The 56170-nt window shown below is 65.0% G+C and carries 59 protein-coding genes and 4 tRNA genes (1 of these 63 cut by a window edge); 41 read left to right on the forward strand and 22 right to left on the reverse strand.

Going from position 1 to position 56170, the window contains the following annotated elements; genetic code table 11:
* The first annotated feature begins 217 nt into the window (after positions 1-217).
* Positions 218-994 carry a class I SAM-dependent methyltransferase gene (locus tag CH292_RS07920; protein ID WP_094654451.1) on the forward strand — a complete coding sequence of 259 codons (777 nt, stop codon included), beginning with the start codon at positions 218-220 and terminating at the stop codon, positions 992-994.
* Here the strand turns inward: CH292_RS07920 and pepN are convergent.
* On the reverse strand, positions 984-3434 hold the full coding sequence (gene pepN / locus CH292_RS07925) for an aminopeptidase N (RefSeq protein WP_094654452.1): 2451 nt from the start codon (positions 3432-3434) through the stop codon (positions 984-986). The two genes, CH292_RS07920 and pepN, sit on opposite strands and share 11 nt — an antisense overlap.
* Positions 3435-3509: 75 nt before the next feature.
* Here pepN and CH292_RS07930 point away from each other — a divergent pair, with 75 nt between their 5' ends.
* Genes CH292_RS07930 through CH292_RS07940 form a run of 3 tightly spaced genes read left to right on the forward strand, consistent with a single transcriptional unit; the run spans position 3510 to position 4705 of the window.
* The gene (locus CH292_RS07930; protein WP_094654453.1) at positions 3510-3719 is read left to right on the forward strand and encodes a helix-turn-helix domain-containing protein; all 210 of its coding nucleotides are present in this window, start codon (positions 3510-3512) and stop codon (positions 3717-3719) included.
* A gap of 25 nt (positions 3720-3744) precedes the next feature.
* The gene (locus CH292_RS07935; RefSeq protein WP_094654454.1) at positions 3745-4275 is read left to right on the forward strand and encodes a Clp protease N-terminal domain-containing protein; all 531 of its coding nucleotides are present in this window, start codon (positions 3745-3747) and stop codon (positions 4273-4275) included.
* 49 nt (positions 4276-4324) lie between these two features.
* Positions 4325-4705, forward strand: coding sequence for a phage holin family protein (locus CH292_RS07940; RefSeq protein ID WP_026348034.1), 381 nt, complete (start codon positions 4325-4327; stop codon positions 4703-4705).
* A gap of 43 nt (positions 4706-4748) precedes the next feature.
* On the opposite strand, the gene CH292_RS07945 is transcribed toward CH292_RS07940, so the two are convergent.
* Positions 4749-5618 carry a 1,4-dihydroxy-2-naphthoate polyprenyltransferase gene (locus CH292_RS07945; protein WP_020112502.1) on the reverse strand — a complete coding sequence of 290 codons (870 nt, stop codon included), beginning with the start codon at positions 5616-5618 and terminating at the stop codon, positions 4749-4751.
* 58 nt (positions 5619-5676) lie between these two features.
* The gene (locus CH292_RS07950) at positions 5677-6999 is read right to left on the reverse strand and encodes a hypothetical protein (RefSeq protein ID WP_020112501.1); all 1323 of its coding nucleotides are present in this window, start codon (positions 6997-6999) and stop codon (positions 5677-5679) included.
* A gap of 142 nt (positions 7000-7141) precedes the next feature.
* On the opposite strand from CH292_RS07950, the gene CH292_RS07955 reads away from it, so the two are divergent.
* Entirely contained in the window at positions 7142-10402 is a 3261-nt protein-coding gene (locus CH292_RS07955) for a BTAD domain-containing putative transcriptional regulator (protein ID WP_094654455.1), read from the forward strand.
* 3 nt (positions 10403-10405) lie between these two features.
* On the opposite strand, the gene CH292_RS07960 is transcribed toward CH292_RS07955, so the two are convergent.
* The 8 genes from CH292_RS07960 to CH292_RS07995 all read right to left on the reverse strand — a co-directional run bounded on the left by CH292_RS07960 (position 10406) and on the right by CH292_RS07995 (position 16323).
* A complete protein-coding gene (locus CH292_RS07960) occupies positions 10406-11230 on the reverse strand; it encodes an ABC transporter permease (protein ID WP_094654456.1) in 825 nt (274 codons plus the stop codon).
* Entirely contained in the window at positions 11227-12174 is a 948-nt protein-coding gene (locus tag CH292_RS07965; RefSeq protein ID WP_019666463.1) for a daunorubicin resistance protein DrrA family ABC transporter ATP-binding protein, read from the reverse strand. Before CH292_RS07965 ends, CH292_RS07960 begins: the two co-directional genes overlap by 4 nt.
* 63 nt (positions 12175-12237) lie before the next feature.
* On the reverse strand, positions 12238-13011 hold the full coding sequence (locus CH292_RS07970; RefSeq protein ID WP_020112499.1) for a PIG-L family deacetylase: 774 nt from the start codon (positions 13009-13011) through the stop codon (positions 12238-12240).
* A 40-nt stretch (positions 13012-13051) separates the two neighbouring features.
* Entirely contained in the window at positions 13052-14203 is a 1152-nt protein-coding gene (menE, locus tag CH292_RS07975; RefSeq protein WP_037163719.1) for an o-succinylbenzoate--CoA ligase, read from the reverse strand.
* 10 nt (positions 14204-14213) lie between these two features.
* Positions 14214-14516, reverse strand: coding sequence for a DUF3349 domain-containing protein (locus CH292_RS07980; RefSeq protein WP_019666460.1), 303 nt, complete (start codon positions 14514-14516; stop codon positions 14214-14216).
* A 16-nt stretch (positions 14517-14532) separates the two neighbouring features.
* On the reverse strand, positions 14533-14865 hold the full coding sequence (locus CH292_RS07985) for a DUF3349 domain-containing protein (protein ID WP_026348033.1): 333 nt from the start codon (positions 14863-14865) through the stop codon (positions 14533-14535).
* Positions 14866-14876: 11 nt separating this feature from the next.
* Entirely contained in the window at positions 14877-15149 is a 273-nt protein-coding gene (locus CH292_RS07990) for a hypothetical protein (protein WP_019666458.1), read from the reverse strand.
* A gap of 7 nt (positions 15150-15156) precedes the next feature.
* Positions 15157-16323: an inorganic phosphate transporter gene (locus CH292_RS07995; RefSeq protein ID WP_019666457.1), complete on the reverse strand. Its 1167-nt coding sequence runs from the start codon at positions 16321-16323 to the stop codon at positions 15157-15159.
* Between the two features lie 191 nt (positions 16324-16514).
* Between CH292_RS07995 and CH292_RS08000 the strand changes: the two genes are divergently transcribed.
* Together CH292_RS08000 and CH292_RS08005 are read left to right on the forward strand one after the other, a co-directional pair.
* Positions 16515-17804 carry a hypothetical protein gene (locus CH292_RS08000; RefSeq protein ID WP_249277124.1) on the forward strand — a complete coding sequence of 430 codons (1290 nt, stop codon included), beginning with the start codon at positions 16515-16517 and terminating at the stop codon, positions 17802-17804.
* A 108-nt stretch (positions 17805-17912) separates the two neighbouring features.
* Positions 17913-19193: an EAL domain-containing protein gene (locus CH292_RS08005; RefSeq protein WP_019666455.1), complete on the forward strand. Its 1281-nt coding sequence runs from the start codon at positions 17913-17915 to the stop codon at positions 19191-19193.
* Positions 19194-19202: 9 nt separating this feature from the next.
* Here CH292_RS08005 and CH292_RS08010 read toward each other — a convergent pair whose 3' ends face one another.
* From CH292_RS08010 to CH292_RS08025, 4 genes are all read right to left on the reverse strand, one after another.
* The gene (locus CH292_RS08010; RefSeq protein ID WP_019666454.1) at positions 19203-19586 is read right to left on the reverse strand and encodes a VOC family protein; all 384 of its coding nucleotides are present in this window, start codon (positions 19584-19586) and stop codon (positions 19203-19205) included.
* A gap of 56 nt (positions 19587-19642) precedes the next feature.
* A complete protein-coding gene (locus CH292_RS08015) occupies positions 19643-20080 on the reverse strand; it encodes a hypothetical protein (protein WP_094654458.1) in 438 nt (145 codons plus the stop codon).
* A gap of 75 nt (positions 20081-20155) precedes the next feature.
* A complete protein-coding gene (locus CH292_RS08020; RefSeq protein ID WP_230594282.1) occupies positions 20156-21292 on the reverse strand; it encodes a diguanylate cyclase in 1137 nt (378 codons plus the stop codon).
* 7 nt (positions 21293-21299) lie between these two features.
* Entirely contained in the window at positions 21300-22193 is an 894-nt protein-coding gene (locus tag CH292_RS08025) for a 1,4-dihydroxy-2-naphthoyl-CoA synthase (protein WP_027498938.1), read from the reverse strand.
* 49 nt (positions 22194-22242) lie between these two features.
* On the opposite strand from CH292_RS08025, the gene CH292_RS08030 reads away from it, so the two are divergent.
* From CH292_RS08030 to CH292_RS08040, 3 genes are read left to right on the forward strand one after another with little or no spacing between them, the layout of a single operon-like run.
* Complete coding sequence (locus CH292_RS08030) at positions 22243-22872, forward strand: PaaI family thioesterase (RefSeq protein WP_026348031.1); 630 nt, start codon at positions 22243-22245, stop codon at positions 22870-22872.
* Entirely contained in the window at positions 22869-23855 is a 987-nt protein-coding gene (locus CH292_RS08035; protein WP_019666449.1) for an o-succinylbenzoate synthase, read from the forward strand. The genes CH292_RS08030 and CH292_RS08035 overlap by 4 nt, the downstream gene beginning before the upstream one ends.
* A gap of 48 nt (positions 23856-23903) precedes the next feature.
* A complete protein-coding gene (locus CH292_RS08040) occupies positions 23904-24350 on the forward strand; it encodes a hypothetical protein (RefSeq protein ID WP_019666448.1) in 447 nt (148 codons plus the stop codon).
* Between the two features lie 92 nt (positions 24351-24442).
* Here CH292_RS08040 and CH292_RS08045 read toward each other — a convergent pair whose 3' ends face one another.
* Positions 24443-25858 carry a DUF2252 domain-containing protein gene (locus CH292_RS08045; protein WP_051104947.1) on the reverse strand — a complete coding sequence of 472 codons (1416 nt, stop codon included), beginning with the start codon at positions 25856-25858 and terminating at the stop codon, positions 24443-24445.
* A gap of 24 nt (positions 25859-25882) precedes the next feature.
* The gene (locus CH292_RS08050) at positions 25883-26488 is read right to left on the reverse strand and encodes a flavin reductase family protein (RefSeq protein ID WP_094626528.1); all 606 of its coding nucleotides are present in this window, start codon (positions 26486-26488) and stop codon (positions 25883-25885) included.
* 73 nt (positions 26489-26561) lie between these two features.
* On the opposite strand from CH292_RS08050, the gene menD reads away from it, so the two are divergent.
* Positions 26562-28337: a 2-succinyl-5-enolpyruvyl-6-hydroxy-3-cyclohexene-1-carboxylic-acid synthase gene (gene menD, locus CH292_RS08055; protein WP_094654469.1), complete on the forward strand. Its 1776-nt coding sequence runs from the start codon at positions 26562-26564 to the stop codon at positions 28335-28337.
* 8 nt (positions 28338-28345) lie between these two features.
* Here menD and CH292_RS08060 read toward each other — a convergent pair whose 3' ends face one another.
* Positions 28346-28852 carry a DUF2505 domain-containing protein gene (locus tag CH292_RS08060; protein ID WP_019666444.1) on the reverse strand — a complete coding sequence of 169 codons (507 nt, stop codon included), beginning with the start codon at positions 28850-28852 and terminating at the stop codon, positions 28346-28348.
* A 57-nt stretch (positions 28853-28909) separates the two neighbouring features.
* On the opposite strand from CH292_RS08060, the gene CH292_RS08065 reads away from it, so the two are divergent.
* The 3 genes from CH292_RS08065 to CH292_RS08075 all read left to right on the forward strand — a co-directional run bounded on the left by CH292_RS08065 (position 28910) and on the right by CH292_RS08075 (position 31435).
* Positions 28910-29332 (forward strand): DUF3592 domain-containing protein, encoded by a 423-nt coding sequence (locus CH292_RS08065; protein ID WP_019666443.1) that lies wholly within the window; start codon positions 28910-28912, stop codon positions 29330-29332.
* Between the two features lie 247 nt (positions 29333-29579).
* Entirely contained in the window at positions 29580-30716 is a 1137-nt protein-coding gene (locus CH292_RS08070) for a glycosyltransferase family 1 protein (protein ID WP_026348029.1), read from the forward strand.
* A 26-nt stretch (positions 30717-30742) separates the two neighbouring features.
* Complete coding sequence (locus tag CH292_RS08075; protein WP_026348028.1) at positions 30743-31435, forward strand: demethylmenaquinone methyltransferase; 693 nt, start codon at positions 30743-30745, stop codon at positions 31433-31435.
* A 3-nt stretch (positions 31436-31438) separates the two neighbouring features.
* Here the strand turns inward: CH292_RS08075 and CH292_RS08080 are convergent, their stop codons facing one another.
* Positions 31439-32737, reverse strand: coding sequence for an NAD(P)/FAD-dependent oxidoreductase (locus CH292_RS08080; RefSeq protein WP_141216230.1), 1299 nt, complete (start codon positions 32735-32737; stop codon positions 31439-31441).
* A gap of 77 nt (positions 32738-32814) precedes the next feature.
* Here CH292_RS08080 and CH292_RS08085 point away from each other — a divergent pair, with 77 nt between their 5' ends.
* Both CH292_RS08085 and htpX read left to right on the forward strand, forming a co-directional pair.
* Positions 32815-33834, forward strand: coding sequence for a polyprenyl synthetase family protein (locus CH292_RS08085; RefSeq protein WP_019666439.1), 1020 nt, complete (start codon positions 32815-32817; stop codon positions 33832-33834).
* 100 nt (positions 33835-33934) lie between these two features.
* Positions 33935-34795 (forward strand): zinc metalloprotease HtpX, encoded by an 861-nt coding sequence (gene htpX, locus CH292_RS08090; RefSeq protein WP_019666438.1) that lies wholly within the window; start codon positions 33935-33937, stop codon positions 34793-34795.
* Between the two features lie 2 nt (positions 34796-34797).
* On the opposite strand, the gene CH292_RS08095 is transcribed toward htpX, so the two are convergent.
* A complete protein-coding gene (locus CH292_RS08095) occupies positions 34798-35298 on the reverse strand; it encodes a YajQ family cyclic di-GMP-binding protein (RefSeq protein WP_019666437.1) in 501 nt (166 codons plus the stop codon).
* Positions 35299-35476: 178 nt separating this feature from the next.
* Between CH292_RS08095 and CH292_RS08100 the strand changes: the two genes are divergently transcribed.
* From CH292_RS08100 to rplA, 11 genes are all read left to right on the forward strand, one after another.
* A tRNA-Tyr gene (locus tag CH292_RS08100) sits at positions 35477-35559 on the forward strand.
* Between the two features lie 153 nt (positions 35560-35712).
* Positions 35713-35785 (forward strand) — tRNA-Thr (locus tag CH292_RS08105).
* A 64-nt stretch (positions 35786-35849) separates the two neighbouring features.
* A tRNA-Met gene (locus CH292_RS08110) sits at positions 35850-35922 on the forward strand.
* 60 nt (positions 35923-35982) lie between these two features.
* The gene (rpmG, locus tag CH292_RS08115; RefSeq protein ID WP_019666436.1) at positions 35983-36150 is read left to right on the forward strand and encodes a 50S ribosomal protein L33; all 168 of its coding nucleotides are present in this window, start codon (positions 35983-35985) and stop codon (positions 36148-36150) included.
* A gap of 170 nt (positions 36151-36320) precedes the next feature.
* Positions 36321-36806 carry a (3R)-hydroxyacyl-ACP dehydratase subunit HadA gene (gene hadA, locus CH292_RS08120; RefSeq protein ID WP_196248810.1) on the forward strand — a complete coding sequence of 162 codons (486 nt, stop codon included), beginning with the start codon at positions 36321-36323 and terminating at the stop codon, positions 36804-36806.
* Positions 36793-37218, forward strand: a complete 426-nt coding sequence (gene hadB, locus CH292_RS08125) for a (3R)-hydroxyacyl-ACP dehydratase subunit HadB (RefSeq protein ID WP_026348024.1) — start codon at positions 36793-36795, stop codon at positions 37216-37218. The genes hadA and hadB overlap by 14 nt, the downstream gene beginning before the upstream one ends.
* A gap of 157 nt (positions 37219-37375) precedes the next feature.
* Positions 37376-37448 (forward strand) — tRNA-Trp (locus CH292_RS08130).
* Between the two features lie 69 nt (positions 37449-37517).
* On the forward strand, positions 37518-37979 hold the full coding sequence (secE, locus tag CH292_RS08135) for a preprotein translocase subunit SecE (protein WP_094626533.1): 462 nt from the start codon (positions 37518-37520) through the stop codon (positions 37977-37979).
* 67 nt (positions 37980-38046) lie between these two features.
* The gene (nusG, locus tag CH292_RS08140) at positions 38047-38865 is read left to right on the forward strand and encodes a transcription termination/antitermination protein NusG (protein WP_019666432.1); all 819 of its coding nucleotides are present in this window, start codon (positions 38047-38049) and stop codon (positions 38863-38865) included.
* 78 nt (positions 38866-38943) lie between these two features.
* Entirely contained in the window at positions 38944-39378 is a 435-nt protein-coding gene (gene rplK, locus CH292_RS08145; RefSeq protein ID WP_019666431.1) for a 50S ribosomal protein L11, read from the forward strand.
* An 86-nt stretch (positions 39379-39464) separates the two neighbouring features.
* Entirely contained in the window at positions 39465-40184 is a 720-nt protein-coding gene (gene rplA / locus CH292_RS08150) for a 50S ribosomal protein L1 (RefSeq protein WP_019666430.1), read from the forward strand.
* A 76-nt stretch (positions 40185-40260) separates the two neighbouring features.
* Here rplA and CH292_RS08155 read toward each other — a convergent pair whose 3' ends face one another.
* Together CH292_RS08155 and CH292_RS08160 are read right to left on the reverse strand one after the other, a co-directional pair.
* Positions 40261-41163: an alpha/beta fold hydrolase gene (locus CH292_RS08155; RefSeq protein ID WP_094654459.1), complete on the reverse strand. Its 903-nt coding sequence runs from the start codon at positions 41161-41163 to the stop codon at positions 40261-40263.
* Between the two features lie 10 nt (positions 41164-41173).
* Positions 41174-43141 carry a CocE/NonD family hydrolase gene (locus CH292_RS08160; protein WP_094654460.1) on the reverse strand — a complete coding sequence of 656 codons (1968 nt, stop codon included), beginning with the start codon at positions 43139-43141 and terminating at the stop codon, positions 41174-41176.
* On the opposite strand from CH292_RS08160, the gene CH292_RS28855 reads away from it, so the two are divergent.
* The 14 genes from CH292_RS28855 to CH292_RS08225 all read left to right on the forward strand — a co-directional run.
* Positions 43123-43377 carry a hypothetical protein gene (locus CH292_RS28855; protein ID WP_143545517.1) on the forward strand — a complete coding sequence of 85 codons (255 nt, stop codon included), beginning with the start codon at positions 43123-43125 and terminating at the stop codon, positions 43375-43377. The genes CH292_RS08160 and CH292_RS28855 overlap by 19 nt on opposite strands.
* Positions 43378-43554: 177 nt before the next feature.
* Positions 43555-44139 carry a 50S ribosomal protein L10 gene (rplJ, locus tag CH292_RS08165; protein ID WP_019666427.1) on the forward strand — a complete coding sequence of 195 codons (585 nt, stop codon included), beginning with the start codon at positions 43555-43557 and terminating at the stop codon, positions 44137-44139.
* 78 nt (positions 44140-44217) lie between these two features.
* Positions 44218-44607, forward strand: a complete 390-nt coding sequence (gene rplL / locus CH292_RS08170; RefSeq protein ID WP_019666426.1) for a 50S ribosomal protein L7/L12 — start codon at positions 44218-44220, stop codon at positions 44605-44607.
* 316 nt (positions 44608-44923) lie between these two features.
* A complete protein-coding gene (locus CH292_RS08175) occupies positions 44924-46117 on the forward strand; it encodes an ABC transporter ATP-binding protein (protein WP_176458781.1) in 1194 nt (397 codons plus the stop codon).
* Between the two features lie 5 nt (positions 46118-46122).
* Positions 46123-46917: an ABC transporter permease gene (locus CH292_RS08180; RefSeq protein WP_019666424.1), complete on the forward strand. Its 795-nt coding sequence runs from the start codon at positions 46123-46125 to the stop codon at positions 46915-46917.
* A gap of 6 nt (positions 46918-46923) precedes the next feature.
* Positions 46924-47784 (forward strand): ABC transporter permease, encoded by an 861-nt coding sequence (locus tag CH292_RS08185; protein WP_019666423.1) that lies wholly within the window; start codon positions 46924-46926, stop codon positions 47782-47784.
* Entirely contained in the window at positions 47781-49130 is a 1350-nt protein-coding gene (locus CH292_RS08190) for an MCE family protein (protein WP_094654461.1), read from the forward strand. Before CH292_RS08185 ends, CH292_RS08190 begins: the two co-directional genes overlap by 4 nt.
* Positions 49127-50194 carry an MCE family protein gene (locus CH292_RS08195; RefSeq protein WP_037105619.1) on the forward strand — a complete coding sequence of 356 codons (1068 nt, stop codon included), beginning with the start codon at positions 49127-49129 and terminating at the stop codon, positions 50192-50194. Before CH292_RS08190 ends, CH292_RS08195 begins: the two co-directional genes overlap by 4 nt.
* Positions 50191-51183, forward strand: a complete 993-nt coding sequence (locus CH292_RS08200; protein WP_037105621.1) for an MCE family protein — start codon at positions 50191-50193, stop codon at positions 51181-51183. Before CH292_RS08195 ends, CH292_RS08200 begins: the two co-directional genes overlap by 4 nt.
* On the forward strand, positions 51183-52478 hold the full coding sequence (locus CH292_RS08205) for an MCE family protein (protein ID WP_094627415.1): 1296 nt from the start codon (positions 51183-51185) through the stop codon (positions 52476-52478). The genes CH292_RS08200 and CH292_RS08205 overlap by 1 nt, the downstream gene beginning before the upstream one ends.
* Positions 52475-53776, forward strand: a complete 1302-nt coding sequence (locus CH292_RS08210; RefSeq protein ID WP_094627416.1) for an MCE family protein — start codon at positions 52475-52477, stop codon at positions 53774-53776. Before CH292_RS08205 ends, CH292_RS08210 begins: the two co-directional genes overlap by 4 nt.
* Positions 53773-55020 (forward strand): MCE family protein, encoded by a 1248-nt coding sequence (locus tag CH292_RS08215; protein WP_094627417.1) that lies wholly within the window; start codon positions 53773-53775, stop codon positions 55018-55020. The genes CH292_RS08210 and CH292_RS08215 overlap by 4 nt, the downstream gene beginning before the upstream one ends.
* A 128-nt stretch (positions 55021-55148) precedes the next feature.
* Positions 55149-55895, forward strand: coding sequence for a hypothetical protein (locus tag CH292_RS08220; protein ID WP_094654462.1), 747 nt, complete (start codon positions 55149-55151; stop codon positions 55893-55895).
* A gap of 52 nt (positions 55896-55947) precedes the next feature.
* Positions 55948-56170, forward strand: partial view of a hypothetical protein gene (locus CH292_RS08225; protein WP_094654463.1) — the start only. It continues 596 nt past the right edge of the window; the window shows 223 of its 819 coding nt (coding positions 1-223); it begins with the start codon at positions 55948-55950; its stop codon lies beyond the right edge, outside the window.

The following is a 56170-nucleotide window of genomic DNA, read 5'->3' on the forward strand; positions in this document are numbered from 1 at the left end:
CGTCCCTCATCTCACCGGCAACTCGCCGAACACTGCGTCCAACAACACAACCCGCCCTGAACAGCAGAAATAGCGCCCACACAAACCTCAGGAGCGCCACATACTTTCGAATATACCGAGAGGGTCCGACACGAACCGCAGAAAGCCGGTTCGACCTGCGGTTTCCCTCGAAAAGCGCTGGAAGTGCACCGCGCCACGGGTGTAGCGTCCGGCCACTATGACAGTGAACAACGATTCCACCGACGATCCGATGGACGGGTGGTTTCCGGAAAGCGTGGCCGCGCGATACGACGATCCAGGAGGCGAGAACGATTCTGCGGCAATCGATCCGGCGATGGAACTGCTGGCGCAGTTGGCGGATGGACCGGTCCTGGAGTTCGCCGTGGGGACCGGACGGATCGCTGCACCGCTGGCGTTGCGCGGGCTACGGGTGAGTGGCATCGAGCTGAGCGGTGCCATGGCGTCGAGAATTGCAGCCAAACCTGGTGGAGAGTCGGTCGAGGTGCACATCGGAGACATGACCTCGACACGGGTCGACGGTGAGTTCGCCCTGGTGTGTCTGGTGTTCAACACGATCGGAAATGTGACCACTCAGGACGGGCAGGTGGCCGTGTTCGAGAACGCCGCATCCCACCTACGTCCGGGTGGACGATTCCTCGTCGAAGTCGGGGTGCCGGACGTGCGCCGGCTACCGCCCGGTCAAGACACGGTCCCGTTCGCGGTGAACGATGCGGGCGACGGCGGTGGATATGTCGGGTTCGATCGGTACGACGTCGCCACGCAACAGTTCACCTCGACTCATGTGACGGTCTCATGTGACGGCTCAGGGTCTTTCCGCCGCATTCCCTTTCGATACGTCTGGCCCGCCGAGCTCGACCTCATGGCCCGGATAGCCGGGATGAGGCTCGAGAGTCGGTGGGCCGGTTGGGATCGGTCGGATTTCACATCGGACAGCGTCAAGCACGTGTCGGTCTGGCAGAAACCTACCGGTTGAACGCCCGACGCACGCGAATACTCCGGGCCAAGTGATCACGCTGCTCGACGACGAGCCTGCGCAACGCGGCCGGTGCCCACTCGTGGGCCGTGAGCCACGCGTCGGCGGCGTCGGTCGAATCCTGCTGCGGAAACAGGCCTACGACGAGTCGGCGGGCGATCTCGATGCTGCGGGTCGACCACAGGTCGGCTATGACGTCGAAGTAGCGATCGTCGAACGCGGACAACAGCTCACGGCCACCGGCACGGAAACCGGCAAGTGTGGCGTCGACGGCGTCGTTGGACAGTTCGTCGGAGTCGATCACGTCGGCCCAGGCCCGTGCCTTCGCCTCGGGCGTCGGTTGCGCGGCGACGGCGGCACGGTAGGAGTTTCGGCCGGAGGACGTCGCGTCCGTGTCCAGCTCGGCATCGAGGCGCGCCACGGTGGTACGGCCGAGGGCGCTGAGCGAACGCAGCAACAGCCATCGCTGCTCGGAATCGAGATCGATTCCCTCGATCGGCAAGGTGCCGTCGACTACGCGCTCGATCTGCCCGGCCCGAACATCCGACCTCTGCGACGCCGACGCCACCGCTCGGAACCAGACGATCTGTGCGTCACTGCCCGGGTCCGCGGTTTCGAGCCTGCTCCAGCACGTTGCGAGCCAATCCGCGGCCGCCGAGCCGGTTTCGGGCAGATAATGATCGACTGCGTACTGGCTGTTCGCCACCACCGCGCCCGCGATGCCTACCTTCGGCTCCGATCCCGCGAATCTCGACGCGATGTCGAGGTAGATCGCGGGGTCCAGCTCGGCGTCGCGCGTCGCATTCCACAGTGCCGACCACACCAACCCGCGCGCCAGGGGATCGATCAGACGCCCGAGCGATGTTCTGATCGTCTCCAGCGAGCGGTCGTCGAAGCGGATCTTCGCATAGGTGAGATCGTCGTCGTTCAGCAAAGTCAGTGCAGCGCTGGGTAGATCGACGGGTGTGGTTGCATCGGTGATGTCGATCTCGTGACGGCCGGTCCGCACGAGGTGCCCGTCGGAGTCCTCGTCGTACAGTCCTATGGCGAGGCGGTGCGGACGTGGATCGGTCTGTTCGACGGCGGATCCGGTGTAGGACAGCGTCGACACGCCCGTCGTTCGGAGCCAGGCCGACGCCCATTCGTCGAGGTTTCGTCCCGACGCCGCCGAAGCGTGGGTCAAAAGATCCGCGAGCGTGGTGTTTCCGTAGGCGAATTCCGCGAAGTAACGCCGCGAGGCCTCGAAGAACGCGTCCTCGCCGACGTATGCGGCAAGTTGTTTGAGGACGCTGGCCCCCTTGGCGTACGTGATGCCGTCGAAATTGAGCTTCGCTGCTTCGAGGTCCGGAATGTCGGCGACGACGGGGTGCGTCGTCGGCAGTTGGTCCTGAAGGTAGGCCCAGGCTTTCCGGCGGTTGGCGAAGCTCACCCAGGCGTCGGAGAATCGCGTTGCGCGAGCCGAGGTGAACGCACCCATGAAGTCGGCGAACGATTCCTTCAACCACAGATCGTCCCACCACTCCATGGTCACCAGGTCGCCGAACCACATGTGCGCCATCTCGTGCAGGATGGTGTTGGCGCGTTGTTCGTACTGCGCTTCCGTTGCCGCGGAACGGAACACGTAGGACTCGGTGAACGTGACGAGGCCAGGATTCTCCATTGCGCCCAGGTTGTACTCCGGGACGAAGATCTGGTCGTACTTCCCGAACGGATACGGGAAGTCGAACGCATCGTGATAGAAGTCGAGGCCCTGCTTGGTGATCTCGAAGATGTCGTCCGGGTCGAAGTGTTCGGCAAGGGACGCGCGGCACAGCGCAGCCAACGGGACCGTGAGTTCTCCTCGCTGCCAGGAAGAGTCGACGCGGTGGTACGGCCCGGCGGCGACGGCCGTGATGTACGTGGAGATCGGCAACGTGGGTTCGAACGTAACGGTGGAGCCGGATCTGGTGCCGGTGCGGTTCGACAGCACTTGCCACTTCTCGGGCGCCTGTACCTCGAATACGAACGGCGCCTTGATGTCCGGCTGCTCGAAGTTCGCGAAAACTCGTCTGGCGTCGGCGGGCTCGTACTGCGTGTAGAGGTAGACCTCGTTGTCGGCGGGATCCACGAACCGGTGCAACCCCTCGCCGGATCGGCTGTACCGACCCACTGCGTCGACGACGACTACATGGTGGCCACCGAGGCCGATGAGTCCGATGCGCGAACCGTCGTGGTCGACGGGTACGGGTGTGCCGTCGACGGTCACGGAACGGACCTCGGGACCGATGAAGTCCAACCATGTCGCTTCGGTGGTGGCGTCGAACTCGAGGGTCGTGCGGGTGCCGAAGGTGGTCGCCCCGGATTCGGATGCTTCCCGCAGGTCCAGCTCGACCCGATACGACACGCCGGTGATGTGGCGGGCGCGGCGTCTGGTCTCGGTTCGGGTCAGGTTCGCGGTCATGGGTTCCACCCTAAGGGAGTGGCATTGTCGTCAACCAGGGTTGACAACAGGGCAATGTCAACTTAAGTTGACGACATGACGGAAGCAACGGCTCTGGCGGCTGCGGCAGGTAGCCCCGATCCGAAGGAAGGGCTCCGGGCGGTACTGGCCCTACGGCGACTCCTCGAGCGGCTCGAAGCGATTCAGGTCACGAACGCACGCAGGCAAGGCTGGTCGTGGCAGGCGATCGCCGACTCGCTCGACGTGAGCAAACAAGCAGTGCACAAGAAGCACAACAACATCTGACGCACGACACGTAGGGAGGACGGCGATGTTCGAGAAATTCACCGAAGAGGCTCGGATGGCAGTCCTCGCCGCGCAGACGGAGGCCCGAGAACTGCACGCGACGCGGATCGAACCCGTGCACGTGTTCCTGGGCGTGCTTTCCTCTGCCGACCGCGACCTGAAGGCCGTACTCGAAGACGAGGGATACACCCGCGATTCGGTGCGTACGTCGTTACCCGACGGCGGCGCCCTCGGCGCGAGCGATGCCGAAGCGCTCGGTTCGATCGGGATCGATCTCGATGCAGTGCGGGCAAGCCTGGAAGCGTCGTTCGGTGCAGGGGCACTCGATCGACCACGGAGCGAGAAACGAGGATGGCTCGGGCGCAGGACGGGGCACCTCGCGTTCGCGTCGGGATCGAAGAAGGCACTGAAACTGTCGTTGGTGGAGGCACTTGCCGCCCAGGACTCCGAAATTCGCTGCAAGCACCTCCTGCTCGGGTTGATCAGAGCCGGAGATCTCGAGCGGAACGGAGTTCTCGAAGACCCGGACGGATTGCGCGCGCGTCTCGCGTCGTGACCGGATTCGAGTCCTGGGGCGAGAATGTGTGCTCGCATAGGGTGTGGGCATGACATTCCTGGTACGGCTCGTCATCAATGCAATTGCGATCTGGCTCGCGGCGCAGTGGGTCGACGGCATCGACCTGGCCAGCTCCGGGCGCGGCACCGGATGGGATCTGGTGGTCCTCGCGGGCATCGCCGCGGTGTTCACGATCGTGAACGCATTCATCAAGCCAGTGGTCAAGCTGCTGTCGCTACCGCTGCTGATTCTGACGCTCGGGTTGTTCACCCTGGTCATCAATGCCCTCATGCTGATGCTCAGCGCGTGGATCTCCACCGCCACCGATTACGGTCTGCTCATCAGCGGATTCGGCGCAGCGTTCTGGGGCGCGTTGATCATCTCGATCGTCAATTTCCTGCTCGGTGCGTTCGTTCCCGAGAAGCGCTGAGCCCCAGCAGGCTGGGAGACAGACAGACAGACAGACAGACAGGCTAGGCGACGGCGAGTGCGATGCCGGTCGTGAGTCCCCACACCAGCATCGCGAGCCCGGAGTCACGTAGGGCGGGGATCAGCGCGAGGCCCGTTGCTCCGGACCGGACCGGCTTGTTCGCCCGAGCGGCGAGCGGCAGTGCGATCAGAGCGATCAGGGCCCACGGTGTGCGCGCGACGAGCGCTACGGTGACCGCGAACGGAGCGACGACCAACGCCAGGTGCACGAGGCGAGTCCGGGTGTCTCCCAACCGGACCGCGAGTGTGTTCTTGCCGGAATCCGGGTCGGTGTCGATGTCCCTCAGATTGTTGGCCACCAGAACTGCGCTCGAGAACGAGCCGACGGCCACCGCCGAGACAACACCGGCCCAGTCGATCCGGCCGGCCTGAACGAACTGAGTTCCCAGCACCGCCACCAGACCGAAGAACACGAACACTGCGATCTCGCCGAACCCGCTGTAGCCGTAGGGTTTGCTGCCGCCGGTGTAGAACCATGCGCCTGCGATGCAGACGACGCCGATGACCACGAGCCACCACGCGGATGTCGCCGCGAGGACGAGCCCGGCGACGGCGCCGACGGCGAAGCATCCGATGGCAGCGGACTTGACTGCCCTCGGCGACGCGACACCGGAGCCCACGAGACGCAACGGCCCGACTCGCTCGTCGTCGGTCCCACGGATGCCGTCGGAATAGTCGTTGGCGAAGTTGACGCCGATGATCAACGCGAGAGATACGACGAGCGCCAACACTGCTTTCCACCACACGGCCCCATCGATCGACGCCGCCGCGCCGGTGCCGACGAGAACCGGTGCAATGGCGTTCGGGAGGGTCCGCGGGCGTGCGCCCTCGATCCAATGTGCTGTGGTGGCCATGGCTCGATCCTTGCCTATCGACTCCGAGCGCGTGTCGGTGAGGTACCGAGCACGCCGATCACGGGAACGGTAGGCGCGGAATCGGGGGTAGTTGGATCTGAGGCAGCTCGATACGCGGAAGCCCGAACGGGGCAGGCGGTGGCGGGGGAGGCGGCGGAGGAGCCACGTAACCGCCGCCGTAGCTACCGCCACCGTAGCTACCACCGCCGTAACTACCGCCACCGTTGCCGGAGTGCGGCGCAGGTGCTTCGGGGTCCGGTTGCGGCGCCGCGGTGGTCGTTGCCGTGACAGTCGGCGCGACCGGCGGTGCGGACTTGTCGGCTGCAGACGCCGTCGGCTCGTCGGACGCGGTCACCTTCGTCGTCGACGCGGTGTCGGCGATGGTGGTCACCGGGGTACCCGCCACGGTGCGGTCGGTGCCGTCGTCGGGCCACACCATCCAGGACAGAAAGCCGATGGCGACGATCGACGGCAGGCCGAACCTGAGCAACGGCGTCAACAACGTGCGAGCGCTGCGTTTCGCGACCGTCGGCGCGGGCGGTCTGGCACCGTCCACTCTCGTCGCGTACAGCGCAGCACCCTCGGCGGCCATGAGCTCCGGGGCGTCGGGCACCACGACGGGAATGCGAAGGTAGCGACTCAGGACGTCCCGGATGAGCGGAATTCGTGCGCCGCCGCCGATGGCGACGACGACCTCGGGTGGTATCTCCGACATCTCGGCCAGATCGCGCAGCGCGATGGCCGTGCGCTCGGCGGGGCGGATGATCTGGAGGTCGAACATGCGCCGATCCATCAATCGGAACTGACCGTCGGAGGTCTGCGTCGCCTCGTGGGTGGTGAGGGCTTCCTTGATCTCCCGGCTGAAATCCAGCAGTGAGGCTTCTTCCTCGTGGTTGCGAGGTTCCGCGAGGATGTCGAGCGTCAGCAGGTGTTCGCGAACGGTCCAGTCGATGGACGAGCCACTGAGCTCGTTGGATCGGGTGGCCGCGTAGATCGTCCCGCTGTCGATGTCCGCGATGGTCATTTCCAAGCCGGTGGCGCCCAGGTCGTACAACGCGACCGTGCGATATCGGAACTCCGGATCGGCCCGCAGCTTCTCGATGGTGCCGGAGATCTCCGAGATGATGTGCACCTCGGAGACGTACTCCTCGACCAGCGCGGTCTTGAGGGCGGAACTGTAATCCGGGTCCGGGAAGGCGACACCGAGCGACGTCGGTGCATCCGGCCGATCGACGATGGCGCGAATTGCGTGCGCGACGTCCTCGGCGTCCGGGACGGACCGCGCCGACGGGAAAGTCTCGACGGTGAACGAATGCCCGTCCGACGTCCGGACCGCGCGGATGCCGCTTGCACCCATGGACATGCCGACTGACGAACCCATCGTTGCTCGTGGCCTCCCGTCCAGTGAGCGTTCCGATCCCCGACCCGTCACACCATACCGTCAATCGGTTTGTTTTCCGACTCATAACCGACTGAAAGGTGAAAATGCAGGTGATGTCGACCGGTGACTACGATTGCCCGCAGTGCACACGCAACCCGTCGACCAGCGCGCGGCCGACATCAGGCCGACCCCACGTCCCGACGTCGAGGTGGGGTTGCTCGGTGCTGTCGTGACACGGATCGACGGTGTGCTCGTGTCGGTGCCGGGCGCTCGGGCGAGGGCTCTGCTGGTGGCGCTGGCCCTCGATCCCGGTCGCCGACGGTCCGTTGCTGCGCTGGTCGACGACGTCTGGCCGGGTGAGCCGCCCCGCTCACCGAAGAACGCCCTGCAGACCCAGATCTCGCGGCTTCGGTCACTGCTTCCCTCCGGGGCGCTCGATGTGGGCCCGAGCGGCTATGCGCTCGTTCTCGGCGTCGACAGCGTCGACCTGACGCGGGCGACGTCACTGTTGTCGGCTGCCCGACGCCACGTCGAACGCGGTGACCACACGGAGGCGCTGACATCCGTCGCCGACGCCCGCGAACTGTGGCGCGGTGAGCCGGGCGCCGACCTCGGTGATCTCCCGATCGTCGAGGATCTCCGCCGTCGGTCCGACGCTCTTTCCGTGGACCTCACCTCGGTCGAGATCGCGGCCCACCTCGGGAGAGGTGACCACCGGGCCGCATTGCCGTTGCTGACCGCGTCGCACGAGAACGATCCACTGGACGAGGGGGTCGCTGCGGAGTTGATGCGCTGCCTTCGCGCGCTCGATCGGACCAACGACGCCCTGGCCGTGTTCGCCCGTGTTCGACGCCTCCTCGTGGACACCCTGGGTGCGGATCCGTCGCCCGCGCTGGTGGAGTTGAACGTAGAGCTCCTGCAGGCTCCTGCTCCTGCGCCGAGGACCCAAGCCGCGGTCGGGCTCAGAGCATCGCCGAACGCCCTGATCGGCCGCGGTGCGGACATCGATGCCATCGAAGCGACGATGCGAGAGGCGCGCGTGACGACCATCGTCGGGCCCGGCGGCGCGGGTAAGACGCGCATCGCACACGAACTGGGTCGGCGTGCCGCCGCGAGCATGCCGGTCGCCTTCGTCGAACTGGCGTCCCTGAGGCGAGGGGAGGACGTCGCGTCGGCGATCACCGGCACCCTCGGCCTGAGCGAATCCGACCTCAAGATGACCGGTTTTCCGATCACGCGGGTGCAGACCGCGGGTGAACGTCTGCGTGACGCGCTGTCCGTCGCGCCCGGTCTGTTGGTCCTGGACAACTGTGAGCACGTCGTCGACGACGTCGCCCAGGTCGTCGACGAGTTGGTCGCCGCCAGTGAGTACGTCACGGTCCTGACGACGTCGCGATCACCGTTGGCGATCACCGCGGAGGCGACGTACCAACTGCCTGCACTCGAGACGGACGGGAACGACTCGGCCGCGACGCAGTTGTTCGTCGCGCGTGCTCGGGCCGTGCGTCCCGGCGTGACGTTCGACCGGGGTGACGTCGCGAGCCTGTGCCGGTCGCTCGACGGGTTGCCGCTCGCGATCGAACTTGCCGCGGCTCGGGTCCGCACCATGAGTGTCGCGGACATCGGCGCCGGTCTGGAGCACCGATTCTCGTTGCTGCGCAGCAGTGATCGGACGAGGCCCGAGCGGCATCGCACATTGCGCGCGGTGATCGACTGGAGTTGGGACCTCCTGCTCCCCGCGCATCGTGCGGTGCTCAGCCGGTTGTGCCGTTTCCCGGCGGGCTTCACCGCCGACGCTGCGGCTCGCGTCGCCGGGTTCGGCGACATCGACATCGCCGATGTCGCGGACGCGGTGGACGGGCTCGTCGGACAATCGTTGCTGACGGTCGAGGACCGGGACGGTCGAGTTCGGTACCACATGCTCGAGACCGTGCGGGAGTTCGGCGAGGAGCATCTCTCGGCCGCCGACTCGGCGCTCGTGACCGACCGGCTGATCGAGTGGGGTGTGCACGTTGCCGGTGTCGCCGAGGTCGACTTCCGGGCGTCGAGGCAGATGGTGGCGACCGCCTCCATCGAGGCGGAGCACGACAACATCGTCGACGTGCTGCGCAGTGCGTTGCAGGAGAAGCGTTGGGCCGCAGCGTACTCGGTCTTCGCGATACTGGCCTGCTCGTGGTCCATGCGCGGCGCGCACACCGAGGTGTTGAACTGGGCGCCGCGGATGGCGGAGGCCCCGTTCGACGGTGACGGCGTGCGCGATGTCGACGACAATTCGATGGTGCTCGCCCACCTGGTGTTGCTTGCGCACGTCGGGTACAACGCCGACGTTCGGTCATCGGCTCGAATGCGTGTGCGGCTGCGTCGAATTGTCGGGTCCAGGAACGGCATCGACACGAGCCTGCGGTTCGTCGCCGCGGCGCTGCTCGGACGATCCGACGGACGTGGGCTCGCTCGGATGCTCGCGCACGGCACGCGGTCGGCGGATCCGGCAGTGCGCAACGCAGCCTTCATGATCAGAGCGTCGCTGCACGAGAACTACGGCCACCTCCACGAGGCGGCATCCGACGCCGAGGCAGCCAAACTACTGGCTGCCGAACGCGGAGACCTGTGGAGTGTCGCGTCGTCGGCGCAGGCTCTCGGCAGCATCCACGGCCAGGCGGGAGCGGCGGACGACGCAATCGAGAACTACACTCTCGCCGCGGATCTGCTGTGGGACATGCACGCCTACGACGAATCGGTGCAGACCCGAGGATTCGCCGGTGCGTCGATGATCGCGGCCGGACGTGTCGACGAGGGGCGGGCCGTGCTCGATCGAATCACCGAGTTGGGCTCCGGATCCGGCTCGGCGTTGTCCTCGGATGCCGAGTACGCGGATCAGCGGGCAGTATCCCTCGGCGCGACGCGGGCGGAAGCCGATCTGGCAGAAGGGAAGATCGCCAGCGGGCTACTGCTGTACCGGCGGGCGATCGACAGTGCACGGTTCGAGGAGGAACGACGCGGCGACCCGTACATCACGATGCTCGCCAGCGCGTCCGTCGCCGCCCACGCCCTGCACGGCGCCACCGGTGAGATCGACTCGCAGGCAGCCGATCTGGGCGCCGCGGCCTCGCTGCGGTTGGGGCCGGTTGGTTTTCAGGATCTGCCGCAACTGGGTGCGGTGGCGTGTGCGCTCGGCTCGTACCTGGTGCAATCCGGGCGCGACGCCGGCGGCGGTGTCTCGCTGATCGCCCTGTCCCGCAAGCTTCGAGCGAGGCAGGACTACCCGTCCATGCGGATCGATCGGCACCTGGACGCAGCCCGAGCCATGCTCGGCGCGGACGTCGTCGATGCCGAACTGACACGAACCGAGTCGACGAGCCGAGCCGGAGCGCTCGCGGAAGTGTGCGAACTGCTCCGGCTCTGAGGCTCACGCCTTGCGCATGTAGGCCTTGACCGTCAGCGGGGCGACGATCACGACGACAGCCGCCGCGCCGACGAGCGACCACACCAGGTCCATGCCGACGGTGCCGTTGTTCGCCAGGTCACGCACCGCGGTGACCAGGTGCGAGACAGGGTTGACCTTGACGAATGCCTGCAGCCAGCCCGGCATCGTGTCCACGGGAACGAATGCGTTGGACAGAAATGTCAGCGGGAACAGGATGAGCATCGAGATGCCCTGCACCGACGACGCCTTGTTCATCAGGACACCCATCAGGGCGAAGATCCAGCTGATGGCCCAGGCGCAGAAGATCACGAGAGCCCCCGCGGCGACGAGGCCCAGTGCACCGCCTTCCGGTCGGTAGCCCATCGCGAAACCCGTCGCGAACGTGATGACGGTGGCGATGAAGTACCGCACCACATCGGCGGTCAACGCACCGGCCAACGGTGAGATGCGCGCGATGGGAAGCGATTTGAAACGGTCGAACACGCCCTTGTCCATGTCTTCTCGCAACTGCGTACCGGTGACGACGGATGTGGTGATGACCGTTTGCGCGAGGATGCCGGGAATGATCAACGGGAGGTAGCTCGACACGTCGCCGCTGATCGCGCCGCCGAAGATGTAGCTGAACATCAACGTGAAGATGACGGGTTGGAACACCACGTCGAACAGTTGCTCCGGGTTGTGCTTGAACTTGAGCAGTCCTCGGTACGCCATCGTGAACGAATGGGCGAAGGACTGGCGTAGCGAGATGTGGCGCGTCGGATTCAGGTCCGGTTGTACCGCGGCTGGTCGGTCGATTGTCGTGGTCATGCTGCCTCGTTTTCGTCGCGGCCGGTGATGGTCATGAAGACCTCGTCCAGGCTGGGTTTGGTGACGGTGATCTCGTCGACATCGATACCGTTGTCGCGCAGACGAATCAGAATGTCCGGTGTCTGCGACGCATCGGTCATGGGTGCGGTCAGACGACCCGATTCCGGGGTGATCTGAACTTCGACTCCCAACTGCTGGGCGACGATGGACCGCGCCTCGGCGAACCGTGTCGGCTCACGCAACGTCAACTGCAACGACGACGATCCGACGGAGGACTTCAATTCGTCCGCCGTGCCGTCGGCGATGACCTTGCCGTGGTCGATGACCGCGATGCGGTCGCACAACTGATCGGCCTCGTCGAGGTACTGCGTGGTGAGCAGGACCGTCGATCCCTGGGCGACGAGGCGTCGGATCGTGTCCCACATCTGAGCGCGGGTGCGGGGATCGAGCCCGGTGGTCGGTTCGTCGAGAAACAGCAGTGGAGGGGAGGAGATGAGGCTCGCCGCCAAGTCCAGGCGTCGACGCATACCGCCGGAGAAGTTCTTCAGCGGCTTGGTCGCGGCCTCGGTCAGACCGAATTCCTCGAGCAGCTCGGCTGCCTTCAGTCGGCTGTCCCTCCGGCTACGACCGAGCAGCCTCGCGAAGACGATCAGATTCTCCGTCGCCGAAAGATCCTCGTCGACGGACGCATACTGCCCGGTCACACCGACGAGGGACCGGACAGCCGTCGACTCGCGGGTGACGTCGTGGCCGAAGATGCGCGCCGAACCTGCGTCGGGACGCAGGAGAGTCGCGAGCATTCGGACGGTGGTGGTCTTGCCTGCTCCGTTGGGGCCGAGGACTCCGTACACGGAGCCGGTGGGGACGGTGAGGGACACACCGTCGACGGCGCGGTGTGCGCCGAACGATTTGACGAGGCCGTCTGCCTCGATGGCTGGGTTCATGTCGACCAGCGTGAACCCAGCCGCTTGCACGGTGCATGCACGACGCTTGCACCGTGCGCGCGGTCAGAGCGGTAGTGCCGTCTCCGTCAGCCCCGGGCCACCGCCGACGCGTCGGAACCACTCGCGTCCGAACACACTCGCCAGTATTTCCGGTGGCATCTGCAGGAACGGGCCGAAATCGCCGACCTGGGTCTCGTGCGCTTCCATTGCTCGTCGCTTCGCATCCATCACCGAGCTGACGTCGACGACGGTCGTGATCTCCGATTCCGGCAGACCGAAGCTCTCCACGTCCGGCGGGGTGCTGTCGTCCGACCAATTGGGGTTGGCCTCCATCAGCCGCTTCATGTGATCGCGGTTGGTGGTCGTTTCGTAGATGTGCGTCGTGCCGGCCAGCTCGCCCGCCCGGAGCCCGACGACGTGCACCTTGATGTGGTCCGGGTGCCCGTAACCACCGTGAGGGTCGTAGATGGTCAACACATCCGCCCGCTCCTCCTCCAACACGGCCGCGAGCTGGCCTGCCGCCTCGTCGACGTCGGCGTTGCAGAACGCCGTGCCCAGATCGTTCTGCGGAGTGCCCGCCATGCCGGAATCCGCATAGTGCAGCAGCACGATTCGGCTGACACCGAGAGCGTCGGCCGACTTCTGCAACTCGGTCCTCCTGCGTTCCGCGAGCGACTCGCCGTCGGACAGAATGCCGTCCGGGAACTCGCCCAGTGCTCCGTCCGTCGCCGTCACCAGTACGACGCGGTGGCCGGCGTTCGCCGCGAGACGCATGACGCCACCGGTCGTGAAGACCTCGTCGTCGGGATGGGCGTGAAAGCAAACCAATGTGCTCATGACCGGAAATGCTTGCACACCGTGCGCCGGGCGGTCGACTTCACCGGCTCGGGCTCGACGCGGTCAGTATCTCGCGCAGGCGGGCACGATCGAGCTTGCCCGGTCCGCGGGTGGGGAGGGCGTCCACGAGATACAGCTCCCGCGGTGCGGCTGTGGCATCCAGGGTCGGGGCAACGTGGGTACGCAGATCGTGGAGTGTCAGTGGCCCATCGGCTACCACTGCCACCACGACCTTCTGGCCGAGTCGCTCGTCCGGCAATCCGAGAACTGCGCACTCGCGTACCAGCGGATGCGTCGCGAGAGCCGCCTCGACCACCTGAGGTACGACGGTGAGCCCACCGGTGGAGATCGCCTCGTCGAGACGCCCGGAAATGGACAGCACGCCGCCGGAGACCGCCCCGGCGTCGTCGGTTCGGAACCAACCGGGCTCGGCGAACGCAGGGTGATCCGGCATGCCTCGATACCCCAGAGCGATCGTGCTCCCACCCAGCACCACTCGTCCCGAGTCGATACGAAGCAGAGTGCCGTCCAACGGAACTCCGTCGTAGACGCATCCGCCTGCGGTCTCGCTCATCCCGTACGTTCGGATCAGCCGAATACCCGCGGCAACAGCGCGCTCGCGCAACGGAATCGGTGTCGCCGCACCGCCGAGCAGTACTGCGTCGAGAGAGGCGACCGCCTCGGTCGCCGTCGCATCGTCGAGAACCTTGACCAACTGCGTCGGCACCAGTGAGGTGTATCGAGGACCGCGCATCCGCCCGATCGCGTCGGGCAGCAACGACGTGTCGAACCCGCCTGTGACATCCACGATCTCCGGATCGGTGCCCGCCAACACACTGCGCATCAGGACCTGGAGCCCAGCGATGTGATGCGCAGGCAGTGCCAGAAGCCACGATCCGTGACCACCGAGCCGAACCGCCGTGGCCTCACCGCTCGCGCGCAGCGCCGACGCCGACAGCATCGCGCCCTTCGGCGTGCCCGTCGTACCCGAAGTGGCGACGACGAGCGCTGCGCCGTCCTCGATCTCTGTTCCCGGGGCCAGAGCGTCGCGCAGCCTCTGCGTCTCGCGTGGATCCGAAGCGGGAACCGGGAGCACCGCGGGCGACGAGCCACCCAGAACGTCGACGAGCCGCGGCAGGATGTCTGCCGCGGCGTCGCCGGTGGGGATCTTCAGTTCTTCGAGCACGCTCACAGGCGAAATCCTAGATCGTGAACGGATCCGCCAATGGCCAACCGCCCGCAGCCAGCTTCGATCGAACTCGCGAGATGTCCTCCTCGCGAGGCATCTCGTTGGTGACCTTCGTGATGACGACGGCGATACCCGCTTTGTCGGCGGGCAACTGACCTCCCGCGATGAGCGCATCCACGACGGCCTGGATCTCGTCCTCGGTCAACCGCCTGGTCAGAAGAGCCAGTAGCGGAACGTAATCCGCATCCGGCACACCTTCCGGATACCCCGCTCGAAGCCACTCCAGAATCGACTGGAGAAACGAGGGCACAGCCATCACACCCCACCGTCCGTCACTCTGGGGTGAACCCGGGGCGTTCCGCGAGAGGCCAACCGCCCGAAGCCAACTTCGCCGAGACGCGGGCGATGTCGTCTGCCGTCGGCTCGTGGTCGACGAGTTCGCGGATGTAGTCGGTGATCTCGGAGTTGGTGATGGCACCGTCCTCGAGCGCGCCGCCGTTGGGTGCGACGAGGCCGAGCACGACTTCGTGGACCTGAGCATCGGTCAGTGCCGCCTTGCGAAGCAGCGCCACCAGAGGAAAACGATCCTTCGGTGGAACGCCCTCCGGGTAGCCCGCGCGCAGCCACTGAAGCACCGACGCCGGGAAGGTTGCTGTCTCGGTCATGGTCATGCCTCTCAGAAGACGGAGATGCCGAAGGTGCTGTCCAGGAAGTTCTTCATGATGAAGAGGATTCCCGCGACGATGGCGACGACGACGACGGCGAAGCACAGGATGCCGGCTGCGGTGGCCGCGGCCGGGCGAGCGCGGACGGTGCCGTCCTCGGCGATGTCGCCGGTGGAGAGTGCTCTGAGCCCCAGAGCAAAGATGGCGGGCAGTCCTGCACCGAGCAGCAGTCCGACGAGCACTACCTGCCAGAGCGAATCGAGGGTGTGGGTGAGGGTTTCCATGTCAGTCCTAAACCTTGCTCGGGGTGTTCTCGTCGGCCGGGATCAGGCCGCCGTCCCACTCGGCGTTGACGTTGTCGGGGTCGACGGGCTGGCGGCGCGAGCGGATGTACATCAGCGCCGACAGTGCGACGAGGATGGCGAACACCAGCAGAATTCCGGGCAGGCCGCCGACGATGTGAGCGAGGAACCAGCAGACGGCTCCGACGATGCCCGCTGAAGGAAGGGTGATGACCCAGGCGACGGCCATGCGGCCGGCGACACCCCAGCGGACCTGAGCTCCCGGCTTGCCGATGCCGGATCCGAGAATCGATCCGGTCGCGACCTGCGTCGTCGACAGAGGAAGTCCGAGGTGGCTGGAGGTCAGGATGATTGCTGCCGAGGACGACTCCGCCGCCATGCCCTGCGGTGACGCGATCTCGACGAGTCCCTTGCCGAGCGTGCGAATGACACGCCAGCCGCCCAGATAAGTACCGAGCGCGATGGCGAGTGCGCAGGTGACCTTGACCCACAGGGGCATCTCCGAGTCCGGCGTCACGGTTCCGTAGGCGACGAGCGCCAGGAAGATGACCCCCATGGTCTTCTGTGCGTCGTTGGTTCCGTGGGCCAGCGACACGAGTGAGGCGGAACCGATCTGGCCCCAACGGAATCCACGTTCCTTGTTCTTCTCCGGGATGGCGTTCGTGATGCGGTAGACACCCCAGGTTCCGACGGCGGCGACGAGGCCTGCGACGACCGGCGCGAGGACGGCCGGAAGGACGATCTTGCTCCAGACTCCGTCCCACACGACACCGGAGGTGCCGAGGCCGGCGATGGTGGCGCCGATGAGGCCGCCGAACAGAGCGTGGGAACTGCTCGAGGGGATTCCGAGGAGCCACGTCGCGAGGTTCCACAGGATGCCGCCGACGAGGCCGGCGAAGATGATGGTCAGGAGGGATTGTCCGCCGGTGTCGCCGAGGTTGACGATGCCCTTGGCCACGGTGGCGGCCACCTCGACGGACAGGAAGGCGCCGACGAGATTGAGGACGGCGGACAACGTGACGGCAACCTTGGGCTTGAGTGCCCCGGTCGCGATGGACGTCGCCATGGCGTTGGCGGTGTCGTGGAAACCGTTGGTGAAGTCGAAGGCCAGTGCCGTTACGACCACCACGAGAAGTACGAGGAATTCTGCGCTCACGTCTTGGAAGTGTGGGGTACCGAGTGCCCGTTGGGATAATTTTGCTCAGAGTGTTCTTCTCGGGTTCTTCGACGACGCCTCTGGTTCATCTTCCGTTCACCTTTTTGCACTAATTGCCTGATTTGTGAGAGGCGTGCGTCACTCGGCTCCGAAGGCGGGTCGGACCGCACGATTGTGGGACAGTGGACGGCATGCAGATCGACGACGCAGTGGCCGCAGCCCTGTCGTATCTGGACTCCGTCGACCCTGCGTCGGCAGCGGATGCGGCGCTGGGATGGGAGGGGCTGCGTGCGGTCTCGCCACCCGGCGGTCCGACGCAGATCTCGGTGCAGACGTTTCTGTGGTCCTACCTCGGCGAATCGGTGGGGGACCCGGATCGTGCGTGGGACATCGCGGAAGCGCTCGCAGAACTTCTCGATCGGCTCGGGCACGCCCGGTACGCCGACATCGCGCGCAGCGAACGGACGCGCGAGCTACTGACGACCACCGACGAAGGCAGTCGGCAGGAACGCGTCGAACGCGCCGTGAACGCCTCGGGTGTCGCACCCGAGGACAGCGACCTGATCACCTGGCAGGACGTTCCGGAAGGGGCCGAACGCGCCATGGTCGACCTCATCGGAGAAACCCTCGAAGTCGCTACCGTCGCAGGAGAATTCCAGTCCTCCGGTATCGACGGCAAGCCTCTGCGGGACTCGGCGGTCGCCGCGAAACGTCGACGGATCACCGACTCGGTCCTCCGATCCGAGCGTGCCGGTGGTGTTCTGCTCGAGCAACTGCTCGACCATCGGATCGCACTCTGGACGAGGTACAGCCCGCCGCGCGTCGAGCTCTACCGAGACCTGAACACCGCGCTGCACGACGCGATCGCCCCGGCCTACGGCTGCGTCCGGCGACTCGAAGGCATGCTCGCCATCGTCGGCGACGGAATCACGTTGACCGACAAGGGGTATCTCCCCGCTCCGGTCGTCGAACAGGCACTCGGGACACTGTGGACACCGCGGGAATGGCCGTTTCCCGTCGGCGACGAACGAGGAACCGAGCCCGTCCTCCGTGTCCGACGACTCCTGCTCCGGTTGGGTCTGGTCCGGAAACGCCACGGTCGCCTGCTGCCGACGGCACGCGCCAAGGAGATGAGCGCCGATCGGTTGTGGTCGACGCTCGTCGAACGGCTCGTCGGCGCCGAGTACCACCCGGAGTCCATCGCGGCCGAGGTCGTGTTGGCGGACGTCGCTCGAGGCAGTTGCTCGGACGATCCGTCTCCTCTGGTGACCGAGCTGTTGGCCGCCGAGGGGTGGTCGCACGTCGGCGGCCCCGACGCTGCCGACAAGGATCTACCCCTCGGCGACGACGTTCTGCAGGATCTGGCGGCGCTCGGCCTCCTCGTCTACGGCGACGATCCCGCTCCCACGCCCGACGGGATGCGTCTCGCGGCCGCTGTTCTGCGGCGGAGACTGCTTCACACCCGAATTCCGTCGGTGTGATCGGCAGGGTTCGGGCGGTGTGACCGGAATCCGACGCTAAGCTGACGTGCGGCCGGATTTCGAGAAGGCTCGAACAGCAGGGCCGGGACTGCGGGACAGGAGACGACGATGGAGCACGATCCGTCCTCGGCTGCCCGTCGGCCGCAGGCTCGCAGGCAGAGCGATTCCGCCCGCCGGTATCTCGATCTCGAGGCGACCACCCCGGCGTTGCGGTCGACGGTGGAGCTCGCGGCACGCAGTGTCGGCTTCGCCATCGCCCAGCTCAACGTCCTCGACGAGACAACCCAGTACACGCTCGTCAACATCGGCGGGCCGCCGGTGTCGACGGTCGAACGCTCGGACACCCTGTGCGACGACGTCGTCCGCAGTGAGAAGGCCGCCGTGTTCACCCGCAATCGCGTCGACGCCACGGTGCGGCAACGCAACATTCTCGACCAGAACGGGGTCGCGTCCTACGCGTCGGTTCCGCTGCGCGGGCGTGAAGGATTGGTCATCGGCACCTTGTGTCTGCTCGACAGGATGCCCCGCGAGCTCAGCGACAGTCAGCTGCAGGAGCTCGAGCAGTACGGGTCCGTCCTGGAAGAACAGCTGGATCTGCATCGCAGAGTCGGGTCGACGGCCGCGAAGCTCGACAACGACCACGACCTTGCGGGTGCGCTGTATGCGGGCCAGATCGTGCCGTGGTTTCAGTCCGTCGTGGATCTGCGCACCGGGGAGATCATCGGGTTCGAGGCACTGGCACGCTGGCACCACCCGCGGAAAGGCCTCGTCTCGCCCGCCGACTTCGTGCCGTTCGCGGAGTCGAGTGAACTGATCATCGACATCGATCTCGAAGTACTGCGCCTCGCGGTGAAAGAAGCGGAAGCCTGGCATACGACACGACCGGACCTGAGGTTGAGCGTCAACCTGTCCGGTCGCCACCTCGCGCACCCCGACGCCGTCGCTCAGTTGCAGAGCGCCGTCGCCATGTCTTCCGTCGCGCCGAGCTCGATCTCGCTGGAACTGACCGAGACGTCGTCCGTCAGCGACGGACCGCTCATCCGCAGACACATCGACGATGTGCACGCGCTCGGATTCCGGGTGCTGCTCGACGATTTCGGCTCCGGCTGGTCTTCGTTGGAACGCCTCGTCACGTTCGAGCCCGACGGTATCAAGATCGACGGACACCTGACGAAGTACATCGACACCCCCCGCGGGCGGGCACTGCTGCGTGCCCTGTCCACCGTCGCCCTCGACCTCGGTCTGGTCATGATCATCGAAGGCATCGAGACGCGAGCTCAGGCAGACGTCGCACTGGAGCTGGGTTGCACTCTGGCACAGGGGTTTCTGTGGTCGCGGCCCCAGTCGGCAGCAGCCGTGCGCAGGGTCGTCGCCGCGACACGGTCGTGAGACCCGGCGTCAGCCCCGCGTGTCCCGCCTGAGCGGATGGTCCGCAGGAATTTCCACCAGAACGATCGGCACCCCGTCCGGATCACGAAGCCACATCTCGATCAGGCCCCACGACTCCTGCTTCGCGTCACGCTCGATCGGGACGCCCCGACCACGAAGCTCGTCGGCAGCGGCCTCCGCGTCGCGGACCTGCAGCCACAGCGCCCCGTCGAACACCTGCGCCGAGCCCGAACTACCGTGAGCCGCGATCTCGATCAGCGACTGCCCGGCGAAGAACACCGTCCCCGCCCCGTACTCGCGATGCACGGCGAGCCCGAGGCCGTCTCGGTAGAACGCGAGAGTCTTCTCGTAGTCGACTGGACGCAGGATCGTTCGGCCGCTGAGTATCTCCACGCCTCATCGATACCACAGCCTCATCGATACCACAGCCTGCACGACGTGTGTGAGCATCAGGGCGTTGCTTCGTGGCCCGATTTTTCGTGTGTGCGCCGCGACTCCTTCATTTCCGCCTCGAAGACGTGTCGCTTCCCTTCCTGCAGTTCGTCCCTCGTCTGCTTCTCGTGCTGCCGGAACGCCGACCAGTAGAGATCGTCGAACTCCTCCACGATCTGGAACGACCACCTGCCGTCGATCGCGTTGCGACCGATCATCTCCTCCGACAGTCGGTCGGCTGCCGACGTGTTGCCGGCATCTCGCAGCGCATCGACGGCCTCGCCGAGCTGCAGGTCCGCGTGTCCCATCAGCTGGTGGAACGAGTACAGGTGACCGCGGGCGCGTTCGATCGTCTCGAGTGCCTCGGAGACCTTGCCGACGGCAGCGACGGTGTCGTCGGACAGTCCGTCCGGTCGTCGGTGTTCGGGAGACGGGGTCTGGCGGTCGGGCGTCATGATCGGTGTATTGCCGCTTCGTCAGGTTTCAATCAGGCACGGTGTCAATCAAGCACGGTGTCGATCGGCACACGGTCAGATGAGGGTGGTGACCACTCGGTTGCCCCCGGACGCTTTGGCCTCGTACATCATCGAGTCGGCCACTCTCGACGCAGTGTTCACCGTGTCCGTGCTCGTCGTCCACAGCGGGGACTCGGCGTACAGAATCGCGGCGCCGACGCTGACGGTGACCGGAACGGAATCGCCCTCACCGTGCAGGGCACGCCTGATTCCGTGGATAAGCGCGTCGATGTGCAGTCTCGACGTCACCACCGCAGCCAGATACTCCTCACCGCCCGTGCGTCCCAGCGCTCCGTACCGCGACACGTGCATGGTGAGGCGCTCGGCGACGCGGCAGATCACCGCGTCACCCTCGTCGTGGCCGTGGATGTCGTTGACCGACTTGAAGTTGTCGATGTCGACGACGATCACCGCAGCGCACTGACCTTCGCGGCGTCCCCGCGGCCACAGGTCCTCGAGGGCGGCGTCGAGACCCCGACGGTTGAGCAGGCCCGTCAGTGGGTCGAGCTTGGAACTCCGCGCGTCGGCGGACAGCGTCGTCAGGAAGATGTGCGACGTGACGGGCACACTCATGATGCCGAGCAGCACCACGTCGGTCTGGACGAGCAGGGTGATCGTGTCCATGTCGCCGCGCACGTAGATCGCGACTGCGAAGCCGATCGCGATTCCGGAGGCGAAGATCAGGTGCGCCACCACCCAGCGCGGGCTGAGGAAGAACGTCACGAACGCACCGATCACTGCGTACAGGACACAGCCGAGCAGCGCGTTACGGAGATCGAGGACCGACAGCGCGGCGGCGACGCCCAGGTCGGAGTAGATCGCGAACGACACCACGCCGAGACGCCCGGGGAACGGCCGCAGTACCCACAGTGCAGCGATGATCAGGTTGACGGTGCACAGCGTCAACGTCAGCGCAGTCGCCGCGGTACCCGTCGGGCCGCCGATCGCGAACAGCGACGTGAACGACATCGCACTGATGTTGATCATCGACAGGGCGACGATGATCCGAACGATCTTTCCCGACGGCCGCGAGTTCTGGAACTCGCGCATCCACTCGTAGTCGTGCTTCTGCAGAAACCACGACGTCACCGACGACCACGCACTGTCCGGTGCGCGGCGTCGATGCGTGAGGGGATTTCGAGAAACGGACATGAAACCTTTAGAAGTAGCGGGGGAACGGCGACCAGTCCGGATCCCTCTTCTGAAGGAACGAATCGCGGCCCTCGACGGCTTCGTCGGTCATGTACGCCAGACGCGTCGCCTCACCGGCGAAGAGCTGCTGGCCGACCAGGCCGTCGTCCTGAAGGTTGAACGCGTACTTCAACATCCGCTGCGCCTGCGGAGACTTGGCGTTGATCTTCGCGGCCCACTCGATGGCCACGTTCTCGAGTTCGTCGTGATCGACGACGCGGTTGACTGCGCCCATTCGATGCATCTCCTCGGCCGTGTACGTGTCGCCGAGGAAGAATATCTCGCGAGCGAACTTCTGTCCCACCATCTTCGCGAGGTACGCACTGCCGTAACCTCCGTCGAAACTGCCGACGTCGGCGTCGGTCTGCTTGAACCGCGCGTGCTCGCGGCTCGCGAGCGTCAGGTCGCAGACGACGTGCAGGCTGTGGCCTCCGCCCGCAGCCCAGCCGTTGACCAGACAGATGACGACCTTGGGCATGAACCGGATCAGGCGCTGCACCTCGAGGATGTGCAACCGTCCGGCCCGGGCCTTGTCAACGGTGTCCGCCGTGTCTCCCTCGGCGTACTGGTAGCCGCTGCGTCCACGGATGCGCTGATCTCCGCCCGAGCAGAACGCCCAGCCACCGTCCTTCGGGCTCGGTCCGTTGCCGGTGAGGAGCACCGTGCCGACGTCCGAGCTGACGCGCGCGTGTTCCAACGTGCGATACAGCTCGTCGACGGTGTGGGGCCGGAACGCGTTTCGGACCTCGGGACGGTCGAACGCGATCCGCACGGTGTCGTCGGTGACGTGGCGGTGATAGGTGATGTCGGTGAGGTCGTCGAACCCGGGAACCGGCTGCCAGAGCGAAGGAGTAAAGGTCACCTGGGCCACGATAGAGCCAGTGCTTCGGACCGCACGATACGGTGCAGAGATGAGTGAAGACGCACGCCAGGACGAGTACTCCCACCACGGCGGATTCCCGAAGTTCACCCCCGCGAACGTCGGCCCCGAGTGGGGACGCCTCGTCGAGGCGCTGCGGACGCTGCAGGACCTCGCCGTCAGTACCGCTCCCACTCCGGAACTGACCGAGAAGCTCGCCGAGCAGGTCGAGGCGATGAACGCCGAACTTGCCCCGTTCCAAGTTCCCGAAGGCGAATCTCCGGCGGGGCGGGCCATCCGTCTGCCGGGCCGCGGATCACTGCTGATGCTGCCGTGGCGCATCGAGAAATTCGACGCGGAAGGCGTGCGCAGCCGAGGCGTGTTCCGCCGCTATCACCTGGGTGGGAACGGCGCCGCGCACGGAGGAACACTCCCGCTGCTGTTCGACGAGATGTTCGGGCTGATCCAGCACGCGTACGGACGCCCGATCAGCCGAACCGCATACCTGCACATCAACTACCGCAAGATCACCCCACTGAACACCGAACTCGTGGTCGAGGGCAGCGTCGACCGAGTGGAGGGCCGCAAGACGTTCATCAGTGCCGTCCTGCGTGACCTCGACGGAAACGTACTCGCGGACTCCGACGCCCTGATGGTGCAACTTCTCGAGGGCCAGCCGTGACACCGCCTCTCGAGGAGCTTCTCGCGTCCTCACACGTGCTGTCCCTGCCGATGCGCACGAAGTTCCGCGGCATCACGACACGCGAAGTGGTGGTGTTCCGCGGGCCCGCCGGCTGGGGCGAGTTCGGACCCTTCGTCGAATACGACGACGCCGAATCGTCGAACTGGCTGCGCTCGGCCGTCGAAGCAGCGTGGGACGGACCTCCCCAGCCGTATCGCGAACGCGTCCGCGTCAACGGAACAGTCCCCGCCGTCACCCCCGACGAGGTTCCCGGCATCCTGGCCCGGTACCCCGGCGTCGACACCGCCAAGGTCAAGGTCGCCGAGAAAGGCCAGGTCGGTTTCGAGACGAGCGTCTCAGGCGACGTCGCACGGGTTCGAGCCGTCCGCGCGCTCGTTCCACACGTCCGAGTGGACGCCAACGGCGGGTGGACCGTCCCGCAGGCGGTGACTGCCATCTCGGCGCTGCTGGAGGACGGCGACCTCGAGTACGTGGAACAGCCCTGCGCGACGGTCGCCGAGCTCGTCGAACTACGACGCCTTCTTCCCGGAGTGCGCATCGCGGCCGACGAGAGCATCCGACGCGCCGAGGACCCGCTGCGGGTGGTCCGCGCAGGCGGAGCGGACGTCGCCGTCGTCAAGGTCGCGCCGCTCGGCGGCATGCGGGCGCTCCTCGAGCTCGCCGGTGAACTCGAGGAGTACGGGGTGCCCGTCGTGGTGTCGAGTGCACTCGACTCCGCGGTGGGGATGGCGTCGGGTCTCGCCGCTGCGGCCGCGATCCCCAGGCTGGAGTTCGCGTGTGGCCTCGGGACCGGAAGCCTGTTCACCGGTGACGTCGCGGACGGGCACGACATCGTGGACGGAACCATCGCGGCCGTGCCCGTCGAACCCGATCCGGACAGGTTGACGGCACTCGCCGCCGCACCCGAGCGGGTGCAGTGGTGGCACGAGCGAGTTCGGCGAACATACACCTACCTGCGGTAGTCTTCCCCGGTTCGAAGGAAGAAACTGAACCTCCGGGAGGAATTCGAAGTGGTTGCTGCACTCAGGGAATCGTTGCTCGACGAGTCGAAGCGCGATGTTCTGCTGCCCGACGTCCTGGCGCTGATCGACGCCGAGGTGTCGGACAAGAAGGGCGCCAGTGGCCTGGCGGTCAAGGGCGGCTACGGAGCCGTCAAGAAGGTCGGACCGTCGTACATCGAAAAGGCCGTCGAGACACTGTGGCCCGATTTCGTCGATCAGCTCGAGCCGTTCTGGCAGTCCTACAACGCCGCGCCCACCGGGACGTTCTCCGACTACCTCGTCGCGAACTCGGACCAGGTGTCGAACGCGCTGCTGTCGGTGACGGACTCGCGCATCGAGGACACCGACAAGAGCGTCGTGAAGAAGTTCTACGGCAGCCTGCGCGGTTCTGCGCAGAAGAACGTTGCCGAGGCACTCCCGCGTCTGGGCGCGCTGGTCACCAAGTACGCCGCCTGAGCCTCACGTGAGTGGAGCGGAACCGGCGGGTCACTCCGCAGGCTCCGCTCCCAGTAGGCCAGGGCCTACAGTTCCACTCAGAACAGTTCCACTCACAACGCGAAGCGGCCCCGGCGAACGGCGTCGACGAGCAACGCGTGATCGGCCTCGGTCTGATCGGCGTACAGCCGGGCGAACCTGCACAGAGCGACATCGAGCGTGTCGGACGTGCCCACGTAACCGGCGATCATCGACGCACCACTGGTACGCGCATGGCCCTTGGCCAGCAGTCGACCGACCACTCCCGCGTAGTCCACGAGGGCCGGAGCATCGATCGAACCCAGGTCGATCGTGCCCTTCATGTTCCGGAACTGCCGCACGTAGTACTGCCTGCCGTCGATGGTCGTCCACCCCAGCAGCGGATCGCTCACCGTCTGCAGATCCTGCTGGTACTCCACCACCCGCTGCCCCTGATGCGCGTGCCACGCATCCTTGCCGTGCACGTACGGCGCCAACACCGAACGCCTCGCCTGCTTGAGCTGCAGGAACACCACGTCGTCCGGGCTCGATCCCTCGAGCAGCGCCACGTACGCCCGCAGCCCGACGCTTCCGACGCCGACGACTCGATGCGCGACGTCGATGAGCGTGTACCCACCGAGCACCCGACGCCAGTGCGGGGAGAGCGTCGTCAGATACTCGTCCAGCCCCTCGGCCAGGAGATCCTCGTCGCGGGCCGAGATGCGGGTGGTGATCGGGGGCTCCTCGACCAGCCTGCGGGTGCCCTCGTGTTCCTCGGTGAACCGGGGAAGGACGCGGTCGCTGGTGCGCCGGCGAGCCTTCTTCGTGGCCCGCTTGATCTCCTTGCGCAGCGAACCCTCGGTGGCGTCGGCCTGCAGTTTCTCCGCAGTGAGCCGCTGGAACGACCGCGACATCAGCGGCTCGTCGGCCAGGCGTGACACCTCGACACGGTACGCCCGCACACATGCCGCGACGGCTTCCTCGCACTGGGCCTCGGTGCGCCCGTTCTGGCGGCCCGCCACCCAGATGCTCGCGACGAGGCGTCGGAGATCCCATTCCCAGCCGCCGGGGTGCGCCTCGTCGAAATCGTTGAGGTCGATCACCAGATCACGCTCGGGAGATGCGTAGAAACCGAAGTTGCCGAGATGTGAGTCTCCGCTGATCACCGGATTGATGCCGGTCGACGGCAGCAGCGCCACGTCTCGGGCCATGACGATGGCGGTGCCGCGCAGGAACCCGTACGGCGACTCCACCATCCGTTCGGCCCGCACCGGGATCAGCCAGTCGATTCGACCGTCGTGGGAGAACTCGATCTGGCGGATCGGGTCGTAGCGATCCGCGGGCGGAGTCCAGTCGCCCATCGACTCGCGGGAGACCTTGTCACGCAACTGCCTGCCGAGTTCGTAGCGTTCGGCACGTGGCGTAGGCCGTGATCGGAGCGAGGCGTAGGCCTGACGACCCATCTCGCCGATCTCGGGAAGCACTGCATGACCTTTTCGAGCATCGGGCATGACTAGAACTGTATGACCTGTGCCTCAGTCCGTGGTCGCGGGACGCCCGGGTCGATCGAGCAGACGAACCTCGGGAGGAAGACCCCATTCGTTGCGGCCGAGTCGACTGGCCGGGGCGACGGCGGCGAACGACGGCAGCCCGTCGCCGGCGAGGGCATCGGTCCGGACGGCGAGGGCGACGACGCGGCCCATGACGACGAAGGAGTCCCCGACCTCGACGATTCGGTGCAGCGTCGCCTCGATCGCGATGGGTGAGTCCGCGACGCGGGGCGGGGCCACCTTCTCGCTGTGTTCGCTCGCGATACCGAGCTCCTCGAGCTCGCTGACGCCGTGCTCGTAGCCGGCCGAGGACGCGTTGATCTGCTCCACCATCGCGTCGGTGGCCACGTTGATCACGAACTCGCCCGTCGCCTCGATGTTCCGCAGGCTGTCCTTGCGGCCCACGGACGTGAACTGCACGACGGGCGGGTTGGACGAGGACACCGAGAAGAAGCTGTACGGCGCGAGATTGGCCACACCGTCGGCGGACACCGTGGAGACCCAGGCGATCGGACGCGGCACCACGGACGCTGTGAGCAGGGGATAGAAGCCGCCGGGCGGCATCTCGGACGGATCGAAGACAGTTCTCACTGCTCCATGGTGTCAAACAGGACACATGCGGGCCGACTAGGGCGCCGACGCGAGAATCTGACAATCTGAAGTGGTGAACCCGTCCAGTGCTCAGGCCACAGCTGTCGTCGACGAACTCGTCCGCGGTGGTGTTCGAGACGTCGTGCTCTGCCCGGGCTCGCGGAACGCGCCGCTCGCGTTCGCTCTGCAGCAAGCCGACGCCGACGGACGGCTTCGCTTGCACATGCGCATCGACGAACGGACTGCAGGGTTCCTCGCGATCGGCCTGATTCTCGGCAGCGGTGCCCCGGTACCGGTGGTGATGACGTCGGGCACCGCCGTCGCCAACCTCGGCCCCGCGGTACTCGAAGCCAACTACTCCCGCCTACCGCTGATCGTGCTCAGCGCGAACCGCCCGTACGAAATGCTCGGGACCGGCGCCAACCAGACCGTCGAACAACTCGGGCTGTTCGGCAGTCAGGTGCGCGCGACCATCAGCCTCGGGCTCGCCGAGACCGATTCGCAGAACAGTCAGTGGCGCAGCGCCGTGTGCCGTGTCCTTGCCGCGTCCCGCGGAACCAGGTCGGGAAACGCCGGCCCCGTCCACTTCGACATCCCACTGCGCGAGCCCCTCGTGCCCGATCTCGCCGACGCCACCGCCGCACCCGCGGGCCGTGTGGACGGGTCCGCCTGGACGACGACCCAGCAGGCGACGCTCGACGTACCCGTCGACATCGATCTGTCGATCGACACCGTCGTCGTCTCCGGGCACGGCGCTGCCCTGCGGCCGGAGTTGGCGGGGTTGCCGACCGTCGCCGAACCCACAGCTCCGCTGCACGGGCTGCCGCTGCATCCGCTCGCGCTGGCACAACTGCGGCCGAAGCAGGCGATCATCACCGGCCGCCCGACGCTTCATCGCCCGGTCTCCGCCCTCCTCGCCAACCCCGATGTCGACGTCTTCGCGATCACGACGGGTCCGCGGTGGCCCGACGTCTCCGGCAACGTTCTGGCCACCGGAACGCGGGCTGTGGTGACGGGAAGCCCGAGCGAGGGATGGCTCGCACGCTGCGGCGAACTGTCCGCGCGCGCCGACATCGCCGTGCGGGACCAGCTGGCGGCGCACCCGAAACCCACCGGCCTCCACGTCGCCGCAACGGTCATGTCCTCGTTGCGGGACGGTGACCAACTGCTGCTCGGAGCATCCAACCCGGTGCGCGACGCCGCACTCGTGGCGTATCCGACGCCGGGAGTCCGGGTCCGGTCCAACCGCGGCGTCGCCGGAATCGACGGCACCGTGTCGACGGCGGTCGGTGCGGCACTGACGAGCCCCGGACGCACCATCGCGTTGCTCGGTGACCTGACGTTCCTGCACGACGCGTCGGGCCTGCTCATCGGTACCGGTGAGCCGAGGCCGGAGGACTTGACGATCGTCGTCGCCAACGACGACGGCGGCGGCATCTTCGAACTGCTCGAACAGGGCGATCCGCAGTACGCCGGTGCATTCGAGCGTGTCTTCGGAACCCCGCACGGCATGGATCTCGCTGCCCTCTGCGCGGCCTACCGAATTCCGCACTCCCGCGTCGACGTGACCGAACTGGCCGACGCTCTCGCCGGCCCCGCTCCCGCCCCTCTTGGTCGTTCCGCAGGCTCCACTCCTGCTCCCCATGGTCGTTCCGCAGGCTCCACTCCTGATCCCCATGGTCGTTCCGCAGGCTCCACTCCTGCTCCCCATGGTCGTTCCGCAGGCTCCACTCCTGATCCCCATGGTCGTTCCGCAGGCTCCACTCCTGCCGGCATCCGGGTACTCGAAGTGACGACCGAACGCTCCGGCCTACGTGAACTGCACGCCGGGATTCGCGCTCGGCTGTAGGAGTTCGGTCAGTCGGTGTCTCTCGCTTCGGCCCACTCGACGGTCTCGCGGGTTTCCTGGTCGACCATGTCTTTGATCATGTCGTTGATGAGCGACTCGATCTTGCCGCCGATCAGAGGGATCTTGACGGTCGAGCGGCCGCGCACCGTCAGGATCGACCCGTCACCGTCGGGTCGAAGCGCCAACGTGCCCTCGACCTTCGCAGGCAACGACGACGAGCCGCCCGCGAGGGTGCCGTCGGCTGCATCGCCGTCGAGTGGCCCCCAATGGTCGGTGCGGGTGATCAGCAACTTGCCCTTGATGACCTTCTTGACGAACCCCGGCAGCTCGGACGTGCCGACCTCCTCGGAGATGTCGACGGTGAAGGCGCCGTCCTCGTGGCGGATCATTTCGTATCCGTCGGTCTTCTTGGCCTTCTCGAACCGCGCCAGCCACTGATCTTCACTGGTCAGTGCTTCGTGGACGTCGGCGGGAGGGTACTCGGAGACGATCGTGAACTCGAAGTCGCGAGACATGCCAGCAGACGCTACCTAAAGAGGCGAGCCGGTGGGCGCACAGTAACGTTTATCGGCGTGAGCACCCCGAAAGTCACGCATCGAGCGCGGATCTCCGTCCTGATCGTCGCTACCGGGATTTCCGTTCTGGCGTTCCTGTTGGTGGTCGCGGCGTGGCAGAACGATCGCACCATCACCTCGGACGAGGGACGCGCGACGGCGGAAGTGCTGTCGGCGGGAAAGTTGCGTTCCGCAGTCAGCTTCGTGACCCCGGACGGTGTCACCCACAATCCCCAACTGGGTGTGCTGTACCCAACCAATCTCATTGCAGGACAACGCATCGACGTGGAGTACGCGCGCGAAGATCCTGATCTCGTCCGTGTGGCCGGCCGTGACGCAAGCGTCGCGCTCGTTCCCGCCGGCTCGGTCATCGGCGGGACCTGGATCGTCGCGGGTGGAGTGTTGTTCCTTCTCCGGCGGCGGGAGACGTCGGCTTCCTGATCGGCCGAGCGGGTCGTATTGCCCGATACTCCGCGCATCGACGGGAATGCGGCAATCGAAGAAAGTATCGGGCAATTCATCGCACCATGGGCGATCGTGGGTCAGGCGGTGGACGACGGCTCTCGCGGATCCATCGTCGTCTCGCGCCGGGACACTTGCGTGACGCCGCGCAGCATTAGCGCGAACTTCGCCCGCTCGTAACGTCGGCGCTGCCGGATGGTCCGAGTCCGACTCCACACTGAGGATCGTGCGAGTAGCCATCGTTGCGGAATCGTTCCTACCCAACATGAACGGCGTCACGAATTCGGTGCTTCGAGTTCTCGAACATCTCCAGCGCACCGGCCACGACGCCATGGTCGTCGCTCCGGACAATCCAGCGGGCAAACCGCGAGCCTCGATCGAGCACGATCGCGTACCGGTCCATCGAGTACCGGCCGTCATGGTCCCCAGGATCAGCTCGCTTCCTGTCGGCGTGCCCGGCCCGGGCCTGACGGCGACGATCCGTGAATTCGCTCCGGACGTCGTTCATCTCGCGTCTCCGTTCCTGCTCGGTGCGGGCGGACTCGCAGCGGCCGGCCGCCTCGGTGTGCCCGCGGTGGCGGTCTACCAGACCGACGTCGCAGGGTTCGCCGAAAGCTACGGCCTCGGTCTGACATCCCGTGCGGCATGGCGGTGGACACGTCGGGTTCACCGCGGAGCGGCACGGACGTTGGCCCCGTCGAGCTCGGCCGTCGAGGCACTCGAACTGCACGGTGTTCCGCGGGTCCACCGTTGGGCCCGAGGCGTCGACGCCGTCCGTTTCGCGCCGTCGTCGCGCCGGGAGGCGCTGCGTACGCAGTGGTCGCCCGACGGCAGGCTGATCGTCGGGTTCGTCGGGCGGCTCGCGCCGGAGAAGCACGTCGAACGACTCGCCGCGCTGCCCGACGACGTGCAGGTGGTGATCGTCGGCGACGGTCCGGACAGGGGCGCTCTCGAGAAGCTGATGCCGACGGCGATCTTCACCGGCCAGCTCGGCGGCGACGAGTTGGCGCAGGCGTACGCAAGCTTCGACGTCTTCGTTCACCCCGGCGAGCACGAGACGTTCTGCCAAGCCGTCCAGGAAGCACTCGCCAGCGGGGTCCCGGTGATCGGTCCCGACGCCGGAGGCCCACGCGACCTGGTGGCGCACTGCCGCAACGGCTACCTGTTGCCCGTCGACAGATTCTGCGAATTGCTGCCGAGCGCCGTGGCGGCATTGGCCTCGCCTGTCATGCGTGCCCGGTTCGGTGAGGCCGCGCGCACGTCGGTGCTGCACCGCACCTGGCCCGCGATCTGCGACGAGTTGCTCGGCCACTACGGCGACGTCCTCGGGTGGCAGCGCGAGCGGTCGCTGAGAACGGCCTGATCCCGGCGGCGGCTAAACTCGATCGTGTGCCTACAAGTTCACGTGCCACCCTCGAGAAGGAACCGCACGAGGTCGCCTCGATGTTCGACGGCGTCGCCCGTCGGTACGACATCACCAACACCGTTCTGTCGTTCGGTCAGGATCGCAGTTGGCGGAAGCTGACCCGCGCTGCGTTGAACCTGAAGCCGGGGGAGAAGGTCCTGGACCTCGCGGCTGGAACCGGGGTCTCCACGGTCGAACTGGCGCGTAGCGGCGCGTGGTGCGTCGCAACCGATTTCTCGAAGGGGATGCTGCAGGCCGGCGCTGCCCGGCCGGTGCCGATGGTGGCCGGCGACGCCATGCACCTGCCGTACGCCGATGCCAGTTTCGACGCCGCGACCATCTCCTTCGGGCTGCGCAACGTCTCCGACTTTCAGGCGGGTCTGAAGGAAATCGCGCGTGTCACCAAGCCCGGCGGTCGCCTCGTGATCTGTGAATTCTCGACGCCGACGTTCACCCCGTTCCGCACGGTGTACATGGAATATCTGATGAAGATGCTCCCTGCCGTGGCGCGGGCCGTCTCGTCGAATCCGGACGCCTACGTATACCTGGCGGAATCGATCCGCGCCTGGCCGACGCAGGAGCAGTTGGCCACCACCATCGCCGAGTCGGGCTGGTCCGGAGTGCAGTGGCGCAATCTCACCGGCGGAATCGTCGCGCTGCACCGCGCCGTGCGCTGATCGTCAGGTGAAGGGCGGCCGGCTGTCGACCTTCAGTGACGCGGTGCCCGACGCTCTCCATGCCCTGGCGACGAGGTCCGAATCTGCCTCCGTCACCAGGTTTCCCATGACGCGCACCGCGACGGTCATCAACGCACGCGAGCGCATACCGATCGGTCCCGTCGCGGGCAGGAAGCGAGGGACGGTCAGGAGCCCGGCGAGGCGTCGGGCGATGGAGAAGGCCTGTCCGTAGTGCTCACGCAGCAGCGTCGGCCATGCCAGTGTGAGGTCGTTCTCGCTCAGCATGTCGGCGACGAACCGGCCGCCTTCGAGGCCGTAGTCGATTCCTTCGCCGTTGAGCGGGTTCACGCACGCGGCGGCGTCGCCGATGATCGCCCAGTTGACTCCGGCCACGTTCGAGACCGCGCCGCCCATGGGAAGCAGAGCCGACGCCACTGCGCGAAGGTCACCCGTCAACGACCAGTCCTGTCGACGCTGCGAGGTGTACAGATCCAGCAGTGGCCGCAACGCTCCGGGGCCGGGGCGCTTGGCTGTCGCCAATGTACCGACGCCGATGTTCACCTGACCGGTGCCGAGCGGGAAGATCCAGCCGTAGCCGGGCTGTACGGTGCCCGCGGCGTCACGCAGTTCCAGGTGGGAACTGATCCACGGATCGTCCGACCTGTCGGAGTCGATGTACGCGCGGGCAGCGACCCCGAACGTGGTGTCGCGATGCCACTGTCGACCGAGTTTCTTACCGAGTGTGGAACGCACACCGTCGGCGACGATCAGCTTCTCGCAGCGGATCTCCTCACCGTTCGCGAACGTCACCGAGGTGACTTTCGCGCCGTCTCCGGTTGCGTCGACGGCCTTCGCGCCCTCGATCATCGTGGCACCGGAATCGACTGCCGCAACACGGATTCGGTCGTCGAGTTCGGTTCGCGGGACTGCGCTCCCGACCGTCGGCAAGGACCCGCCCGGCCATTCCAGCTGAAGTTCCTGACCGAAACCGGACAGCCGCAGGCCGCGATTCTCCGCTCGTCCGCGAACCCAGTCGCCGAGTCCCAGACGATTCAGCTCGGCGATCGCGCGCGGTGTCAGTCCGTCGCCGCACGTCTTGTCACGCGGAAAGGTCGCCGCGTCCGCGAGGACGACATCCCGGCCTGCTCTTGCCGCCCACGCCGCGGCGGACGACCCGGCAGGGCCCGCGCCGATGACGAGGACGTCGGTGCTTCGCACAGCGCTCACCCGTCCAGTAAAGCAGTGGCGCCGACGGGCCTGCTCCCGCGGGGTTTCGGCCCCCTCTCGCGTGGTGTGTGGCACCTTCCGGCGCTCGCCCGCGCCAGGTTCACTACGGTAGAGACGAAACGACGCCCCCGACGAGGACAGGACGAACAATCGTGAGCACTTTCGACGCGGCCGGATCGACGGTCGTTGCCGGGGTCGACCTCGTCGATCCGCAGCTTGCAGACACCGTCGCCGCGGGGCTGGAACGCGTCGAGAAGCTGATGATCGCCGAATTGTCCGACGGCGAGGATTTTCTCACCGAAGCCGCGCTGCACCTGGCGAAAGCGGGCGGTAAGCGATTCCGTCCGCTGTTCACCGTGCTGACGGCTCAGCTCGGACCCAACCCGACGGACGAGTCGATCGTCACCGCAGCGACCGTCGTCGAACTGGTGCACCTGGCGACGCTGTACCACGACGACGTGATGGACGAGGCGACGATGCGGCGCGGCGCCGAGTCGGCGAACTCGCGCTGGGGCAACAGCATCGCCATTCTCGCCGGCGACTACCTGTTCGCCCATGCGTCGCGGTTGGTGTCGACGCTCGGTCCCGAGGCCGTCCGCATCATCGCCGAGACGTTCGCCGAGTTGGTCACCGGCCAGATGCGCGAGACCATCGGCGTCAAGAAGGACGAGGATCCCGTCGCACACTATCTCCGCGTCGTCTGGGAGAAGACCGGTTCGTTGATCGCGGCGTGTGGACGCTTCGGCGGTACGTTCTCCGGCGGAGACGCTGATCACGTCGCGTCGCTGGAACGTCTCGGCGACGCTGTCGGTACGGCGTTTCAGATCTCCGACGACATCATCGACATCTCGTCGGCGACGGAGCAATCGGGCAAGACGCCGGGCACCGACCTTCGTGAAGGTGTGCACACACTGCCTGTTCTGTTCGCGCTTCGGGAGGACGGCGCCGACGGCGATCGATTGCGGGTACTGCTCGACGGCCCCGTGACCGACGATGCGTCGGTCACCGAGGCGCTCGAACTGTTGGGGCGCTCACCGGGAATGGTTCGGGCCAAGGAGACTCTGGGAGAGTTCGCCGCGAAAGCACACGCCGAGCTCGAGAAGCTCCCGCAGGGTGCAGCCAACGATGCGCTGGGTCGACTGGTGGACTACACCGTCGAGCGGGTCGGCTAGATCCCGCTCGTCTCCGACGCGCTACCCATGGGGAACTTCGTGGGGTGCGCTGATCGTTCTTCCCGTGGGTAACGAGAGAACTTCGGGAAGAGGCGCTGCAATGGGTTTCGCGAACAACGCAAAGACGTTCGGCCTGTTGGTCGGTATGTCCGCGCTCATCGTCTTCGTGGGGGCGTTGTTCAACAGTCCGACGATCTTGTTCGTATCGATCGCGCTCGCTGTCGGGATGAACGGCTACGCCTATTTCAACAGCGCGAAGCTCGCACTGCGAGCGATGCACGCCCAGCCGGTCACCGAGGTGGAACAGCCGGCGATGTTTCGCATCGTGCGCGAGTTGGCGACGACAGCGCACCAGCCGATGCCCGCGCTGTACATCAGCCCGACGAACAACCCGAATGCGTTCGCCACCGGCCGCAATCCGCGCAACGCTGCGGTGTGCTGCACCACCGGCATTCTTCAGATCCTGGACGAGCGTGAGTTGCGGGCCGTTCTCGGCCACGAACTGTCGCACGTCTACAACCGCGACATTCTGATCTCGTCGGTGGCGGGCGCGATGGCCGCGGTGATCTCCGGGCTCGCGAACTTCGCGATGTTCGCATCCATGTTCGGCGGCCGCGGCAACGGCGGCGCCAATCCCTTTGCGCTGCTGCTCGTCTCACTGCTGGGGCCCATCGCTGCCACCGTCGTCAAGCTGGCGGTGTCGCGTTCTCGCGAGTATCAGGCGGACCGGTCGGGAGCCGAGCTGACGGGCGATCCGCTTGCTCTGGCGTCGGCGCTGCGCAAACTGGAGCGAGGCGTTCAGGCGGCACCGCTGCCGCCTGAACCGCGCCTCGCTGCCGAGTCCCACCTGATGATCGCCAGCCCGTTCCGGGCCGGAGACAAGGTCGGCAAACTGTTCTCCACGCACCCGCCGATGGCGGACCGCATCGATCGCCTCGAACGAATGGCCAGGGGAGAGTAGAACTAGCGGTAGTTGACGAACTGAAGCGCGAGGCCGAAGTCCTCGGACTTGAGCAGCTGCTGCACAGCCTGCAGGTCGTCCCGCTTCTTGCTGCTGATGCGTAACTCGTCGCCCTGGATCTGCGCCTTGACGCCCTTGGGGCCGTCGTCGCGGATCTTCTTGGTCAGCTTCTTCGCGTTCTCGCTCGAGATGCCCTGAACGAGCTTCCCGGTCACCTTGTAGACCTTGCCCGACGCTGCCGGCTCGTTGGTCTCGAACGCTTTCAGCGACACATCGCGGCGAATCAGTTTTTCCTTGAAGACGTCGAGGGCGGCTTTCACCTTCTCTTCGCTCTCGGAGGTGATCACGATCACCTCGTTGTCGCCGCTGCCCGACCACTCGATCACGGTGCCGGAACCGCGGAAGTCGAACCGCGTCGCGAGCTCCTTCGCAGCCTGTCCCAGAGCGTTGTCGACCTCTTGACGGTCGACCTTGCTCACTACGTCGAAGGAAGAATCAGCCACGTGCAACTCCTGTACTCGAATCGGTTTCGATCGGCTTCTGTGAGCCGATCCGTGAGGCTCGTCCTGACGACGTTAGCTCGTTCGCACCCGCGCTATCCACCCGGTTTGCGTTTCCGGGGGACGTTCGTTGTATTCTTCTCTCCGCGTCGAAGAGAGCGAAAGTTCTCGTCGAGCACCCGGCAGATTGCCCGAGCGGCCAATGGGAGCGGACTGTAAATCCGTCGGCTTATGCCTACGTAGGTTCGAATCCTACATCTGCCACACAGATGCCCCGGCGAGAGAAATTCTCGCTGGGGTTTCTACTGTAAGAGGATCCGCAGAAGGCGCGGCGAGCACGCAATTTGGTACTCGACGCTCGGACTGTGTAACCTCTTGAAGGCTTCGACGCACGGCTTGCCGCGCAGAGAAGCGAACGCCCCCTTAGCTCAGTCGGTAGAGCGTTTCCATGGTAAGGAAAAGGTCAACGGTTCGATTCCGTTAGGGGGCTCGCTGGATTGGATGGTTCGCGTCCACACCCTTGTTAGTGAGATGGTGTAGGGGTGAGCACCTGAGGCGGTGTAGCTCAGTTGGTAGAGCAAACGACTCATAATCGTTGCGTCGCCGGTTCAAGTCCGGTCACCGCTACACAAGAAGAATGCACAGTCCTGATTAACCGGATCAGATTTACCCGAAAGTAGGCATCCAGTGGCCTCCTCCACCGATGTGCGGCCCAAGATCACCTTGGCCTGCGAGGTTTGCAAGCACCGTAACTACATCACGAAGAAGAACCGCCGCAACGATCCCGACCGCCTCGAGCTGAAGAAGTTCTGCTCGAACTGCGGCACGCATCGCGCGCACCGCGAGTCTCGCTAGTCGCGAGCCTCATCGGCTGCTGGTTCTCGTTCGGAGTCGACGCCACGCGTTAGGCTTACTTTTCGTGCCCTAACCGCATCTGCGTCCTGGGTAGAAAAGGTTCTTTCAGCGTGACCGAGTCAGTGCAGGACCCAGAGCTGGTGCAAGATCCAGCTCTGCATGCGGCGGCGATGGTGGGCCACCACTACAAGGTGGACCACGCCTACGAGGTCGGTCGTGAGAAGGTGCGTGAGTACGCCCGTGCCGTCCAGGACTGGCACCCCGCCCACCACGACGAGGATGCAGCCAAAGGCCTCGGATACGACGGCCTGCTTGCCCCGCTGACGTTCATCTCGTTGGTCGGCATCATCGCGCAGTCGCGGATGTTCAAGGAATTCATCACCGGGTACGACCCGAGTCAGATTCTGCAGACCGATCAGAGGCTGCAATTCCACAAGGCCATTCAGGTCGGTGACGAGTTGTCCTGCGAGGTCTACCTCGAATCGTTCCGCCAGATGAGCGGCAGTGACATCATCACCACCAAGAACATCGTGACCGATCAGAACGGCGAGCTGGTGCAGACGACCTGGACGACGCTGGTCGCCCGAACCGGCGGCGAAGTCGACGAGAACATCGCCCACGCAGTCAAGGAAGTGATCATGCATGGCGCTTCGTAGTTTTGCGGATGTGGCGGTCGGCGACGAGCTGCCCGAGCGCGTGGTCAAGCTGACCCGCGGAGATCTGGTCAACTACGCCGGCGTGTCCGGTGATCCCAATCCGATCCACTGGAGCGACGAGGTCGTCAAGCTCGCGGGATTGGACAACGTCATCGCCCATGGCATGTTGACGATGGGTCTCGGCGCTGGGTTCGTGACGTCGTGGCTCGGCGACCCGGGTGCGGTCACCGAATACAACGTCCGCTTCACCAGCTCCGTGTACGTGCCCGCGGATTCGGCCGCGTCGGTCGAGTACACCGGCAAGGTGAAGTCGGTCGACCCCGAATCCAAGTCCGCGGTCATCGCGATCACAGCGAAGTCCGAGGGCAAGAAGATCTTCGGTAGGGCGACGGCAACCGTCCGTCTGGCCTGACCTGCCTGATTTCAAACTTCCATAGCCTGTGCAGTACACTGAGATTTCTGGGGTTGTTCAGCGCTGCGCGCTGCCAAGACTCTCTTTCGAGGGTGTGAGGTAGCGCGTACGTCGTGTGTGACTCCAGAACGGTCCGACTCCAATCGGGTTGGACCGAAGGGGCGTAGCTCAATTGGTAGAGCAACGGTCTCCAAAACCGTAGGTTGCAGGTTCAAGTCCTGTCGCCCCTGCCCATGTGGCTCCCTCACCGCATTTCCGGTGAGGAGAGCGACGGTGTCAGCTACTGAGAGGAACGACGGGTGAGCGAGGAGCGCGGCAAGCGCGAAGACGAGTCCGGGGATTCGTCAACGCCCGATTCGTCGACGCCGGATGCCTCTGTATCCCAGAACGACACTTCCTCCGCCGCTGTCGCCAAGCCTTCCGGCAAGCGCACCGCGCGACGTTCACGGACCGCAGGCGCTGCGTCCGAGCCCGTGTCGATCTCCAAGTCGTCGGACGGCAAGTCCACCGGGCCGGCAGGCAAGGCATCCGTTGCCACCCGCCCGCCGAAGTCCCGCGAGGCGAAGCGCCCGAACATCTTCAAGCGTCTGATCCAGTTCCTGCGCGAGGTCGTCGCAGAGCTGCGCAAGGTCATCTGGCCGAACCGCAAGCAAATGGTCACCTACACCAGCGTCGTGCTCGTGTTCGTGGCGTTCATGGTCGCGTACATCAGCGGTCTGGACCTGGCATTCACGCAAGGCGTCGAGTGGCTGTTCGGTTGACACCGATCCGCTGGCCGAGTCCGATGAGTAGTACGACATGCATGAAACGACAGAAAGGGTGCCTGCTGTGAGCACGCCGCACAACGACGCCACCGAAGTGGCCGCATTCGACGCCGATGTCGAGGCGACCAAACAGGGCCTCGAAGCGGAGCAGGCCGCTCTGGACCGCGAGACCGACGAGGCCATCGCTGCCGACGTCGCCGCTGCCGCCGGTGACGACGCGGTAGCCGACGAGACGGCAGAGGCCGAGCCCGCCGAGGTCGAGGATCCGGTCGCCGAGTTCAAGGCAGCTCTCCGACGCGCACCCGGTGACTGGTACGTCATCCACTCGTACGCAGGCTACGAGAACAAGGTCAAGACCAACCTCGAGACTCGTGTGCAGAACCTCGACGTCGGCGACTACATCTTCCAGGTCGAGGTCCCGATCGAAGAGGTCACCGAGATCAAGAACGGCCAGCGCAAGCAGGTCAACCGCAAGGTTCTGCCCGGCTACATCCTGGTCCGGATGGAACTCAACGACGAGTCGTGGGGCGCGGTGCGCAACACCCCCGGTGTCACCGGATTCGTCGGCGCCACGTCGCGTCCGTCGCCGCTGACCATCAACGAGGTCGTCAAGTTCCTCATGCCGCAGGACGGGCAGAAGAAGGACGCGAAGGCCACGGCTGCTGCAGCCGAGGGCGCTACCACCGAGACCACGTCGAAGCCGGCCATCGAGGTCGACTTCGAGGTCGGCGAGTCCGTCACCGTCATGGACGGCCCGTTCGCGACACTCCCGGCCAGCATCAGCGAAGTCAACGCCGAGCAGCAGAAGCTCAAGGTGCTGGTATCCATCTTCGGCCGTGAGACTCCGGTCGAACTGGGCTTCACGCAGGTCGCCAAGATCTAGTCGGCGCCGCGTGGGCGAGCCCACACAGAACTTGCAGTAGTTACCGCAAGAAACCCGAGCGAATACAAGGAAAAAGAAATGCCCCCGAAGAAGAAGAAGCTAGCCGGGATCATCAAGCTTCAGATCCAGGCAGGACAGGCCAACCCTGCTCCTCCCGTCGGCCCCGCACTGGGTCAGCACGGCGTCAACATCATGGAGTTCTGCAAGGCGTACAACGCAGCGACCGAGTCGCAGCGCGGAAACGTCGTGCCGGTCGAGATCTCGGTCTACGAAGACCGTACGTTCGACTTCAAGCTCAAGACTCCTCCCGCCGCCAAGCTGCTGCTCAAGGCTGCAGGCGTCGCCAAGGGTTCGGGCGAGCCGCACAAGACCAAGGTCGCCAAGGTGACCATGGACCAGGTGCGCGAAATCGCCAAGACCAAGGCAGAAGACCTCAACGCCAACGACATCGACCAGGCCGCGAAGATCATCGCCGGTACTGCTCGTTCGATGGGCATCACGGTCGAAGGCTGACCTAGGCCTCGTCACACACGAAGCGTCACGTGGGAGGGCCTGCCAGGCCTGTCAACCACACTGAACTCATGATTGGACAGTAAGAAATGGCAAAGCGCAGCAAGGCCTACCTCGAGCAGGCCGCAAAGGTGAATGCAGACAACCTGTACTCGCCGCTTCAGGCAGCACAGTTGGCCAAGGACACCGCGTCGAGCAAGTTCGACGCCACCGTCGAGGTCGCCGTTCGTCTCGGCGTCGACCCTCGTAAGGCCGACCAGATGGTGCGCGGCACCGTCAACCTTCCCCACGGCACCGGCAAGACCGCTCGGGTCATCGTTTTCGCCGCTGGTGAGAAGGCTGCAGAAGCAGAGGCAGCAGGAGCCGACGTCGTCGGCGCAGAGGATCTGATCGAGCGCATCCAGGGCGGTTTCCTGGACTTCGACGCCGCGATCGCCACCCCGGACCAGATGGCCAAGGTCGGCCGCATCGCCCGCGTCCTCGGACCGCGTGGCCTCATGCCGAACCCGAAGACGGGCACCGTCACCAACGACGTGACCAAGGCCGTCAACGACATCAAGGGCGGAAAGATCAACTTCCGCGTCGACAAGCAGGCCAACCTGCACTTCGTCATCGGCAAGGCATCGTTCGACAACGCCAAGCTGGTGGAGAACTACGGTGCGGCACTCGACGAGATCCTCCGTGCGAAGCCGTCCTCCGCCAAGGGCCGCTACGTCAAGAAGATCACCGTCTCGACGACGACCGGACCGGGAATCCCCGTGGACCCGAACCGCACGCGTAACCTCCTCGAGGACGACGCAGAAGCGTAAGCAGTAGTACCGAAAGAGGGCCGACCCCACCGGGGGTCGGCCCTCTTTCGTATTTCGTGCGTCTCCCGGGAACCGATCAGGCTCGCGCGAAGTTGGACGACAGTTCGCCGAGGATTTCGTCCCACAGTGGACGGGGGAGGTCGTGGCCCATTCCGCCGATGAGGTGGAGTGAGGATCCGGGGACTGCTCGGGCGACGGCTTTGCCACCGGAGGGGCGCATGAGTCGGTCGGCGCGGCCGTGGACGACGACGGTGGGTGCGGCGATCTGCGCGGCGATCCGGCGGAGACTGCCTGTTCCGGTCACGGCGGCCATCTGGCGGAGTGCGCCGGCGGGGTTGTAGTTGCGGTCGTACATTTCGCCTGCGGTGACGAGGAGTTCTTCCATGGGCGTGGGGTACGCGGAGCTGCCGATGATTCGTCGGGTGTTGGCGGAGTGGGCGACGATCTGTTCGCGGGTGGCACCCGGGCCAGGGCCTTTTATGAGGGGGAGGAGTGCGCGCGGGTCGGGCGGCGGCAGGAAGGCCTCGTTGGTGCTGGAGAAGATGATCGCGGTGCTGAGTACGCGATTCGGGTACAGCCCGGCGAAGACCTGCGCGATCATTCCGCCCATGGATGCGCCGACGACGTGTACCTGTTCGATGTCGAGGTGGTCGAGTAGGCCTTTGGTGTCGAGTGCCATGTCCTTCAGGGTGTACGGGACGGTGCTCGACGCGCCGAGGCCCGTGCGGATCAGCCGGAGCAAGGCGGAGCCTTCGATGCGGAGCCCGTCCATCTTGGTGGACAGTCCGATGTCGCGGTTGTCGAATCGGATGACCCGGAATCCCAGGTCGACGATTCGCTCGCAGAATTCCTTGGGCCACAGCGTCATCTGGGCACTGAGCCCCATGATCATCAGGACTACCGGGTCGTCGGGGTTGCCCATGTCCTCGTAGGCGAGTTCGATGCCGTTCGACGGTGCGAAGCCGGTGCGGGTCTGCATTGGTTCTCCTTCACCAGCCTGGGTCGTCGAGCATGGGCACGACGAGGAAGCTGGGGTTCTCGGGATCGATGACGATGTCCTGGCTGCGGGCTCGGGTTCGAAGCAGGTCGGGGAGGATGGGCATGAATCGGGGCGGGTCGGCGGCGAATACGTCGACTCTCAGGCGGTGTCCGACGGAGATCGCGGCTTCGGTGGTGAGCAAGTCGATGTCGAGGGTCAACGGTTCACCGACGGGTACCGGAAGCATCGAGGCTTCGGTCAATGGGTGGTGCGGGCGGGTGTAGTCACCGTTGGGGGCGAACAAGGACTTCTCGTCGTCGACGGCTCGGCGCGATGCGAGCAGGGCCCCGTTGGTCACGACGGTGGACGTGCCGTCGGGTGCGACGTCGCACACCATGATGGCCCAGAGTGCTTCTCGTGCACGGCATACGACGCGCAGATGCAGAGTCATCGGTCCCGAGATCACCGTGTCGACCGAGGCCGGCATCGTCGTGAAACTGACCGCGGCGCCCTCGGCGAATCGATTGTCGTAGGTGAAGCCACCGCCGAGGACGGCGGTGACTCCGGCGAGCACCTGCGTCGTGTCCCGTGAGACGACGGCTCGAAGCGAGGGGCGGACGGTGAATGTTCCACTGCTGCCGTCGGATCGGCCGCCGAGTGTACCGTCGGCTGCTGCGTGCCGCGCCGTTCCCGACGTGGCGGCGGACAGGTAGAGCCGTTGCGGTACGGCGTGGGGTGCGGGGAAGCGGCCGTGGGCCGTCCACGATCCGCCCTGGCTGCGGAGCGTGACGGGCCCGAATCGCTCGATACCGTTGTCCTCGTCGCGTAGCCAGCGGTCGAACCATGCTCGTTCCAGTACGTCCAGCCGTGGCGGGAAACCCGGTCGGCCGAAGCCGATTCCGGGGTTGCCGTGGTAGCCGTCTCCGACGAGGAGTTGTTTCCGGCCGCGTTCGAGGGCCAGGCGGTTGTAGATGTCGGGTGCGGATCCACCGAAGATGTCGTGCCAACATCCGTACACGAACGTGGGGACGTCGATCTCTTCGATGTCCGCGTCGATGTTGTCGTAGTACGGGTCGTCGTAGATCCGGGTGTCGCCACCGGTCAGGAAACCTTTGGCAAGGTCGAACATGTGGGTCGCGGGGGATGCCGCTCGGTCGCGAAGCCACGTCAGGGCGTCGACGCCGCGGAGCGTCGGAAACCATTTGAGCGCGTTCACCGCCGTCAGCCACAACGGGATGAACAGTGACGGTGCACCTCCCGTCGCGAAGATCTCCCGAACGATGTCGACGGAGCCCTCCACGGCGAACACTGCGTGCAGGCCGTCGGGCCGCTTGGATGCTGCTTGCAGTGCGTTGATGGCGGAGTAGGAGATACCGGTCATGCCGACGCGGCCGTTGCACCAGGGATGGAAGGTGATCCAGTCGATGATCTCGACGGAATCGAGCTGCTCGCGATCCCCGAGGATGTCCCACGTGCCGTTCGACGAGCCGGTACCACGTGCGTCGACGATGACCTGGACGTAGCCGCTTCGAATCAGATGCCGGTTGACCGACAGCAGATCGGCGGCACCGCCGTCGACGATGCGCGTGATCTCGGTGATTCCGTCGAACGCGGTGTTGCTCAGGTCGAATCGACGCGACGCACCGCGAATGGCACGTCCCAGGACTGGCGCCCCGAGGAGTGTGTCGATGCCGGTGATCAACCGCTTGTTGTACGGGGTGATGTTGAGGACCGCGGGCAGTGCGGTCTCCACGGCCCGACCCGCCGCGTCGGCCGGACGCATGACATCCGCGCGTAGCACCGTCCCGTCGCTCATAGTGACCGGGACGTTCCGTGCGCGTGCGATCCGCGGGTACAACGGTGGTGATTCGACGAGGCTGCGCCAGGCGGCAGCTGCGTCGCCGCCGCTCGGGTCCCGCTCCGGGCTCGATCCGGCGGAGTCCGGTAGGAGCAGTGGGCGTGGCTGCGCTGCCGTCATGTTCTCGATTCAACAGCCCCGAGTACCGTCTTGTCCTGCGTGCGCCGATTGTTGTTCACGATGACAGCGTCGCCGGTGCGTCGTCACAGCAGCGCGTTTTGGACTTTGCGGCGCAGCGCTGTAGTCTGGTCGACGGCTCTGAATCGGATTTCGGTTCGGATCCGCCCAAACAAGTTCTACCCAAGACCGTTGGTCACCGCCTTCTCGGGGGATTTCTTTCACGAGATTGCGGTTGAAGGTCCGAGACACTCGGACGGCCCACGCAGGAGAACGAGGTAAGGGACCTGTTCGACGGTTCGGATCACTCCACGCCGCCATCATGTCTACGCCCCGTGTGCCTCCTGCACCGGGGCGTTCGTCGTTTCTGCAGGACCTCTCGCGATCGACATAACTTCCACGAGAGGAGGCGAAGTATGGCAAAGCCCGAAAAGGTCTCAGCGGTTTCCGAGATCACCGAGCAGTTCAAGGGTTCGACGGCTGCCGTCGTCACGGAATACCGTGGCCTGTCGGTATCCGGATTGACCCAGCTGCGGCGTGCGCTCGGCGACAGTGCCACCTACTCCGTCGCCAAGAACACCCTGGTCAAGCGCGCTGCTGCCGAAGCCGGCATCACCGGGCTGGACGAGTTGTTCGTCGGACCGACCGCCATTGCGTTCATCAAGGGCGAGCCGGTCGACGCTGCGAAGGCCATCAAGGCCTTCGCGAAGGACAACAAGGCCTTGGTCGTCAAGGGCGGCTACATGGACGGCGCGACGCTGTCCGTGGACGAGATCAACAAGATCGCGGACCTCGAGTCCCGCGAAATCTTGCTTGCAAAGCTCGCAGGTGCCATGAAGGGCAACCTGTCGAAGGCTGCAGGACTGTTCAATGCACCTGCTTCGCAGGTTGCACGTCTGGCTCAGGCATTGGCAGACAAGAAGGCCACCGAAGGTTCTGCAGCTCCCGCAGCTGCTGCAGCCGAGGCACCGGCAGAAGCAGAAGCTCCCGCCGAAAGCTGATCCGCACTCACAGCGACAGCTACACAACCAACCTGTGTCGCGGATCAGCGACTCGGTACTAAAGGAAGGACCGCCACCATGGCGAAGCTCAGCACCGAAGAATTGCTCGACCAGTTCAAGGAGCTCACCCTCCTCGAGCTCAGCGAGTTCGTGAAGGCATTCGAGGAGACCTTCGAGGTCACCGCAGCCGCTCCCGTCGCCGTCGCCGCTGCTGGCGCACCGGCTGCCGGTGGCGCTGACGCTGCCGAGGAGCAGGACGAGTTCGACGTCGTCCTCGAGTCGGCCGGCGACAAGAAGATCCAGGTCATCAAGGTCGTCCGTGAGGTCGTCTCCGGCCTCGGCCTGAAGGAAGCCAAGGACCTCGTCGAGAGCGCTCCGAAGGCAATCCTGGAGAAGGTCGCCAAGGATGCAGCCGAGGCTGCCAAGGAGAAGCTGGAAGCAGCCGGCGCGAAGATCTCCGTCAAGTAATTCTGGCGTAGCTCGTACACACGAAGGGCCATCCCCACTCGGGGGTGGCCCTTCGTCGTGTCGTGTTCGGGTCTGTTACCTATGTCTTCGCCTCGGTTCTGTTCGTTCTCACAACGCTGTGCCGTTGGGTTTCATCACAAATCGGGCGAGTCGCACGCGTGTCGTGGTGAGATGAGCCACACTGATGCAAGGACCGCAGCCCGACTCGGGGAAGTTATTACTGGGCAGTAAGCTCCGGTGTCGGTGTGGACACTCGTGTGCGATAGAGTGACCCAACCCACATCCGGGTCGATGTGAACGAACTGTGGAGGTCAGCGTGGGAGTCGAGGTTTCGGTCGAGGGATTGACCAAGTCTTTCGGTGTCCAGAAGATTTGGCAGGACGTCACTTTGACGTTGCCGTCGGGCGAGGTCAGTGCACTGCTGGGACCGTCGGGAACCGGTAAGTCGGTGTTCCTGAAGTCGCTGATCGGTCTCCTTCGCCCCGAGCAGGGCAAGATTTTCATCGACGGGACCGACATTCTGCAGTGCAGTTCGCGGGAGCTGTACGAGATCCGCAAGCTGTTCGGAGTGCTGTTCCAGGACGGTGCTCTGTTCGGGTCGATGAACTTGTACGACAACGTGGCGTTCCCGCTGCGTGAGCACACCAAGAAGTCCGAGTCCGACATCCGCAAGATCGTCATGGAGAAGCTCGAACTGACGGGCCTGATCGGCGCGGAGGACAAGCTGCCCGGCGAGATCTCCGGAGGTATGCGCAAGCGCGCCGGCTTGGCCCGTGCGTTGGTGTTGGACCCGGAGATCATCCTGGTCGACGAGCCGGACTCGGGGTTGGATCCGGTACGTACGACCTACATTTCGCAGACGTTGATCGACATCAACGCCGAGATCGATGCGACCATTCTGATCGTGTCGCACAACATCAACCTGGCTCGGACGGTGCCGGACAACATCGGGATGCTGTTCCGCCGTCAGTTGGTCATGTTCGGTCCGCGTGAGGTGCTGCTGACCTCCGACGAACCTGTGGTCAAGCAGTTCCTGAACGGCACGATGATCGGGCCGATCGGTATGTCGGAGGAGAAGGACGAGGCGCAGATGGCGCACGAGCAAGCTCTCGTCGACGCCGGGCATCATGCTGGTGGTGTCGACGACGTGGAAGGTATCGTGCCGCAGATGAAAGCGACTCCCGGTACGCCGGTTCGGCAGGCAGTCGGTCGCCGTCAGGAGCGGGTGCGTCAGATCATGCACACCCTTCCGCAGAGCGCTCAGGTCGCCATTCAGGAAAGCCTCGACACCACGGACCCCGGCAGCCAGACACCCGCGTACGCGGGCAGCCAGACGTACGAGAACGACGGCCACACCGGTTACGACAACGCCGGTTACGACAACGCCGCGTACGACAACTCCGGCTACGGCAACTCCGGCTACGACCAATCCGGGTACGACAATTCAGGCTATGACACTTCAGGACGTAGCGATCAGGGCCACGGTCCTGCGCAGGGGCGGGGACAATAAGCACCATGGGGGGATCGAAGAAGTCCGCTCTTGCTCCGGCGGGCGCAGCACTCGCGCAAGCCGGAAACATCGTAGAACTACTGGTCGACGTCGTTCGGAACACGTTCAGACGGCCCTTCCAGTTTCGCGAGTTCATCGAACAGGCCTGGTTCATCGCCAGCGTCACGATTCTGCCGACGGCGCTCGTCGCCATTCCGTTCGGCGCGGTCGTCTCGCTGCAGACGGGTTCTCTGATCAAGCAGCTCGGCGCCGAGTCGTTCACCGGCGCGGCGAGCGTGCTGGCGGTGATTCAGCAAGGCAGCCCGATCGTGACGGCGCTGCTGATCGCCGGTGCTGCCGGGTCGGCTGTGACCGCCGACCTCGGTTCGCGAACCATTCGTGAAGAGATCGACGCGATGCGAGTACTCGGAATCGACCCGATTCATCGTCTGGTCGTACCGCGCGTGCTCGCCATGATCCTCGTCGCGCTGCTCTTGAACGGATTGGTGTCCGTCGTCGGCATCGCGGGCGGTTACTTCTTCAACGTCGTGCTGCAGGGCGGTACCCCCGGCGCTTACCTCGCCTCGTTCTCGGCGCTCGCGCAGCTGCCGGATCTGTATGTGGCCGAACTGAAAGCAGCGATCTTCGGGCTGATCGCAGGCATCATCGCCTCCTACAAGGGACTCAATCCCAACCCCGGCCCCAAGGGCGTCGGCGAGGCAGTGAACCAGACGGTGGTCATCACCTTCCTGCTGCTGTTCTTCGCCAACCTCATTCTCACCCTGGTGTACCTCCAGGTCGTGCCGGCGAAGGGAAGCTGACGCGCAATGACCATCGCCAAAGGTCGCGGCGACCGTACTCTCATGCGCGCGAAGCGCATCGCCGGTGCTCCGCTCACCGTGTTGGACAACGCGGGCGAGCAGATGTCGTTCTACGTGCGTGCCATCGGATGGATTCCGCGCACGCTCGTTCACTACAAGAAGGAAGTTCTGCGACTTCTCGCCGAGGTCACCTTCGGCTCGGGAGCCCTCGCGGTCATCGGCGGCACCATCGGCGTCATCGTCATGATGTCCGGTGCCACCGGTGTGGTCGTGGGTCTGCAGGGATACGCCGCACTCGAGCAGCTCGGAAGCTCGGTCCTCACCGGCTTCCTCTCCGCGTACGTCAACACTCGTGAAATCGCGCCTGTCGTCGCAGGTCTCGCCCTGTCCGCGACGGTCGGGGCCGGCTTCACGGCACAGCTCGGCGCGATGAGAATCTCCGAGGAGATCGACGCGCTCGAAGTGATGGCGGTGCCCAGCGTTCCGTTCCTCGTCACCACACGCATGATCGCCGGATTCGTCGCCGTCATCCCGCTCTACATCGTGGGACTCCTGGCGTCGTACATCGCATCACGCGGAATCAGCACGATATTCAACGGGCAGTCGGGTGGGTCGTACGACCACTACTTCAATCTGTTCCTACCGCCCGAGGACGTTCTCTATTCGTTCCTCAAGGTGTTGATCTTCGCCTTCGTGCTGATCATGATCCACTGCTACTACGGATTCCATGCATCGGGCGGACCTGCAGGCGTCGGGGTAGCCGTGGGCCGCGCCGTGCGAACGGCCATCGTGACGGTGGCGGTACTGGACTTCTTCCTCAGCCTCGCAATCTGGGGAACCACGACGACAGTGAGGGTTGCAGGATGATCGACTCGCCGTCGCGGCTGAAGCGACTTCTGCTCGGCCTCGCGTTCTTTCTGGTGTTGATCCTCTTCCTCGGATGGTCGGTCACCTCGTACAACAAGACCTTCAAGAAAGTCGTCAGTATCGACCTGGTGACCGATTCGGTGGGTAATGCGTTGCCCAGCAACGCGGATGTGAAGGTTCGCGGTTTGATCGTCGGTGAAGTGCGGTCGGCGTCGTCGGTCGACGGTGTGGTGACGGCGAAGTTGGCGATCGATCCGGACAAGGCCGATCTGATTCCGTCGAACGCGACGGCGCGGTTGTTGCCCAAGACGTTGTTCGGTGAGCGGTACGTGGCGTTGCAGATTCCCGAGAACGACACGGCGTCGCCGATAACCGACGGGACGGTGCTCAGGCAAGACACCAGCGGTAGCGCTATCGAGGTCGGGCAGTTGTTGGACAACTTGCTGCCGTTGCTCGAGGCGATTCCGCCGCAGGATCTGGCGAGCACGTTGGGTGCGTTGGCGCAGGGTCTGAGTGGTCGTGGTCAGGAGTTGGGGTTGACGATCGATCGGCTGGACACGATCTTCAAGGGTCTGAACACCGAGTTGCCGAACATTCAGGAGGATCTGCGTGGGTTGGCGGATTTCTCGCAGACGTATGCCGATGCGGGTCCGCAGTTGATCGATGCGCTGGACAATCTGTCGGTCACGGGGAACACGTTGGTCGAGCAGCGTCCGGCGGTGGATACGTTGATTTCGTCGTTGACGGCGACGAGTGCGTCGACGGCGGATTTTCTGCAGGCCAACGCGGACAATCTGATTCGGATCTCGGCGGATTCGCGGGAGGCGCTGGAGTTGTTGGCGCAGTATTCGCCGTCGTTCGGGTGTACGTTCGCCAATTTCGTGCCGGTGGTGCAGAACGCGCAGGACGTCATCGGTGTCGGTGACCAGTACCGAGGCATCAACGTGTCCGCTGCTTTCGTCAATCCGAAGGGGCGCTACCTTCCCAACCAGGACGAGCCGCGCCTGTTCGACGACCGCGGACCGCGTTGCTACACCCCGGCGGATACGGCCGCGGGGGAGTTCTTCCCGCAGTACCCGGGCGGATCGGCGAACGACGGTTCCTACCAGGTGCCGTCGAGGAACCCGGGACCGCAGGATGTTCCGGAACTGCCTGCTCCGCAGTACTCGCCGCTGCCGGGCATCGTCGAACAGACGCCGGTGTCCTACGCGGGCTCGGATTTCGAACGTGACACTCTCGCCGTGATCTACGGCGGGGCAACGGGAACCGCTCCGGAGGATGTTCCTTCCTGGGTTACTTCGGCGGGGGCGCCGGCATTGAGGGGTGTGGAGGTGACCATCAAATGAGGGGGCTACTCGCACCGCTCGTCAAGCTGATCGTGTTCGCTGTCGTCACGATTCTGGCGACCGCCACCCTGGCGTTCTCGATCGCGAACATCTCCGGGGGCGGGGGAAAGACGTTCAACGCGATCTTCAGTGACGTTGCATCGCTCAACAAGGGTGACGAGGTCCGCATTGCCGGTGTCCGCGTCGGCGACGTCAAGAACATCGAGATCGTCAACGAGCGCGAAGCCATGGTCGAGTTCTCGGTCGACGGCCGGGATTACCTGCCTGCCTCGGCGACGGCCAACCTCCGTTACCGAAACCTCGTCGGGCAGCGGTACATCGCGATCGAACAGGGTGCTGGTGACCAGGGCGGCAAGATCAACCCCGGTGAAACCATCCCGTTGAGCCAGACCAAGCCCGCCGTCAACCTCACAACTCTGTTCGACGGCTTCAGGCCGTTGTTCCAGACATTGAGCGCCGACGACGTCAACAAACTGTCCTACCAGATCATCCAGGTCTTCCAGGGTGAGTCCGGAACGATCAGCGAACTGGTTCGCAGTACCGCAAGCTTGACCAATACGGTCGCAGACAAGGACGCGGTGATCGGCGCCGTCATCACCAACTTGAACACGGTGCTGCAGACGGTCAATCAGAACGACGACCAGCTGGATTCCCTGATCACCAACACTCAGGCGCTGGTGTCGGGACTGTCCTCCGACCGCGACGTCGTCGGATCTGCCGTCACGTCTCTCGCCGGCCTGACGGACGCTACCGCGGATCTTCTGGAACCGACGAGGCCGTCCATCCAGGGATCGATCGCCGCACTGAACACTTTGGCGACCACGCTGAACAACCGTGAAGCAGAGGTCACCAAGGTCATCCAGACCATGCCGAAGAAGCTCGACAAACTGATCCGAACGGCCCAGCAGGGTTCGTGGTTCACGTTCTACCTGTGCGGCATCGACATTCAGGCAGGCCCGGGCACGTCGCCCAACCTGAACTTGCCGACCGGGCTTCCGACAGTGAATCAACCGCTGTACACCAACGCGGCCGAGCGTTGCAAAGCTGGGGGGATCAAGGAATGAAAAAGCGTAGCCCGCTCGTGGCCGGCGCGCTCGGCATCATGATCGTGCTTCTGGCTACCGTGTCGGTGTTCTTTCTGGACAAGCTGCCGATCCTGGGAGCCGGTTCGACGTACACGGCGCAGTTCAAGGAAGCCGCCGGGCTCAAGCCCGGCAACGAAGTGAGAATCGCGGGTGTCAAGGTAGGGCAGGTCGATTCCGTCGAGCTCGACGGCGACAGGGTCAACGTCGACTTCCGCGTGCAGGACGCGTGGGTGGGCAACAACTCGTCGGCGTCCATCCAGATCAAGACCGTCCTCGGGCAGAAGTATCTGGCCATCGATCCTCGTGGTGACGACGTGCTGAAGCCGAAGGATCCCATTCCGTTGGAGCGCACAACTTCTCCGTACGACGTCATCGACGCGTTTTCCGACGCAGCATCGACGATCGAGGACATCGACACCACTCAGTTGGCGTCGAGCTTCGAAACTCTGTCGCAGGCGTTCTCGGAGACCCCGGCGGACATCCGTGCCTCGCTCGACGGTGTCAGCCGGTTGTCGCAGACCATCGCGAGCCGGGACGCCGAACTGCAGAGGCTGTTCGAGGCGACAGGTCAGACGTCGAAGGTGTTGGCGGACAGGAACGAACAGTTCACCAGGCTCATCGCCGATGCGGGGCCTCTGCTGGAAGAGCTGAACAATCGCCAGCAGGCGATCTCGCAGCTGCTCAGCGGAACCAGGCGTCTGTCGACGGAACTGACCGGCTTGGTCCGCGACAACGAAGAGCAGATCACTCCGATGCTCGAACAACTGAACGGCGTGATCGACATCCTCAACGAGAACAACGAGGCCGTCGAGCGCGGCCTGCAGCTGTACTCACCGTTCGTTCGCATGTATGCGAACGTGGTCGGTAACGGCCGCTGGCTCGACATCACCCTGGCGAACCTCACGCCTCCTGGTCTGCCGTTGATCCCCGGCTACCGTCAGCCCGCGCGTGATCTGGGAGGCAACTGATGACCGACAGCACAGCTGACGGAACCACGGAGAACACCAAGAAGACCGGTGGCACGCGCGCAGTCATTGCAGGCGTCGTCATCGCAGCGTTGGTGATCGCAGGCGGCCTCTGGTGGCTGTTCACCCGTGCGGGTTCGACCGACATCACGGCATACTTCGACAAGTCCGTCGGTATCTACGAAGGTTCCGACGTCCGTGTCCTCGGCGTCGCAGTCGGCAAGGTCACCTCGGTCGTGCCGCAGGGCGATCAGGTCGAAGTCAAGATGCGCGTCGACCGCGGCGTCGACGTTCCAGCCGACGTGAGGGCTGCGCAGATCACGCCGTCGTTGGTGTCGGATCGATACGTTCAGCTCGCACCTGCCTACTCGGGTGGGGAGAAGATGTCGGGCGACGCGGTGATTCCGCGTGACCGGACCGCAACTCCCGTCGAGGTGGATCAGATCTATGCCAGCATCGACGAACTGTCCAACGCACTCGGACCCAACGGGGCCAACGCGAACGGGGCGCTGACCGATCTGGTCAACACCGGCGCCGCGAACCTCGACGGCAACGGCGAAGCGCTGGGCAACACCATCACTCAGCTCTCGGAAGCGTCGCGGACACTCAGCGACTCCCGCGGAGACCTGTTCGACACGGTCAAGAACCTGCAGACGTTCGTCTCGGCCCTCGCGGCCAACGACGCGCAGGTCCGCGAGTTCAACAACCAGCTGTCCGATCTCACCGGATTTCTCGACGGGGAGCGGGAGAATCTCGGTGCGGCACTGAATCAGCTGTCGATCGCCCTGGGCGATGTGGCTGGATTCGTGGCGGACAACCGCGATCAGTTGGTGCGGGCGGCCGACGGACTGGTGCAGCCCACTCAGGCGCTGTCCGACAATCGCCAGCAGCTGGTGGAGACACTGACGATTCTGCCGCTCGCGATCAGCAACCTCGTCAACTCGTACGACGCCGAATCGGGCACTCTGGCCACACGTGCCAACCTGCAGAACGAGACTCAGGACCCACTCGGAACGGTGTGCCGCCTGATCGACCTCGGCAAATTGGTTCCCGGTGACCCGAGGTTCGAACAGCTCGGTGCCCAGATCCAGCCGATCATCGACCGGTGCGGTGAGATCACGACGCTGATCCAGGGCCCGGTTCGCGATTCCGGACTGGTGCTTCCGTTCGGTGTGCTCACGAACGACACCCAGCAAGGTGACGTCGTGCCGGGGACCGTGCCGGGTGTCGTGTCACCGAGGTTGGGCGAGAACAACACGCTGCCAGGACTGCAGGAATCGCTTGGAGGGGGACGATGAGCGCGTCGATGAGAACGTGGATTTCGTCGAAACGGTCGTTGACGTCCGTCGTCGGTGCAGCCGTCGTGGTCATGTCGGCCACGGCATGCTCGCAGGGCGTGTACGGAATTCCATTGCCCGGTGGTGCAGATGTCGGCAGCAACCCGATTCGTCTCACGATTCAGTTCCAGGACGTCCTCGATCTGGTCCCGCAGTCGACCGTCAAGGTCGACGGAGTCGAGGTCGGCCGGGTCGACTCGATCAGCGTTCCGGACGGTGAGTGGACCGCGAACGTCGATGTCATCGTCAACGACTCGACCGACCTGCCGGCCAACGCGACGGCGGCGGTCGAGCAGACGTCGATCCTCGGCGAGAAGTTCATTCAGCTGTCGGTTCCTGCGGGTGACGCGGATCCGCAGAAGCTGAAGGACGGGGACACCATCCCACTCGACCGGACCCGCGTGACGACGAACATCGAACAGGTTCTCGGCGCTCTGTCGCTGGTGCTCAACGGTGGTGGCGTCGGGCAACTGGCTCCGATCGTGAAGGAACTCAACGCAGCTTTCTCCGGTCGAGAGGGAACCACCAAGAGTCTTCTCCAGGAAGCGAACACGCTGATCGGTGGACTCGAAGAGCAGCGCGACGACATCACTCGGGCGCTCGACGGTCTCGACCTCCTGACCACGCAGGTCAGCGGGCAGACCGAGAAGATCGACCGGGTCCTGCAGGATCTGCCGATCGCGACGGAGGTCCTCGAACAACAGCGTCCGCAGCTGACGCAGATGCTCGGCCAGCTCGACAGGCTCGGCAGCGTCGGGACGGACGTGATCGACCAGTCCAAGGACAACTTGATCGCGGACCTGCGAGCGCTGCGTCCGACATTGCAGGCGCTCGCGGCGTCGGGTGACGACATCGTGACCACACTGCCGCTGATCCCGACGCTTCCGTTCCCGGACGGAATCGAGGAGATCACCCAGGGCAACTCGGCCAACTTGTATCTCTCGCTCGATCTGTCGATCGGCACCGCTCTGCGCAACTTCGGTGTCGGCGAGGGAGATCCGGTCTACATCCCGCCGAAGTACGGCGACACGCTCCCACTGGTGGATCCGTCGAACCCGTACTACAACGGAAACGGTCCGCGACCGGGGTGGCCCACCATCTCGCTGTTGCCGTTGCCCCCGATCATTCCCAATTCGTCGCCTCCTCCCGGGGTGCCGGTAGCGCCTGGGGCCGAACCGGACGAGGGTGAGACCGGCGCGCCGCTCACTCCGTTCGAGCCCCTGAACGATCTGCTCGAACAACTCGGAGGTGGGCTGTGAGATCGCGGCTGGTGAAGGTGCAGCTCATCTTCTTCGTCATCGTCGCAGTCGTGGGCGTTGTCTACGTCGGCGGAAAGTACGTGCGGCTCGACAATCTGCTCGGCTTCGGTCAGTACAGCGTGACCGGTCAGTTCGCCGATTCCGGTGGAATCTTCACCAACGCCGAGGTCACGTACCGCGGCGTGCCGGTGGGCACCGTCGGCGCGTTGTCGCTCACGAACGACGGCATCGACGTGGAACTGTTGCTGGACAACGGAGGTCCGCAGATTCCGTCGTCGGCGCGCGCTGTCGTGGCCAACCGCTCGGCCATCGGTGAGCAGTACGTAGATCTTCAGCCGACGAGCGACGAAGGGCCGTATCTCGAGAACGGTTCGACCATCGCCACGGCGGACACGCAGACGCCGGTGCCCGTCGAGAACGTCCTCGCCAGCACGGATCAGCTCGTCAAGACCGTTCCGCTCGAGAACCTGACGACGGTTGTCCGAGAGCTCGGGGCTGCGTTCGACGGAAAGGGTGACGACCTGCAGGTGCTCGTCGACTCTCTCGGTGCGTTGTCCGAGACGGGCAACGAAGCACTGCCGCAGACGCTCGCTCTGATTCGCGACAGCCGAACCGTGTTGGACACGCAGTCCGAGCAGTCGTCGGCCATCCGGCAGTTCAGCACGGATCTGGCGTCGGTGACTGCGCAGCTGCGGAGCAGCGATCCGGACATCCGGAGATTGATCAACACCGGAACCGCTGCGAGCGATCAGGTCGGTGCGCTGATCAACGAAGGTGGTGGATCCTTGACGACGGATCTGACCAACCTGCGCAACGTGTTCGAGCTGGCCGCTCCTCGCACCCTGGCGCTCAAGCCTCTGCTGATCTTCCTGCCTGCACTGGCAGCTGGTGCGCAGACATTGACGCCGGGCGATGGGACGATCCATCAGGGGCTGTTGCTCGAGACGAACAACCCGCCTCCGTGCACGTTGGGTTACGAAGGGTCGCAGGCGATTCTGGACGAAGAAAAGGCGAAGAACCCCAACTTCGACCTGACCGAGGAGAACTACCCGCTGAATCTCGACGCGAACTGCACGACACCGCAGGGCAGCGTCACCGGCGTTCGTAGTGCCAACCGGATCGTGTTCGCGGACCCCGATACCCCGCAGCCGTGGGACAGCAAGCCCAAGGTGGATCCGGACAAGCTCAACCTGAATCCGATCGCCTCGCAGCTCGCTCCCCTGATCGGAGTCACTCCGAAGTAACTGTGCGCGCTCGTATCGTGTTCGTCGGCGGTGGATCTGCGGAAACCGAGCAGATTCACCGCCGTTTCGTGTTCCACGGTTACTCCGGCGTCGTCGATGCCGGTGTTACCGAAGAGTAAGGTTGAAGTGTGACGTCAAACACCGAGGCCGCAACACCGCGGCCGAAGAAGACACAGCGGCCGAAGAACAAGTCCCGGCCGGTCCTGGTAGCCCTCTCCATCGTTGCCGTGGTGGCCCTGGCGGCCTGCGTGTGGTTCGGGATCGGATGGAAGAGCGCGTGGGACGAGAAGGCGATTGCGGACACCCGCGATTCGGCGCTGAACGACGCACGTCAGGCCGCGATCAATCTCAGTACCGTCGACTCCGCCGACATGGACGGGTCGCTGGATCTGATGCTCACCTCGGTGACGGGCGACCAGATGACCAGCTATCTCGAGGAGACCAAGAAGGCCGTCACCGACGAGCAGCGTAATTCCGGCCGTAAGATTACCGCCGAAGTGCTCGACGCCACCATCACGGAACTCAACGTCGACGACCGGACCGCCACTGCGATCGCGATCGTCGCGAACAACACGTCGGGGCCGGACGGATTCACCGAACGCACACGCAGTGTGATGCGGATGTATCTCGAAGAAGTCGACGGAACGTGGAAGGTCAACAACCTTCTGCCTGTCGGAGACCGGGTGCCGCTGAATCCCGTCGATGCACCGGCCGATCCGGGCGTGCAGCAGCCCGCACCGAACGCAGGTGCCCCGGACTCAGGTAGCCCGGAGGCAGGCACTCCCGCTCCCGATGCCGGAACCACAGACCCGAGCGCGACGCCTCCCTCCGGCGAGCCCGCGCCCGCTGATTCAGGCGCGTCCGAAGGTCCGTAGCCGAGGCTGCACCTTCCGCCCGCCCGCACATGTTCGAGTCAGGAGTACTTCAGTGCCCCCACAACGTCGCAAGATAGTCCCACCCGTCACCACCAGCAAGGTGCGTAAGAAGGTCGCGGGGACCAACCGCAAGCCCACCGATTCCAGTGCACCGGATTCGAGTGCTGTGGATTCGGGTGCGCCCGATTCTGCGGATCTCGACAGCCCCACGTCAGTAGAGGCTGCCAGCACGGTTTCCATCTCGAAGACGCCGGAGCAGAAAGCGTCCGTAGCCG

Origin of the sequence: Rhodococcus sp. 14-2470-1a, from assembly GCF_002259425.1 — a bacterium.
Lineage (GTDB): Bacteria > Actinomycetota > Actinomycetes > Mycobacteriales > Mycobacteriaceae > Rhodococcoides > Rhodococcoides fascians_E.

What these genes read in the sequence shown, in the direction of transcription:
- CH292_RS07920 (WP_094654451.1), top strand. Translation starts at nt 218, where the DNA reads ATGACAGTGAACAACGATTCCACCGACGATCCGATGGACGGGTGGTTT.
- pepN (WP_094654452.1), bottom strand. Translation starts at nt 3,434, where the DNA reads ATGACCGCGAACCTGACCCGAACCGAGACCAGACGCCGCGCCCGCCAC.
- CH292_RS07930 (WP_094654453.1), top strand. Translation starts at nt 3,510, where the DNA reads ATGACGGAAGCAACGGCTCTGGCGGCTGCGGCAGGTAGCCCCGATCCG.
- CH292_RS07935 (WP_094654454.1), top strand. Translation starts at nt 3,745, where the DNA reads ATGTTCGAGAAATTCACCGAAGAGGCTCGGATGGCAGTCCTCGCCGCG.
- CH292_RS07940 (WP_026348034.1), top strand. Translation starts at nt 4,325, where the DNA reads ATGACATTCCTGGTACGGCTCGTCATCAATGCAATTGCGATCTGGCTC.
- CH292_RS07945 (WP_020112502.1), bottom strand. Translation starts at nt 5,618, where the DNA reads ATGGCCACCACAGCACATTGGATCGAGGGCGCACGCCCGCGGACCCTC.
- CH292_RS07950 (WP_020112501.1), bottom strand. Translation starts at nt 6,999, where the DNA reads ATGGGTTCGTCAGTCGGCATGTCCATGGGTGCAAGCGGCATCCGCGCG.
- CH292_RS07960 (WP_094654456.1), bottom strand. Translation starts at nt 11,230, where the DNA reads ATGACCACGACAATCGACCGACCAGCCGCGGTACAACCGGACCTGAAT.
- CH292_RS07965 (WP_019666463.1), bottom strand. Translation starts at nt 12,174, where the DNA reads ATGAACCCAGCCATCGAGGCAGACGGCCTCGTCAAATCGTTCGGCGCA.
- CH292_RS07970 (WP_020112499.1), bottom strand. Translation starts at nt 13,011, where the DNA reads ATGAGCACATTGGTTTGCTTTCACGCCCATCCCGACGACGAGGTCTTC.
- CH292_RS07980 (WP_019666460.1), bottom strand. Translation starts at nt 14,516, where the DNA reads ATGGCTGTGCCCTCGTTTCTCCAGTCGATTCTGGAGTGGCTTCGAGCG.
- CH292_RS07985 (WP_026348033.1), bottom strand. Translation starts at nt 14,865, where the DNA reads ATGACCGAGACAGCAACCTTCCCGGCGTCGGTGCTTCAGTGGCTGCGC.
- CH292_RS07990 (WP_019666458.1), bottom strand. Translation starts at nt 15,149, where the DNA reads ATGGAAACCCTCACCCACACCCTCGATTCGCTCTGGCAGGTAGTGCTC.
- CH292_RS08000 (WP_249277124.1), top strand. Translation starts at nt 16,515, where the DNA reads ATGCAGATCGACGACGCAGTGGCCGCAGCCCTGTCGTATCTGGACTCC.
- CH292_RS08005 (WP_019666455.1), top strand. Translation starts at nt 17,913, where the DNA reads ATGGAGCACGATCCGTCCTCGGCTGCCCGTCGGCCGCAGGCTCGCAGG.
- CH292_RS08015 (WP_094654458.1), bottom strand. Translation starts at nt 20,080, where the DNA reads ATGACGCCCGACCGCCAGACCCCGTCTCCCGAACACCGACGACCGGAC.
- CH292_RS08020 (WP_230594282.1), bottom strand. Translation starts at nt 21,292, where the DNA reads ATGTCCGTTTCTCGAAATCCCCTCACGCATCGACGCCGCGCACCGGAC.
- CH292_RS08030 (WP_026348031.1), top strand. Translation starts at nt 22,243, where the DNA reads ATGAGTGAAGACGCACGCCAGGACGAGTACTCCCACCACGGCGGATTC.
- CH292_RS08045 (WP_051104947.1), bottom strand. Translation starts at nt 25,858, where the DNA reads ATGCCCGATGCTCGAAAAGGTCATGCAGTGCTTCCCGAGATCGGCGAG.
- CH292_RS08060 (WP_019666444.1), bottom strand. Translation starts at nt 28,852, where the DNA reads ATGTCTCGCGACTTCGAGTTCACGATCGTCTCCGAGTACCCTCCCGCC.
- htpX (WP_019666438.1), top strand. Translation starts at nt 33,935, where the DNA reads ATGGGTTTCGCGAACAACGCAAAGACGTTCGGCCTGTTGGTCGGTATG.
- hadA (WP_196248810.1), top strand. Translation starts at nt 36,321, where the DNA reads ATGGTGGGCCACCACTACAAGGTGGACCACGCCTACGAGGTCGGTCGT.
- hadB (WP_026348024.1), top strand. Translation starts at nt 36,793, where the DNA reads ATGGCGCTTCGTAGTTTTGCGGATGTGGCGGTCGGCGACGAGCTGCCC.
- rplK (WP_019666431.1), top strand. Translation starts at nt 38,944, where the DNA reads ATGCCCCCGAAGAAGAAGAAGCTAGCCGGGATCATCAAGCTTCAGATC.
- rplA (WP_019666430.1), top strand. Translation starts at nt 39,465, where the DNA reads ATGGCAAAGCGCAGCAAGGCCTACCTCGAGCAGGCCGCAAAGGTGAAT.
- CH292_RS08155 (WP_094654459.1), bottom strand. Translation starts at nt 41,163, where the DNA reads ATGCAGACCCGCACCGGCTTCGCACCGTCGAACGGCATCGAACTCGCC.
- CH292_RS08160 (WP_094654460.1), bottom strand. Translation starts at nt 43,141, where the DNA reads ATGACGGCAGCGCAGCCACGCCCACTGCTCCTACCGGACTCCGCCGGA.
- rplJ (WP_019666427.1), top strand. Translation starts at nt 43,555, where the DNA reads ATGGCAAAGCCCGAAAAGGTCTCAGCGGTTTCCGAGATCACCGAGCAG.
- rplL (WP_019666426.1), top strand. Translation starts at nt 44,218, where the DNA reads ATGGCGAAGCTCAGCACCGAAGAATTGCTCGACCAGTTCAAGGAGCTC.
- CH292_RS08180 (WP_019666424.1), top strand. Translation starts at nt 46,123, where the DNA reads ATGGGGGGATCGAAGAAGTCCGCTCTTGCTCCGGCGGGCGCAGCACTC.
- CH292_RS08185 (WP_019666423.1), top strand. Translation starts at nt 46,924, where the DNA reads ATGACCATCGCCAAAGGTCGCGGCGACCGTACTCTCATGCGCGCGAAG.
- CH292_RS08190 (WP_094654461.1), top strand. Translation starts at nt 47,781, where the DNA reads ATGATCGACTCGCCGTCGCGGCTGAAGCGACTTCTGCTCGGCCTCGCG.
- CH292_RS08195 (WP_037105619.1), top strand. Translation starts at nt 49,127, where the DNA reads ATGAGGGGGCTACTCGCACCGCTCGTCAAGCTGATCGTGTTCGCTGTC.
- CH292_RS08200 (WP_037105621.1), top strand. Translation starts at nt 50,191, where the DNA reads ATGAAAAAGCGTAGCCCGCTCGTGGCCGGCGCGCTCGGCATCATGATC.
- CH292_RS08205 (WP_094627415.1), top strand. Translation starts at nt 51,183, where the DNA reads ATGACCGACAGCACAGCTGACGGAACCACGGAGAACACCAAGAAGACC.
- CH292_RS08210 (WP_094627416.1), top strand. Translation starts at nt 52,475, where the DNA reads ATGAGCGCGTCGATGAGAACGTGGATTTCGTCGAAACGGTCGTTGACG.